Here is a 57,671-nt window from a genome sequence, read left to right on the forward strand (position 1 = left end):
TAAGTTCGTAGTCGTCCGGAGCTGGCGCTCTGGATGCCCAGGGCGGTGGGGTGTAGCTGATCACGGCATGCCGATGTTATGGCTCGGAAGGACTGGCTGCCCCACCGCGCTGGACGCTCCGACCGCTGATTGAGAGCTTCTGCGGGTTGTCGCTGGTTAGGGATCTGCCGGCGGGGTTGTCCACGGGCTTTAGCTGCGATGACAGGAGCAGGTGGGTGAGCGTTCGCCCGAAGATCTGGGTCGGGATAGATGTCGGTAAACAGTCGCATCACGCATGCGCGGTCGACGAAACCGGCAAGACGGTGTTCAGCCAGAAACTCGGAAACGACCAGGCCGCAATAGAAGCCGTGATCGCCCGCGCCGTGAAAGCGGCACCGCAGGTGCAGTGGGCCATCGATCTGACCAGCCCGATGGCATTACTGCTGATCACCGTCTTGCTGGCCACCGAGCAATCGGTGACATATGTGCCAGGCCGGGTCGTGAGCACGATGACTCAAGGTTTCCGCGGCGAAGGCAAAACCGACGCCCGTGATGCGCGGGTGATCGCCGAGACCGCCCGGATGCGGCGGGACCTGAACCGGGTCGACATGCCGAATGAGTTGGTGGTCGGACTGACCCAGATAACCAGCTACCGCGCCGACCTCATGGCCGACTGGGTCGCCGGAGTCAACCGTCTCCGAGCCCTGCTCGGGTCAGTCTTCCCCGCATTGGAGGCCGCATTCGACTACTCGAGCAGAACATCGCTGATCCTGGTCGCCGGCTTATGCACTCCCGCGGAGATCCGAGCCGCCGGAATCGACGGCGTCACAGCTCATCTCATCAGTCACGGCGCCTGGCGTCCCGGAATCGGAAAGGCCGCTGCCACCGCGGTTGCCGCGGCCGAGGGACAGAGCCTCACACTGTCCGGTGAGGCCGACACCGCCATGCTGGTGAAACGTATCGCAGCGAAGCTGCTCGACCTGAACCGCGAGATCAAGGACACCGACAAACTCATCTCGGCCCGGTTCCGGCAACACCCATGGGCGAAGATCATCGAGTCGATGCCCGGCATGGGCCCCAGCCTCGGCGCGGAATTCCTCGTCCAGACCGGCGGTGAACTGACCAGATTCGCCAACTCGGGACGCCTGGCCTCCTACGCAGGCCTGGTGCCTGTTCCGCGCGACTCCGGCCGGGTCAGCGGAAACCTTCATCGCCCGAAACGCTACAACCGGCGCCTACGTCGGGTGTTCTACATGGCCGCACTGTCCAGCCTGAAGGTCATCGACGGGCCATCGCGGCGGTTCTATCACAAGAAACGCAACGAACGACTTATCCATACTCAAGCACTCCTGGCCCTGGCCAGACGACTCGTCGATGTTCTATGGGCATTGCTGCGCGACGGGCGCGAGTTCACCCTCGAAGCCCCCGCCCAGCTCGCCACTGCCGCTTGACACGGTCATTGAGAGTCCTTCCCGCTGAACTTCGTTCAGCGCGTCAGGCCGCAAACACCGTTAGATCCACAGTCCCGCCGCGTATACGCGAAAATCAAGCCCGTCGCTGCCTGCTCTACCTGCGGATAGGTTGTCTCTCGGCCTAACCGAAGTAGCTGATGTTGGTGGTTGTGTTCTGTGGCGGGTATCCGTGGGTGTGATAGGCGATCTGGAATGTAAGACCCGATCCATGCCACGTGACGGGGGACTGTTGGTCGTGTTCCACGTACATGATGAATATCTCGTGCCCGCCCTGATACCAGTTGCTGTGGTGGCCTGGCTCGAGCACGAACAGCTCTTTGGGTACGTCTCGTTCTTGCCGGTACACCGAGACATGCATGCCGGTGTCGTTGAACAGTTGGTAGTTGCCGCCGCGCTCGGCGGGCTCCTCCGGGGACGGGGGCGTCGACGGCAGAGACACGGTCTTCTGCTTGAGCTCCATGTTGGTTCGAGTCACTTGCGCCTCCTTCAGGTCGTGCGGTCGCTGTATAAGGAATCAGTGGCGCGGACACGGCCGGATAGCGCTGATGCCCGCGCTGTTCGTCGTGAAGACCTGGTCGAACAAGTCACAGAAGTAGTGACCAGAGGTGGCTACGGACGCATTGCTGTTCAGTAGTGCAAGTATGAGCACTGATCGGGACGTGATTCGCCCAATTCGGATAAATACTGCCGTGACCAGCGGATAGGTTGTCTACCCGCCCCCTGACTCCTCCCCCACCTTCCTCTGGGGTTCCCCTGAAGTAGTGGACATCCGAGATAGCGGGACCGATGGTCCCTGGAAGGATGTTCCCTATGCCTCGTCCGCGTCGATCGTATTCGCCTGAGTATCGGGTGGAAGCGGCGCATCGGGTGATCGATTCCGGTCGTTCGGTGCGTGAGGTCGCCCGTGAGCTGGACGTGCACGATAATCTGCTGCATACGTGGGTGCGTGACGAGCGGCGCCGGATGGCTGCGGCCGGACAGAATGGCACCGGTGGCCGAGAACCGGATGGTGTTGGGGGCCAATCGCTTTCGGCTGATGAACGTGCCGAGCTGGTCAGGTTGCGGGCGAAGGTGGCCGACAGGCGAAAGATATCGCGTTTCTGGAAAAAGCCTCGGCGTACTTTGCGGCACGGCATCCAAAGTGAGCAGGTTCGAGCTCATGGCGGCGGAGTGCGCCGACCACGATGTGTGCCGGATGGCCGAACTGCTCGGCGTCTCGGCCTCCGGCTACTACCGGTTCCTGCAGGTGCGTGCTGCACCGGAGCCGTCGCCGCGGCTGCAGCGGCGCCGGGATCTGGAAGTGAAAATCCTTGCCCACCACCGGGCCTCACACGGTATCTACGGGTCGCCGCGCATCACCGCCGACCTGCACGCCGAGGGCGAGCGGGTGTCGAAGAACACCGTCGCGGCGATCATGGCCGATCTCGGGATCGAGGGCATCAGCCCGCGCTCGTTCAAGACCACCACCGTGGTTGATCCGGTCGCGGAGTTCCCGCCGGACCTGGTCGGGCGCCGCTTCGACCGCGGCCGCCCGGATCTGGTGTGGTCATCGGATATCACGTACCTGACCTGCGGCGAGGGTGACATGTTCCTGTGCGCGATCCGCGACGAGCACTCCCGGCGCGCGCTGGGCTGGGCCGTCGCCGACCACATGCGCGCCGAGCTCGTCATCACCGCGGTGGACCGGGCGGTGTTCGTGCGTGGTGGTCGCTGCCGATCGACGATTCTGCACAGCGACCGGGGGACCCAATACACCGCGCAAGCCACCGCTGCCGCCTGCGCCCGCCACGGCCTGATCCGCTCCGCCGGCGCCACCGGCATATGCTGGGACAACGCCGGCGCGGAGAGCCTGTGGTCGAGCTTCAAGCACGAATGCTACTACCGGCACACCTACACCATGAAGTCCGAACTCGTTGCCGCAGTTGACGATTGGATGCACTTCTACAATCATCAGCGGCGGCACTCCGCCATCGGGATGCTCCCACCCATCGACTACGAGCGATCCCTCAACGCCGCCCCCGAAGCAAGCTAACCGCGTCCACTTTTTCGGGGGAACCCCAGACTCACGATTCTCTACGACGGTCAATTCTTCGATGATGTGCCGGTCGAGCGCTTCCACGCCGCCTTACAGGCCGAGGGCTGCAGCGAGTTCGACCGGCCCGGATCAACCTGCCCGCTCAATCTCCTGCCGCTCTTCCAAGAGCCAGATCCGCTGTTCCCGGCGTTCACTGGCAAGCTGGCCTACGCCCCCGGTGACTACCCGCGGGCGGAAGCGCTGCACCACGCAACTCTCAAGCTCCCCGTTTGGCATCGTGACGAGGACCTGCCGCTCGTCGACCGCTACATCGAAGCGCTCTACAAAGTGATCACCCACCACGCCGACCTGAAAGGATAAGGCTCGATGATCGAGACAACACTGCTGGAGAAGTTGACGAGGGAAGCCGACCGGGACGACGTGCAACAACTCGTCGTCGGTGCCGTCGTCCAGCACGGCGGCAAAGTCCTCCTGCTGCAACGTCCCGCCGATGATTTCATGGGTGGAATCTGGGAACTTCCGAGTGGGAAGGTCGATCCCGGCGAAGCCATCGACCAAGCCCTGATCCGGGAAGTCAAGGAAGAGACCGGCCTCGACGTCACCGCCATCACGAACTACCTCGGCGAGTTCGACTACCAGTCCGGCAGTGGCAAGAAGAGCCGGCAGTTCAACTTCACCGTCGATGTCGATCATGCCGAGCCCGTGGAACTGACCGAACACGACGCCTACACCTGGACCAGCCTGGCCGAGGAACCGCCTGTCACCGATGCCGTGAAGCAGGTTCTGGCGCGGTACCGGGAGAGCTGACCGCATAGTCGAGTCGGCCGCGCCGACGGGTACTACTGACAGTCTCCGCAACGTCAACAGCCCGCTCCCGAAATCGGGCGGGCTACGTTGATGGTGCAGTCCCTACTAGTCATCTAGCTGACCATCACCCACAGCGCGGCCATCCGGGCCGCCCCGTTGCGGCCTCACTACCCGCGTGGCGCGGTGGCCGACTTCTCCTTGTTCGTCTGGCAGACCAAGCCGTGCGGAGTCCAACGGCTAGCCGAGATCCTGGGCGAGCAGGGCCGCTGGAACGGCAAGGGCTATCGGCTTATCGATTCCTATGCCCGCGACCTGCTCTGTCGCGCCCGGATCGAGCACGTCAAGAGTGCGCCTCAACTCATGGCGATGATCAACGAGATGACTGCAGTGCAGCGCCGCGCCACGTTGCGAGGCGTCATCGGCGGTGATGGGATCCGGATAGTCCGTGGCAGCTCGGAACAAATACGTATCTACCAGGATGATGGCCCCCTGGCCGACGTCATAACAATCCTCGGCTACTTCTGTGGTTACCGGCCAAGCGTCCTCAAGCGCGAGGTCGAGGGGTTGCGGGGTACGAAAGCAGAGGCATGCATCTGAAGATTACTCTCTGCCGCCCAAGAGCGTCCCCCGGTCGCCAACCTAAGCGTTCCCTCGGGACAATGACGGTGTGGTGCCCCACTACCGAATTAGGGAGCTGGACAGCACGATTCGGAAAGAATCCGGTGCTCACTGCCCACAAGGACCGTAGGGGATGATGCCGGTCATGTGTATTCGGGGGCGACTCTCAGCACTGGGCGCCGGACTACTGGCATTGGACGTCTATCCTTCATCAGCGGCGAGTGTGCCGTGCCAACCCGGGAGTTCAAATTTGGGCGCCTCGTCCTCCTCGTCATATGGTCTCAGTATTGCGTTGTACATTCGCCACAAGTTCCCTTCTCGTTCAAGGTTTCCCGTGACCTCCACTTCCGTCCCATCCTCATGCGCAACCAATGCTGCGTGATATTGTTCGACACTATCAATCGTAACTCGCACCTTATTTGCGGAATATCCTTTTGCGACGTCTATTCCAACAGTGCCAGGCTGGTCAGCCTCCGTACGACTCAGCAGGTGCACTGTACCGATAATCGTGTGGCGTCGGCTTCCGGATTCGTCTTCCATCAGGTGAGACGACACACGTCGAAGGACTTCCGAATCTTCCGATTCAAAAGAAAATTCTCGTTTACGAACTGCACCGGTCTCGCCATACTGAGCAAGTTCGAAAGTAATGTTCGACTCTATTGCGCTCGCAGTCGCCGACGAAAGCGCTTTGGTCAATTCGTATGATACTCCGCTTGAGACGCCGTCGACGAAGCCGGATATGTCGGAACTACGGCGGAAGTGCCGCAATGCATCTGTTACCGCCTCGATGGAGCCGATAATCGCATTGGTGACATCCCTGGTATAGGCATAGTCGACGTTCGGTATTCCGATGGTGTCAGCTTTCAAAGAATGTAATGGGATCGCCTCCGAAGTAGGAGTGTATGCCGACAGCACGTAGCTTCCTGGTTCCGTTTGCCCCATCATCACCGTATCCAAAAACCGGTGCGCGAACTGCCCGTACAGATTTCTGTATTGCCGACGCTTGCCCTTGAAGGACTTTGCCCCCGAAAGAATGATGTTACGTGCGCTAAGCACGAAATCCTCACCCTCACGCCAAGGTATCATTCCCTTCGGGGCGCCGGTTTCCTTCCGCAACTTCAGAACATCCATTGCACCCACAACCAGCTTAGGTGAAATTCCCCGACGCCATGTTTCCAACCAATGACCTCGACTCAGAAAACGGACAACACCTAACATATCGTCGCGATACGATGGCGAGTCGGTGTCAAGGGGAACGATGACCATTTGGGAATGCCGAGAAACTTCCCCAGGCTCCCGCAGGCGGGCGTACTCGCCCGTTCGGCCTCCGGCATACTGCCAGCCGATTGCTTCGAGGGCCACGGTGAGTCGATGCGGATCTTCTAGGGCTGCCCGCTCATCGGCTTCCAACTCAGAGTCCATTGAGATTCCCGTCGGCCTCGAGCTTGTCCATGATCTTTGTGAGTGCTAGAGCATCGAACACATTTCGCGTCGGAATCTTAATTGACGGCTTGGAAACCTCCGGCACAGCCACTCCTTCCAGGTTTATCCAGTAGCAGCAGTGCTTCATGTCAAGATTCTGATGTGTCGCCTTGGTCCACTCAGCTTGAATTGGCGTTGTACACATCACGATTAGGATCTTTTTCGGCGTACCCCTGAGTTGAGCAACCATCTGCATGTCACGACGCGTGTTGAAGCGATACGGAAAAGTCACCTTAGAGGGGTCAGGCTTGCTCAGCGTGGTGTTCTTCATCTGGACCAAGATGCTGACCTCCTCGAGGAGTAAATCAGGTTGGCGAGTGATGAGCGCGTCCACACCGTTCTGGTCGCGGGGAAGGAACTGACAGGTACATCCAGCGGTAGCCGCGACCCCTGCAACATACCCCTCCTGGAGTTGCTCCATGCAGTCTGTGAACGTGCGTTCGATAACTGGAACGACGGACATGCGGCCCCCTACCTCGCTCAACCTCTTCACAACGACGCTTCGACCCAGGACCGTTGCGTGTTACTGCAATGGCTTCGCAACCGACCTGGCCATGTGTTAAGGGTAGTTTGCAGCGAGTGGATCTGTGCGGTTCTCGCTCATGAACTCGCGGTTCAGCTTTCGTGCGGCCTCGTGCATGGGGTGAGAACACAGCTGGCCTTGTGTGTGGTGGCGTGCACATGCCGGGGCTGGCTTACCAACCTGCCCTATAGGGCACAGGCGAGGGGGTGGGTGCCGCTGTGGCAGGTCGAGCCGGTGGAGGTCGGGCGTTGTGGATTCTGTGATCGTTGCTGTGGTCACGCCGTTTCAGGTTTCTGGTGCGGTGGACTTCGCGGCGTTGACGGACTATTTGGAGTTGCTCGCCGGTGCAGGTGTGGGCACGATTTTGGTGAACGGGACGAGCGGGGAGTTCGCCAGCCTCACCCTGGGTGAGCGGCGGTCGGTTGTCGAGCACTGCCGTAGTGGGTGGGCGGGAACGTTGATTGCGCATGTCGGTGCGACGGCGGTGGCCGATGTTCGTGCGGCGGCTCGTCATGCCCAGGAGTATGTCGATGGGTTGGCGGTGATCGCTCCGTATTTCTTCGCCGACGCACCCGAGTCAGGGGTGGAGCAGTTCTTCGGGCAGGCGATGGCCGATGTCGAAGTGCCGTGGCTGGTGTACAACTTCCCGCGCCACACCGGCAACCCAGTCACCCCGGCTATGGTGGCGCGGTTGGCGGGGGAGCATCCACTGTTGATGGGGGTCAAGGACTCCGGCAAGGATCTCGCCGTCGCCCGAGCCTACAAGACCACCTGTCCGTGGCTGTCGGTGTTCGTGGGCGATGATCGCGCTCCGGCGCGGCTGGGCGAACTCGGACTGGACGGGATCGTCACCGGCGCCGGCGGCCCGGTCGCCGAGCTGCCGGTCGCGATCACCGCAGCCTCCGCTGCTGGCGATGAAGCCTCTGCGAGCCGCTGGCAGCGGGTCTTCGACACCTACAGCGACACCCGCAAGGCGATGGGGTTGTCGGACATCGCGTTTGCCAAGGCCGCGACCGCAGCGCGGCTACCGGGGTTCCCGCTGGCGGTGCGGGCGCCGCTGATCGCCGCAGATGCGCAGCAGCGCCTCGGCATCGACCGGTTGCTGCACGATGAGACGCTGCCCGCGATCGAGACGTTGCGCGCCTCTCGGCGTTCAATCGCCACCCCTGGGAGCGTGTGACCGTTCAGGTGGCGATGACGAAGTCGCAGAAGTTGTGGGCGAGGTCGCGGACTCCGCTGTCGAGAACGTCTTTGCGGTAGATTTCCCAGTCGGCCAGCTTGGGGGTGTCGCGTTCGGCGCCGCGCGCGATCATCCGCGCTCGGATCACCGGCGCGGCCGAATCCAGCCACATCGTCACCAGCGGAACCGATTCCGCAAGCCCGGTGTAGGCGCGCAGGTGATCACTCAACATCATGCCGGCCGCGGCGGCTTGGCGGATGGTGGACAGGAACGGGGCATCCAGCACCACCGGGTGCGTGGCGGCGACGGTGAGTCCGGTCCGGATCAGCCCGTCGTAGATGCCGGGTCCGACGAGCGTGCGGTAGGTGTCGGAGTCACGATCGTGCCGATCGCCGGTCAGCTGGTGCATGACCGACTCCTCCAGCAACGGCGTGAACCGATCCTTGTCCAACACCGGCGCACGCAACACACCCGCGAGATACGCCGCGGCCGTCGACTTCCCGGACGCCGGGAACCCGGCGACCACCACAGCACCACACTCACGCAGCCCGGCGACCGCCTCGCGTAGCACCACTCGTACCGGCTCCCGAACACCGCCCCTGGGCGCTTGGTGATCATCTGCCATGCGTCCAGTCCACCACAATGCCGTGACCGGGTGCCGGACCCGATGGCGCGTTACTGGTGTATTCCGCTGCGCAGCAACGTAGAACCTCAGCTGAGGGTCACCGTGGTGGCGATGGGGAAGTGATCGGAGAACCCGGCCGGGTTGGCGGTGGTGTCGCCGAGTCCTTTGAACGGGATGGGTGATTTGTAGCGGCCGGTGGAGGTCATCCCGGGGAAGCGGACGATGTGCACGGCCGCGGGATCAGCCTTGATCGGCGAAGTGGCTTTGGCCATGTTCTTGTTGACCAGGAACTGGTCGAGCATGTTCGGTTGATTCTCGAAATAGAAGGTGCCGTCCGGGGAGCCGAGCAGCGGGTAGGCGAGGTTCCACAGGTAAGGGTTGTCGCCGTTGACGACGAGTTCGCGTTGGCGGCGGCTGAGCGCGTGGGTGTCGAGGGAGGTGTTGAACGGTTCGTCGTTGAAATCGCCCATCACCAGCACCGGAGTCGCGGGGCCGTGGACTTCGAGGACGCGTTGGTGGAAGTAGGCGAGGGTTTCCCCGGCGATGGCGCGGTAGCCGGCGGAGGCTTCGGCTCCGCCGCGGCGCGAGGGCCAGTGGTTACCGAACACCGCCCACGTTCGAGGGGTAGCGGTCTTGGTGGTGAAGGTGACTTGGACGATCTCGCGGGTGGCGTTGCGGCGCATCACCACATGGAAGAACACCGAATCCGTCACCGGCTCCGGGACTTCGAGCAGGGTGGTGTCGTAGATGAACGCGACGTCGATGCCGCGTTCGTCGCTGGTGTCGGCGTGCACGATCTTGTAGCTACGCGCAGCCGGCAGCAGGGTGTTGACCTTGTCGACCAGCAGCTGCACGACGGTTTCGTTCTCGATTTCGCAGACCCCGAGAAGGTCGGGTCCGGCGCCGTTGTTCATCTGCGCGATGACCGAGGCGAGCTGGCTGATCTTCTGATCCCGGATCGTGACGGTCCAGTTCTTCAGATCGTTCTGTAGAACGCGCTGGAGTTTGTCGGTCCGGGGGGCGTCTTTGTGGTCGAACAAATTCTCCACGTTCCACCACGCGACGTACAGCGTTGTCGACATGCGGCCACACCTCCTCGCAGAAGAGTCCTGACCTTCGAACGGTAAGCGACCGCGGCTGTCGGCGGATCGATAACACGATCGTCCGAGGTCACGAAGTGCTGAACATCAAGAAACGAGCTTATGACGTGGCGTGAATCGGCAGGCGACGAGCAGATTCACCGGCGACATCGGATCGCCGATCAGGGCTTCTCGAACGCGGGGGTTGAGGGTTCGAGTCCTCCCAGGCTCGCAGCGTCAGAGGCGACATCAGGTACGACAGAAATCGTAGAGCGCGATCATTTCTAAAGATATCGACGATCTGGTCAGTGCCCGTGATTCAGTGGGGTGTCTGTCGCGCTTTTGTCCACTGTTGTTCGAATTCTTCCTGGGTGATCTCTTCGGCGTCGAATTCTGGTTGGCTGGTGATCTCTTCTATGGGTGCGATGGGGATTTCGGCGACGCCGGCGGTGGGGGTTTCGTGGGTTTCGTCGGCCCATTCGGTGTGGCCGTCGCGGTAGGTTTGGACGCGGCGTGTTTCGTAGTTGTCCTCGCCGACTTCGTGGAAGTAGTGGATGGGTTCGTCGGGGAAGTCGTGGTGCCAGGTGACTTTCACGTACCGCATGCTCAGTTCCTTCCCGATCGGATGATTCGTCCTGATAGGTCGAGGGGTTCGGTGTTGGGGATGACGAAGACGCCGGGTCTGCCTTGGATGACGGTGAGTCCGGTGACGTCGATTTCGAGGAAGTGGGAGAACTTCTGCCCGGCCCAGGGTACGCGCAGGAACGCTGCGGAGAGTTGGGCGGGTGTGCGGGTGCCGGGTTGGATGTCGGTGAGGTATTGGCCGTCGCCGTATCGGGCGTCTTTGGGGTTGTGGTCGCGGAGTGATGGCCGCAGTTCTTGGCTTTCGAGGATGGCGTCGTGGCCGGTTTGGTTGGTGTAGTGGTAGAGGCTGTGCGGAGTACTTGGTGTGGGGGCGGCGGGTGCGGGGCTGTGGGGGTTGCTGGGTGGGGTGTTGGCGCATTCGTTGGGGATGAGGCCGAGGGGGTCGGTCCAGGTGGTGGGGTTGTGGGGGTAGGTGCTGGGGTTGGGGGAGGCAGCAAGGCCGAGGGGGTCGGGGGTGAGGTAGCGGCCGGTGGCGGGGTCGTAGGTGCGGTGCAGGTTGTAGTGCAGTCCGGTTTCGGGATCGTGGATTTGGCCCGGGTAGCGCAGCGGTGTGTCGGTGTGGCCGTTCCAGTGGGTGCGCCCCCACAGGTCGGTGGTCGCGGTCGCCGCGGGGTCGGCGCTGGTGGGGTTGATGAGTTCGGTGGGGGTGCCGACGAGGTCGGTGATGATGGCGTAGAACTCGCGGTCGACGCTGGTTTGGTCGGTGGTTTGGGTGATCGGGGTGTGGGAGCCGGGTTGGTGTTCCCAACGGGTGGTGGCGTCGCCGCTGGTTTGTTCGATGAGGCGGGTGCCGTCCCAGGTGTAGTCGGTGCGTTCGAGGACGGTGCCGTCGGTGGCGAGGTGTTGTTTGGTGGTGCGGCGCCCGATGCCGTCGTAGGTGTAGTGCCACCATTGCTGGTCGGGGGTCCAGACATCGGTGAGTTGGTCGAAGCTGTTGTAGCGGTAGTGCCAGATGTCGGGTTTGCGCGAGGGCCGGGTCGTGGTCTTACGGATCAGCCGACCGGCCGCGTCGTAGTGGTAGCGGGTGCGGCCGTCACGGATGAGGAGATTGCCTCGGTACTCCCGCCCGGCCGCCGGGTCGACGCGATGGTGCGAAACCGCATGTGGTGGTGCGGGCTCAGGACCGACAGTCTCGGGGAGCGCTGAGCTGGTGATGTTGGACAGCGGATCGTAGGTGTAGCGCTCGGTGGCGGCGTTGTCCTGGGTGATGGTGGTGACGCGCCCGAGGGCATCGAGGCGGTAGTCGTGGCGTTGCGGCTGCGCTCCGAGGTGGTGGAGGGTGTGGTGGGTGAGGTATCCGTCGGGGCGGTAGGTGTATTCGTCGTGGCGTAGCAGCCGTGGGCTGGGGCGGGTCGCTGTCGCGGGGCCCAGGTCGAGTGAGGTGGTCGGGTATGCGGTGACGGTTTGGTGGGCGAGGCGACCACCCGCGGTGAAGTCGAGCGCGACCGCGATTTCGCCGGTCTGCCAACGGGTGAGGCGCCCGAGTGGGTCGTAGGAGAAGCTGAGCTGGTGGTGGCCGGTGGTGAGGGAGCGGACGCGGCCGGTGAGGTCGTGGGTCCAGGTGGTGGTGGCGCCGGTGGGGCTGGTGCGGCGGATCCGGTGACCGAGGTGGTCGTATTCATGGCGTGTGACCGGTCGGTCGTCGAGTTGTTCGGTGGCGAGCGCGCCGGTCGGGGTGTAGGTGAAGGCGAGTGTGTGGAGGAGGGTTTCGTTGATGCCGGTGGTGGCGGTGAGGATCCGGCCGGCGGGGTCGTGGGTGTAGCGGACCCAGTCGCCGGTGTCGGAGGCGATTTCGGTGAGGCGACCGAGGGTGTCGTGGGTTTGGTGGCGGGTGATGCCGGTCGGTGTGGTGATGGTGGTGACGCGTCCGGCGGGGTCGTGGGTGTAGCGGGTGGTGGCGCCGTTGTAGTCGGTTTCGGCGATCAGCCGCCCGGCCGGGTCGTAGGTGTAGCTCCAGGTGTGGCCGAGCGGGTTGGTGACGGTGGTGAGGCGTCGTTCGGTGTCCCAGGTGTAGCGGGTGGTGGATCCGTCGGGTTCGGTTCGTGCCACTAGGAGGTCGAAGGCGCCGTAGCTGAAGCGTGTGGTTTCACCGGCGCGGTTGGTGTGGGTCAGGACGTTGCCTTCGCCGTCGTAGGTCCAGGTTTCGGTGTGCTGGTCGGGGTCGGTACGCTGCAGCAGCCTTCCGTCGGGTGACCAGTGGTAGTGGGTGGTGGCGCCGAGGGGGTCGGTCACTGCGGTGGCGCGGCCGAAGGCGTCGCGTTCGATACGGGTGATCGCGCCGTGGGCATCGGTGACGCGGATCGGCAGCCCAGCTGGGTCGACCTCGATCACGGTTCGGGCGCCGCTGGGTTGGGTGATCGTGGCCAGCGCACCGTTGGGGTGATAGGTGTATTCGGTGCGGGCGCCGACCGGATCTATGGCGGCAATCAGGTTGGCGTGTCGGTCCCATTCTTGGCGCCACACGGTGCCGTCGGGGCGGGTGATGGTGACCGGCCGGTTGCGCCACAGATAGTCGACAGTGAGGGAGCGGCCGTCCGGGCGAGTCAGGGTCGCGATGTCACCGTCGACGGTGTATCGGTAGCTGGTTGTCGTGCCGTCGGCGGCGGTGACGTGCAGCGGTTTGCGGTCGGCGTTGTAGGCGATGCGGGTGCGCCCACCCAGAGGGTCGATCAGGTCCCGTAGTTGCAGGTCGCGGTCGAAGCCATGGCTGGTGACCGCGCCGAGGGAGTTGGTGACGGTGGTGAGACGCCCGGTGGCGTCGGCGAAGTCGAGGTAGGCGAAGTCGGTGTTCAACACCCCACCGGTGCCGCGCTGGAAGACCACGCGCCCGGCCTCGTCGTAGGTGTTGACCATCTGGTTGCCATTGGAATCGGTCCACGACATCAGCCGGTGCACGTCGTCGTAGGTGTAACGCATCGTCGCACCGACACCATTGCGGACCGTGACCAGGCTCCCGGCCTCGTAATCGAACTCCCTCACACGCGTCGCGCCTTCGTCAGCGGTGGTGGAATGGACCGAGAGTGCGGTGATGCGTCCTGCCGCGGTGTCGATGCTGATCTGGTAGCCGCCGGAATGCGACACCGCGACCGGTTGCGCGTCGCTGTTGTAGTGGAAGCGGATTCGGTTGTGGTGGCGGTCGGTGATCGCGGAGATGGCGTAATTGCCCAGCCGGGACTCCAACCCGGCAAGCGTCGGTTCGGGGGCGAAGTGCCAGATCAGTTCCCGCTGCTGATCGTGGACGCGGTACCCGCCGGTGTCGGTGCGGGTCAGTGTCCAGCGTTGTCCGCCGGCTACCGGCTCGGCGGCGACGCCGGGTTCGGGGTGCGGGTAGGCGAGCATGATCCCGTCCTCACCGAGGAAGGTGACACCCTGATGTTCCACCACGACCCGCATGTCCAGCGTCGAGGACCACGAGGGCCCGAACCAGCGACCGAATCGGTAGTTGGAGCGATGCGTTCGCCGCAACACCATCGGTAAGACACCCGGGAGGTCGAGGTCTGTTTCCGGGAGAAGGAATTCGCCGGTCGCGATGTCGACCGGGTCGTCGGTGCAGGTCTTCTGTTCCGGGGTCCGATCGGTTTCGTGGCTGGAGTCCTGCGCACGGTCGTAGGCGTTGTGGTCGGCCTCGGCGCGCTGTTGCGGTGTCGGATCGGTGGGCGTGCTGTCGTGGGGTTCGTGGTGGGGGGCGGGTTGGTCGTGGCCGCCGGGATGGGTGTCGGTGTCGCTGGCATGATCGGCAACGCCGCGTGAGTCGTGATGCGCCGGTGGGTTGGGGCCGGTATCGGCGTGGTGCCCGGGTTCGGAGCCGGGGTGCGCTGGGGCTGGTGGGCGGTCCGCGTCGGGGTGTGCCGGAGTGTCGGTGTCGGCATGCCGAGGCGAGGGGTCCGGGTTCGGGTGTGTCGGGGCTGCGGAATCCTGGGATCGATGTGGTGCGGGTTCGGGTTCGCCGGGGTGCGGGGCGGGAGTGGTGTCCTGATCGGCGTGAGGCGATGTGGTGTCGGTGTCCGGTGTGGTTGCGGTGTCCGGATGTGCTTGCTGCGGTGGTGATTCTGGGTGCCCGGGTTCGGCGGGGTGGTCACCGGTGGTGTTGGTTGTGGAGGTGTGGGAGGGCGGTTCTGGGCTGGTGTGGAGGGCCGGTTGCGTGGTGGGTGCCGGTGTGTCATGGCCGGGTGTCGGAATGTCGCGGGCAGCCGGTGTGGGCATGCGGGTGCCGAGTTCGGTGGCGCGGTCGGTGAGGCGCACAGCGTCGTCGATCTTGTTGACCGCGGTGGCGGCTGTCTTTGCGCTACCCGCGCCGCCGGTCGCCGCAGTCAACAGGGCGTCACCGGTGATGCTGCCGGCGAACTCGAACGGGTTGCGGCGTGCGTCCGACACCACCGACGACACCACCGCACCCGGATCGGCTGCGGCCACCACGAGACCGGTGCCCAGACTCGACATGCTCGACAGGTACTCGGCTGGATGCGTGAGGTTGTAGGTGTCGGAGGGATTGACCGCGCGAACGAACTGCACCATGGAGCTCAGGCTGGTCAGCACGCCGGAATCGAAGCTCTGCTTGCCGTGCCGGTAGATGTCGGCCAGGTCGCTGAGATTGTTCGACCAACGTTCGGTGACCGGCGGCTGCGTCGGCGCGGTCGACGCCGCATCGAGCAGCTTGCTCGCTGCCGTGGCGGCGGCGTTGTCACGTTGCGCACGTGCGCCCTTGAGGATGTCGCGCGCGGCGTTGCGGATCGGAGTCCAGGTGTCGGTCAGTGTGCGACGGGATTTCTGGCTGTCCGACAGCGCGTTCCACTCGTTCTTCTTCGTGCGCTCCTCAGCGTCGGCGTCGTCCCATTTCGCGATCGCATCCGCTGCTTTGGCTTGCGCGGCAACGACTTCGCTGTACCAGCCATCCAACGCTGACGCGGCCTTGGCCATGGCGTCGGCGCCGTCCCACCACAACTTCGGCTGCTTGTCGAAGACCACGTTGAAAGCATCCGCCGCCGAACCGGTCCAGTTCGCGGTGTCGATCCTGCGCAGCGCATCACCCGTGGAATCGATGCTGGCGCCCATCGTCCGCAACGCGTCCGCAGCGTCGTGGATGGCCGAGGGATCCCCACGAATCAGCTCCTTCGGATCGCGGGTCTCACCGAGTTCGCGCTCATCGACCTGACCGCCGGTCGCAGACGCGATCCGATCACCGAGATCATCCAGGGACTCCGCCACGCCATCGGCACCGACCTCGCGGGCACCGGAAGCCAGCGCGTCCAAACCGGCGTCGGCGGCTTGCCCCGCCGCCTCGACACCCGCCTCGACGACACCCTCTACCGCGTTGCCGACACTGTTGAGGAATTTGTCGAACCCGATCCCCACCTACGAGCCTCCCCCTGGTTGCGTGATGGCCGCGGCCTGCTGCGCGGCACCGGTATTCCACCCGGCCTGCGCGCCGGTGCCGTAGCTGCCCAGATTCGCCAGAGCCTGCGGCCCGACCGCTTGCACCACCTGAACATTCGTGCCGATCTTGGTCATCGCCTCATCAAGCGAAGCGGCGCTGTAATCGGCGTTGCGGATGTGATTGATCCCGTTGTCTGCCAGAGTGTCCTGCCAGGACCGGGCCTTGATCTCATCACCCGACAGATGCGGGTTGCCGACCAGATGCGTCCACATCTGCTTCATCGTGTCCGACGCCGCCTGGTCCATCATGTGATAGCGGCCCGCGGCCAAACCCAAGACCTTGGCGATCTCGTTACCCGCCTGCACCAAATGCCGCACACCCCACGACCAGCGCTCGGCAAACCGTTCCAGCGCCACCTGAACGTTCTGCCGACCAGCCTGCATCGGCGACAGCGCCACCAACGAAAAACCACGCCCGCTCGCGCCGGTCTCCTTCACCCCCAAATCCGACAACTCACCGATGATCCCGTTGATCCCCTCAGCCGCTTGCACCAGCACCTGCGGATCAACATCGAGGTTGTCACCCATCAACCACCTCCTACACCAGGCAGAACCGGCGGGAACGCCATCGGCGCCGCTCCCGCGATATCGATCACCACGCCCGTCGGCCGCACACACCGCGCCGTGAACTCCTCCACAATCCGCCTACCCAACAGCGTGTGGTACCGGTATTCGCGCTCCTGGGCGACACCGCGCGCGACCATGTAGCCAGCGAACTCCTCAAGGCTGGTGAACGCGCACACCCAATCAACACCACCGAACTCACTGACGATCAACCGGTTACCGTCGCTCACACCCACCACCAAGACCGCATTCAAGAACGCTGCATGCAGCACATCGGGTTGCCCGAAACCCGCATAGAACGCGGCGATCTCCGACCGCAACACACCACAACCGCTCCCCGCCTCCTCGATCGACACGAACAAGCGTTCCTCACTCACCGCGCCCACGGCAATACCATTGCATCAACAAGACTTTCGGACACCCGCCGCCCCGCCGTGCCCCGAACATGATCTGTGCACACAAGCGTGCTTCGATCGATCCGGAGCACCGAGACATACCGCCCTCCTCACCTGAGTGCTCGTAGCGAAGAGTCCGCACCGGCCGGGGAGGGCGCGCTCAGCCGAAACAGGGCTGCTCATGGTGCAGGACGGCTGGCCACCTCTAGCGGATATCGGACCGGCCGGATGGTTGCACATCACTAACGCCTACGTCGCACTTCTGCAGCCTCGACTAAACCAACGGCGCCCTGACCTTGGTCTGGCACAGCGGCACATCAAGCCCCTCCTCACCGCCGCCTCCATCCAGTACCGCTTGGACATCCCGACCATCCACGCCCGCCAAGGCGACATCTACGGCGTCGGGTTCCGCGGCAACTACATCGGCATCGATTACAGACTCGCCACGGTTGCCCGGCGGATTATCAACCAACCCTGGGGCACCGAGCCCCGCCACCTCTACTACTGGAGCCTTAAGGCATCGACGGCCCCGGCTACCCAGTCCCGCGCCCCGTTATCAGCGCAGCCACTGCGTCACCAACCACTGGTGACCCTGGTTTCTACTCGGATGAAAGCGCCCCGAGTGCTCGACCGGCCGACGGATCGGGCAATCACCGCGCCATATTGTCACCACCACCGCCACCGCCACCGCCACCTGCACCGGCATCGGGTGTGGTTCGATGAGGGCTGGAGAGTTGGCGGAGGAAATCAGCCCAAATCCGGGCAGACTCTGCTGCGGGAGGGCCGCCGTTCAGCGGCGGTTCAGGATTCGGCGCAGGACGCAACTCTGGTGTCATGCATTCTCTGACGCGCGCGCCACCACATCGGTTCCACCCGGTCAGTAGCGCGAATCCGTCTCCGCCGACGGCGGGGAGTAATCCTCACCTCCCGCCGCGGCCTCCATCACGTCCAGCATCCGCGCGAGCACGATATTCCTGACTCGCCGCGCCGGAACGCGACGGCGGGCAGCGCGAGAATCCGCATCACTGCCGCCACATCTCCCGGACTTGGCGCCGGTGCGATTCGCCCGGCCAGATACCCAGCGAGTTCGACGGCCGTGACCTCCCGCGTCGCCGTGTTGATCGCGTCGACCACCGCGCGGACAAGTGCCTGTTGGTCGGCAGTCATCAGCTCATCGTCGGCTCCGGTCATTCCTTGCTCTGGGTGGCCTCGGTGTAGATGCGCAGGCCCTCGGCGAGCTTGCGCGCCATGATTTCCAGCTGTTCCGGTGTGACGAACTTGCCGAACGCGGCGGCATCGAGCAGCTGGCGGCGTACGTCCTCTACCTGCATCTTGGCGAAATCGAGTCGACTTAACTCGGGCATAGCCCGACCCTACCGTCGATCGAACAAGTGTTCTAGACCGACGCATGCCTTTGCCGCCCCTCGAGGCCCACGGCATGAACGGCGGCGATCCTCCCGCGGTGCAGATGTAATGGTTGGAGGCGTCGATGGCCAACTGTCTCGGATTCCGCCCGAACAAGTACACCCCTCGTCCTCAGCCCCTTGCGGGAGGGACGAGCACGCAGCGTTGTGTACCGGCCCGCAGCGTCAGGTGACAGGCTCAGCCGCGCGGTTATAGCCGAGCTACGGCTTCGAGCATTGCTCTGACACTGTTGACCTGGTCCAGGAACAGGCGGATCCAATCGTCGTCGGGTAGTCGATCGGCGTGTGGCGCGGCTGTGCCGGTGATCAGCCGCTTTGTGCGGGTGTAGCTGCTGTGCTGGTGGTTCGGGTGCTGCTGATGACCATTGCGCTTCTGGTAGCAGTCATCGTTGCACTGGTGGCCGGCGCCGTCGGGCACGTCGGTGGGAAGAGCGTGCCGAACTGTGTCACCCTCGGTGGCGGCGAATTCTATGCGGCCATGTCATTGACGATCCTGGTGCTCACCAGCCCCGGGCTGCTGTGACTACTGGGTCCCGGCGTCTGCACCTGCGGAGAAAGTTGCAGCACCCTCGGCGGCACGTTGCTCCGGCCGAGCGTGCTGATCTCGGGCGGCTCAGCGCCCGCGGAATCCAGGAGACCGTGCTGTGTGCGGTAGGTGGTTCCAGTTGTGGGCCCCCATCGGGACACCGCTAGGCTCTGGCGCGACTGGTCGTCGGCGTCTGGTCCTGGCGCGCATTGCTGGTCATACGATGTTGCCACGGGTCAGATCGGGTAGCTGGGTGTCGGTCCGCAGCCATTTGTTGATCATGGTTTGTGCACCGTGGCGGTGGGTGTATTCGACCTCCTGGCCTACGAGCGGTAGCAGGGTTCTCAGCTGGATGAGTTCGTTGCCGATCGCGTCGTGAACGGTGGTGAACGCGGTGCTGAAGTAGGGATGGTCTGCGGCGAGTACACCGTGGATATCGGTGCCGCCGACAATGGGTGTGGTGCTGACCAGTTGGTGGCCGGGTTCGAGGCTGCCGGGTTGGACGAGGATTGTCATTGCGATTCGTTCCAGCAGGGCGCGGGCGAGGTCGAGTTGGTCGTTGTAGGCGGTGACCACGATTTCGGTGTCGGCGGGCATGCACAATCGCAGTCCCGTGGTTGCGACGGTGACGACGGGGTGCCTCTGATGGTGGCAGACGAGCACGGTGTAACCGCTGGTCTTGCCCGTCAAGTCGTGTGCTTCTATGCGGTCTGTGACCAGCCCTGCATACCGTTGCAGGTGGTCGATCAACGCGTTGGTGACCAGTGCGCTCCGGCCATGGACTCTGGTCGGGAAGATCTGCACCGGGGGAGCTGACTGTCGTGGTGGGGGTGAGGGGGTCTGGTGTGTTTGCCGGCGGGCGGCGGTGGCCACGTCTTTGAGGTAGTCGTAGATCCATTCGAGTCCTGCGAGATCGAGGCGTTGTTTTGCTCGGGTGACGGCGACGTAGGCGAGCATGGCATCGGCCGCCGGTATCGGGGTGGGGTTGCCGTCGTCATCGGGTGCGGGTTCGCGGAAGTCTTCGGCGATGGCGACGGTGTCCCATTCTCTGCCTTTGCTTTTGTGGGCAGTGGATACGACGACGTCGGCCTCGTCTTCGCTGTCGGCGAGTTGCTCGATGGTGCCGAGGATCTCCTCGACACCGTGTTCGTCGATGAGATCGACGAAGGGTTTGAGATCTTTGCCGTCGTTTTCGGCGTAGTCCTGCAGATCTGCCCAGGTTCGGAAGGCGAACAGTTCGCGGTGGCTTGGGGGCTGACCGTTTTTGAGCTGCCGCGCCGCCTCCGCGAGGTGTTTGATCGGGCCGCCACCACCGACCAGTGCCGGGCGTTGCCCGGTTTGCAGGATGTCGATGACTTGTTTTATCGCTTCGGCATTGGTGCGGCACAGGATGGCATGGGGGCGTTTGACGCGTCCGACGGTCGATGCCAGGTGCGGGCTGCCGAGGACCCTCAAATCGGTGCCGAGCATGGCCAGCCAGAGGTTGGCCTCGTTGGCAATCGCCGGACCGAAGCGCCAGGACTGGCGCAGCGTCAGATGCTCGTCGGCGTTGTCCCAGTTCTTGAGCGCGTCGACAGCGCCGCGCCAGGAGTACAACTGCTGGTTGGAATCGCCGACCAGGATTTGCTGGGCGTCCTGGGCGGCGATGACCGCTGCGAGGGCGGGGTTGGTGTCTTGGGCCTCGTCGAGCATGATGACGTCGAAACGCAACCGGGGGTTGCTCAGTGCCCACATCTTGAAATAGTGGTCGTGTTCGAATTTCAACTTGCCGTTGATGTTTCGGATGTCCGCCCACGCGCGCTGGGCATATGGCACCACCGCGTCGGCGAGGTAGGCGAGTTCTTCTGTGCTGATGCCGACTTGCGCAGGCACGTGCTGGGACCCGATGTCGGTGTGCGCGGAGTGGCAGTATCTGGTCACGGTCTCCATCGCCATCCGCGCCAGGTCGCGTGGCAGTAACACGGTGGAGGCGAGCGGGATGTGCTGGGTGATGCCCAAAATGCGAGCTTGGTCGTCGGCCCGCTGGCGTTGGGCATTGTTCAGGCGGTCGCGGTAGCGCTTCAGATAGTCGCCTGCCAGGCCATGGGAGGTGTAGCAGTGGACATGGCGTGGGAAGCGTGTTCTGGCTTCGTCTTTGGTTACGCGGTTGTAGGCGATGTAGGCGACCGTCTGGCCGCTCAACGCGTGGCCGACCATCTCCAGGGTGCTCGTCTTACCTGCGCCGGCTCCGGCCTGCACGATCAGATTCTTCCCCGCCCGAGCAGTATCGATGACGTCCTGCTGTTCCACGGTTGGTTGGTGCTTCGGTCGCGGCGAGGCCGTGGAAGCTGGGGTGCGGGGTTGGCCGGCTCCTGATGCGCCAAGGTGGGGTCCGCGTCCTCGGGAGGCGTTTCGCACCTCTGCGTACGTGGTGAATCCGAGATCGGCCATCTGGTACGCATGGGCGCAGCCGGGACAGATCAACGCCACGTAGCGCAGCTGTTTCCCGTTGCGCTCGAATGGCTTCCGCGCGACATGCACTGTCGTGTGTTGGCTCGGGCACGCCAGCAGCAGGGTCTCCTCGTATGACCAGCCGGGCTGGGTGAATCGGTCCACTGCGACGGTGCAGTCGCGAATACCCCAGGACAAGGCCAGGTCCACGACGGTATCGACGGTCACGCGCCCCTCCTCAACGATCCACCCCATGACAGCCCGGTGGGATCTGCCGAAGCCTCAAGATAACCCACACCACTGACACCGATACGGGGCTCGACCGACGCCGCGGCTTCGGTAGCCCGATGCCGTCGCGGGCACCGCGCGACGGCCTCGGGTTCCAGAGTTGGTGGGATCACTGCAGCGCAGCGCGTACAGCGCACTGTGCACGGCTTGGTCGGCGGCAGGGGCAGGTTGGGGGCGTCGCGGCAATCGATGTCGTGTCCGGCCGCCATCACAGCGTTTTGGAGTGCGAGCCAGTCGAGCTGGGCCTGTGCGGCGGGATCGACGGATTCCCTTGCAGGGGAAACTTTCTCGCCGATAGCCCGCTTCAGCTCCGTCGTGCTGATCACGATCTCAAATGACTCGGACCGCTGGCGAGTCCGTCCGCCTTCGCGCGTGACGGCGAGGATGCGCTGGCGCTCCTGCTCGGCCGCCGCAGCCAATCGTGTTTGCAGGCTGACCGGTACTTGCACGCCGGCCGGGGTCAACGCGATGTCATGCAGCGCAAACCGGTAGGGCCGCAGATCATCGCCGATACACGGTGGCAGGTGCTCGACACGGTCGACCACCGCGGGCCCGGCTGCGGGGTGTGGGCGCGTGTGCGGTGCGCCGACCAGTAGCGTGATTTCCGGTTCCCAGGGATCGAACAGCCACATCTGCTGGGGGTGGTCGGTATCGGCGAGGACGACCCACGGGAGAGGACTGTCCGGGTGCCATAGCCAGGCATCGACGACGCCGTTGTCTACGTAGTCGCGGTGGCGGCGGCTCCAATCCGCATCGGTCACGGGCGAACGTTGTGCCTCGAGCACGACTCGGTTGCCGTCGGCGAACACCACCTGCACATCGCATCGCCGCTCACGGTTGGGCAGCCATACCTCGGTGCGGACGTCGATGACGCCCGGCTGGGTTCGCGACCACTCCGCCAGAACGGTCTTGCTGATCAAATGCCACACCGATTCCGGATCATGCGCACCGCCCACAGGCCCACGACCCGCTGGATGCGCGAAGTGCGGTCGGCGCACACCGCCGACCCGGCCTTTCACCACCATCGGCACCACAGTGCCCGGAGGTGCGCCGACTCCCGCGTAGCACAGCGCGCACACCAGTGTTCGATCACCGGTGTAGCCGTGGGCCCGGAGATCTTCGAGGCGAAGATCTCCGGGATCGGTTGGGGCGCAGACATATCGATGGCGCAGCGTGTCCAGCGCCACCATCAGATTGCTGGAGGTACCCACCTCGGTAATACCCTTCGGGGAATAGGCGACCGCCTCCCAGCAGCACACGCTGCGGGAAGCGCTGGCGGGGCCGCGCTATTCGACTCAGGATGCGTTAGGTGGTCCGGCTCGAAGATCAGTACAGGAGAGCTCGTCGCTCTAGAAAATTTTCAGTTACATTGAGCGCCGGAAAGTTTCAGGGTTCAGGTTATGACTACATGCGACCCACACCGATACTACGGCGGTCCGGAATGTATGTCGACCGGCGGACTCGACTGCCCAGAGAGGACGGCCCACACCAGCGCGTGACTTCGCGCTCCGGCCCCAAGGCCAGGTGAGGTCTCGACTACCGACTCAGCCCGGCAATACCCGCTCTCGCGGAGGTGCGTCGCGCGGCGAGGGGTTCGAAGTCGCCGGCGCGAAGCCATAGAACGACCCGCGTCGCCCGCCAGCGCCGTGGTGTCGAACGCCACGACCCGTACGACGACCGCACTGACAACGCCCGCAATCGTGCGCTTTGGTCGTGCGGCGCGGGTCGGTGATGGCATTCTCGAAAGGGCGACTGCAGTAAGGGGGAAGATCATGAGCTCCGCGCCCGCGAATTGGTATCCAGACCCGCAGAATCCAGGCTTTCTCAGGTACTGGAACGGCGTGGACTGGACCGGCGACCCGGTACCCGCCCCAGCGGCAGACGTTGCTGCACAGCCCCCGCGGGGCGTGGCCCCGGTTGCGAAGGTGCCGATGTTCGGCACTCGTGCCTATGCGAAGCGCCAATCTCATGATCTGGCCGATGCTTTGGCCGAGATCCAAAGGCTGCGAGCCGAGTTGGCCAGCATGGGTGGCCTCGAGGTCGCCGAGCTTCAGCGCTACCGTGAGCAACTCGCCGCGCAGATCACAGCCGAGCAGGCGCGCCTGGAAAGTGTGCGCATGCAGGTGATCAACACCCAAGAGAAACAGGTACTCCAGGAGATCGGTATCTACCGATACCGTCATCCACTGTCGGACGTGGTCGCCTACCGCGTCGGTGCGATGTTGATGTGACGCGTCATCGGCGGCAACCGTTCATCCCGGTGGAGGCTAACTGGTCATTGTGCACCCGCGTGGCTCGTAGGCACGCATCTTGGCGGCGTGTCGGCTCACGACTTCGATCATTCAGACGATCGTGGCGGCTACCGCGTTCGCAATGCGGCCGGCTTGCTCAAGGATGTGTTCCGTGGGCTGAGCGAGGTCAAGTACCCAGGTACGGAGTTTGGTGCCGGCCTCGCGCACGGTGTGGGAGCTGGGTGCGTCCCCCGAGGCGTATACGAGGTGCCCTTCGGGTACGCCGAGGGCGGTGCAGTAGGCGAGCATCTGGTAGAGGTCGGCGTAGGGCCGATCGTCGTCCTTCACCCTCTTGTATTTGGCGTCAAGGACGGCAGCAGGTCGAGCGTGCCGTTCCCAGACGAGGTCGGGTCGGATGCGGAGTTGCCGCATCGTATCGAGATGACTGGGGTACTGGTCGCGCAGCCGGCCTCCGTAGGGTTCGAGTGCGCGGCGCAGCGTGATGGTGAGCCAGTCTTCGAATGCCTTGTTGAGGTCAAAGAGGAATCCGCTGGCCGCGGTGGAGCCGGGTGGCTGATCGAGGCTTCGTCCGGCGAGAACGATACGAGCCAGTCGGAGTGCCGGTTGGTAGTGGCGTGTCAGCCTGGTCGGCGGGGTGTCGGGCGGCGTGTCCCCGGCGACCAGCGGAGTGACGTCAGCCAGGGTGGTCAGCAGTTGACGAAGACCGGCATGTGTTGCCAGCGGCAGGCCCGGAACACGGAGCAGCCGGCGAGCGGCGGTGAGCAGGACGCGGTTCTCGGGGATGTCGACGGTGTAGTCGTCGTAGCGGACTTCAAGAGGCACGGCGAGGCCGAGGCGCTGGCGGAGCTGGTTGGCTTCGCGCAGGCGGCCACGCAGGAGCGGAAGCGCTTCTTCGACGGTGCGGTAGCCCTGGAGGACTCCGTGGGAGAGGGCTCGGCGGGTTGCGGCGTGGAAGGACACGGCCACCGCGGTGACGAGGTCGTCGACAGTAGCGAGGTCCACGATGTCGTCGTCGCGCCAGCCGTTGGGATCCTGGGCGTGGCCGAGGAGCCACAGCAGCCGGTGGATCCCGATCTTCGGGGTGACGCGAAGTTCGATCTCACCGCATCGAAGCACGCCGACGTACGACGACGCCTTGAGTACGGTGCGGCCCTCCAGGTCTGCGCTGACTTTGACCGCTCCGGTGGCGGTGAGCCCGTCGGCGATGGACCGGGCGATCGGGCTGAACGCTCGGGCTTGGTGTTCGGGCAGGGTCAGACGCCTCACGCCGGTGGCTCGCCGATCTCCTCCTCTGGTACGTAATCCGCGCGCGGCCCGGTACGCGAGGTAGTGCCGTTGCGGAGGGCGTCAAGGCCGTAGAGGGCGTGGAGGTCGACGTTATCGCCGATGTGCCGTTCTTCCAGAAGCGGCATGATGTGGTGTTTCCAGATGCGGGCGAGCCCTGTGTCGGTGCCGACGCGCGGGTTCATCAGGTACGAGGGACCGATGGCGGCGTCGCGATCGGCGACGCGGTCGTTAAGAGCGTCCAGCAGGTCGGCACGATCAGCTGGTAGGCCGTGTGCGTGGAGCCAGCGGCGCAGCATGTCGGCGACGGGGGGTTCGCCGGGGAACAGTCCCTGCCAGGAGAACCGTCGTCGCATGGCTGAGTCGACAAGGGCGATCGACCGGTCGGCGGTGTTCATGGTGCCGATGAGGTAGAGGTTCGGTGGTAGCCGGAAGTCCTCGGTCGGCGAGTACTGCAACTGCACGGAGCGGTTGCGGTACTCCAGGAGGAAGTAGAGCTCGCCGAAGACCTTGGCGAGGTTGGCGCGGTTGATCTCGTCGATGATCAGCACGTAGGCGCGGGTGACGTCCTTGTTGGCTTCGTTGACGAGCAGCTTCAGCGGTCCGTCTTCCAACTCGAAGGCCACGGTGCCGGGTGTGGTGCCGCGCTGCGGGCGGAAGCCTTCGAAGAAGTCCTCGTAAGAGTAGGACGGGTGAAACTGGACGAGACGATGTTCGCCACCGGTCTGCTCGGTGAGAAACTGAGCCAGCTCTTGCGCCAGGTAGGTCTTGCCGGTTCCTGGCGGTCCGTACAGGATGATCTGCTTCTTCTCCCGCAACAGGTCTACTGTCTCGGACAGCCAGTCGAGGTCGACGAACAGCTCGGCGGCAAGTTCGGTAGTGGGCTCGGGCAGCACGACCGGCTCACTGACCGGCGGTTCAGGGGTGTCCTCGGTCGGGTCGAGGTCGGGGTCAATTCCGGCCAGCGCGGCGAACTCTGCGACCTGGGCACCGAGGGCGCTGACGGTCATCTGCCCGGAGAGCCGGTCCCTGGTCTCGGTGGTGAGCTGGTCCCGGGTGAAGGGAGCGTCGGCGTTGGCCCAGTGGACCGGGCGTCGGCGGCTGCTCAGGTGCTCGGGTGTTTCGATCCAGGTCGCCGGGCCAGTGACCGTACCGACATAGACCTTCGTGCCGTCGACGGTCGCGATGATGTCGCCGGGTTGCATCTTGTTGAGGAACCGGTCGAGCACGCCGACATGGAGGGAGCGCTGCTTGCTCGTGAGGTCCGGCTGCTTTTCTGCGAGCTGAGCGTCGATCTGCGAGCGGGTACGTCCGGCCAGTAGTTCGCCAAGGTCGGGGTACGCGAGCGAGCAGTAACCTTCGGCCAGCCACTCGGGGACCATGTTGCGGCCGTGCACATTGGCTCCTCGCACGAGCCAGCCCCGTAGTTCCAGTTCACCGTCGCCGGAGGCCACGCGTGGGCGCCAGCGTCTCTCGATGTCGCTGTCGTAAAAGTCGATATGGTCGCCACGTTGACGTTCGAGCTTGGCCCGCAGTGCAGCGAGGTCGCGGTCTTCGTCGCCGGTCAGGTCCGACAGGTCGTCGGCGAGTCTTTCGACAATTAGTTGTTTGTGACGGCGGGACACGATGCGTTCGAAGGTGTCGGGAAACGCCAGATGCAGTAGGACGTTGCGCTGGCTGTACGCGCTGTTTACCGGGATGGAGTCGGCGACGTTGCGGAACGCCCACGGGTCAGTAAGCGCATTCTGTCGGACGTCCGGTGGGAGCGCCTTCCACGCCACGACGAACCGAACAAGCCAGGCGAGTTGCCGATCGCGGTACGTGCGGTAAGCCGTACCAGCACGGCCGAACCCGGTATCCAGCGCTGCGTCGAATTCCGCTGGCAACTGGATCGACTCGGGAGCCAGCGCCAAGACTGTCAACAGGAGGTCGCGTTTCGCCATGCCGCCGAAGTCGTTCGGAGCGAGCAGGTGCAAGTACACCAGTTCGGCCGCAAGTTGAATCGTCTCTTGCGGAGCGTCACCGAGCTGGCGTCCAAGCTTCTCGGTAAAGCTGGCGGCGCCGAGTTCCGGCGCGTTGACGAATCGCTGAAGGAGGTCGTTAGCAGATGGAGCTGTCCACACTGGACGGCCCGGGGTGAAGGCGGAGTCATCGTTGGCGAGGCCAGCAACGATGACGCGCTGAGCGGCAGCGTACAAGCGACTGTTCTGGTAAGGCACCGTTACGACCTCCGGTCCGGATGGCGATGTCCCTGCCCAGGAGCGGGATCGAGCGGGCTGACGAACTGACCTTCGGCCATTGCGTCGTACGCTGCGAGAACCAGCCGTCTTGTACGGAACTCGCCGTAATTTCGCTCCTCGTTCTTGCGCAGCACAAAGAACGAGTCGATGACGTGCTCGGTGTCGCTCCTGTTGAGCCCATAGAGGTGCATGTAAGCGGCATCCAGCTCGGCTCTCAATTGCGCCCGTCGCTCCTCGGCCCACCTGAATGGAGATCCAGTGTCACCGAGATCGCGTGCGTATGACTGGAGGTCCCACGCAGTGTACGACAACTCAAGTACTCGGGCGGTAATCCACCTTTCCAGCGTTGTATCCGCTTCTGCTTGCCACGGTACGGTCGCTTCATACATCGACGGGGTCAAGACTGGAAGTTGCTTAACGGTTTGATAGCTGAGGGATGCGCCCGCATGCTTTTGTCGGACGCAATAGTCGAGCACAAGTGTGGACAAATTGGCCTGTAGGCACGCGGGCGATCCCTTACCAGGAAGGGCGAGTAGAAACTTGTGGCCGACCGCCGCTCGCGGAATGACTGAGACGATCATCGTCCGCTCGTCCACGGACCTGGCTGTATCACGCCATCCCAGTAGCCAGTCATGATTCCATTGTTGTCCAAGTCGTTGAGACAGTTGCAGGAGTGCCTGGGTGACGTCGGCGTCGGCGACCCAGTGTCGAGGCCAGGGAGTCTCTAGAGGATCGTCGTGTTGCGCAGGCGTTAGCCTTGGGAGAGTCCCTTTATTCAATTGAGCCTGGGTTGCGCCCTCGTAAGTCGAGAAACGGTGATCGTAGTAGTGCGTCATCTTCGCTTCGTACAGCGGAAGCATTCGATCACTGCCTCGAATAAAAGAGGACCCGTCGACCTTCCAGCCTTGCTGACGTAGGACCGACTCGCTGTGAAAAAGGTTCGAGTCAGACGCCATGTTGAACAGGCCCTGTGCGGGCATAACCATCCAATGATTACCGCCCTTCTCGCTCTCCCTCCAAAGGATCGGCAGGCGAGAATGTATGGCAATGGTGATCTCCGCGTCACGGCGTGTGCGAAAGATTGGGCTTGTTCCGCTATTGGGATTAACCTGCAAGATCTCGCTTGGTGTTACATCAAATCGCCGACTTGACAGCTCGTGGATATGGCGGACCGAGAACGCGAAGGATGCTTGTGGTACCACAGTGCCGCCGGTGGCCACGAGCACTGCGAATCGAAATTGGTTGTGAACGTCTGGGAATATCTTGGCTTCGTTCTCGAAGTCAAAAAAGACGGCAAGAACCTTCGCCTCGATCAGTCGGCGAAAGAATGGAGCGGTCGTGTCCCCTGTCGCTATGGCCGTCTGTAGGACCATGCCGGCTCGGCCACGGCTGGCTGTCATTGAGACGCCCAACTCGGCAAAGAGGGCATAAGTATTGATGCGCCCGCGTGCCGTGAGTGGGTAACGCCCGCTTGCGCGGATAAGTCGATTCTCGGTCTCAATGAGTCGGAGGTCGGTAAGATACTGTTTCCACAGTGCTGGGCGTTCAGCGGCAAGGGCTGCGACCAGTTTTTTGCGTGCCGCCGCAGTCGGCGCTGCGGCAATTTCTGGTGCGCTTACTGCGAAGTATTGCTTCTCCTGGAGTTCCATCTGTTCCCAGGGGGGATTCCCGACTATGCAGGTAAATCCTCCGGGGAATACATCGGGGAACTCTAGATGCCAGTGGAAGAACTGATACTCTGCGCTGAGGCGTTGCACCTCGGCGAGTTGCTGCCGAGTAATCCCAGCAGCTCCGTGATCTATAATTCGCCGAATATCGCCCGCTGTCAAACCTGGCGGCCTGTTAATGGCATGGTGCCATACGAAGACAGCGCACCATGCATCGGACGTTAGTCGCGCTCGCTCAAGTGCTGGATTGGCTTCGGCCTCTTGCCATGCAGCGGCTTTGGCGCGCACTTCCGCGAGCGTGCGTTCAGGCGCATTAGTCAGTTCCTGAAACGCCTTGCCGAAGTCGCTGGCGGGTTCCTCGAAGAAGAGTTCCGCCTGGTTCGAATGGATAGTTTCTTCCCGGTTTCGACTCTTGCGCTTGGACACGGTCGCAGAGTCATCGCCGGTCAGCACGGTGAAGGCAGCTTCGGGAATTCCGTTCTCAACGATGTCAGGTGTGGCACCGAGGAGAGCGTTACCCACTTTGATATGAGCGTCAAGGAACGACAGAGGGCGACCCGGTTCGAGAGCTTCGAGCCATAGTGCTACCTTCGCGAGCTCGACGGCTAGTGGATTGAGGTCGACGCCGTACAGGCAGTGGCTGATGACGTCGCGCATGGCGTCTCGAAGTGCAGGTTCGGGAGGCTCGGCCTCACCGGTGCGATACTCAGCAAGCCGTCGCGCGATGCGTCGTCCAGCTGCCACGAGGAAATGCCCCGAACCACAAGCCGGGTCACAGATCGTGATGGCAAGGAGCGCAGCCTTCGGATCGGAAGATTTCGCGGCTTCGTCAAGAACAGGTTTTAGGCTCTCGTCGAGCAGGACGTCGACGAGCTCCGAAGGGGTGTAGTAGGAACCGGTCTTCTTGCGATCGTTCCCTGCCGCGATGTCGAGAGCGTAATGACCTGTCTGGGCGTCGTAGTCTGGGACGAGTTCAAGGAGTGATTCGTAGACGCTGCCGAGTTCTTCGGCGCCCAGGTTGCGGTAGTCCACTCCTCGGGCCATGCCAGTCTCGTCGCGTGTGAGTGATAGGGCCCGGACGGCGGCGAGGAGGTCGCGGTTTGCCAGGTTGGCGTCTTCTAGGGGACCGAGCGAACCGCTGTCGTAGATGCCGCCGAGTCCAGGGAGGCCGAGTGCCGGCAGCCCGCCTTCATTGCCGAGGCCGCGTGTGATGAGGCGCAGTGCGGTCCACTGGTCAGTGTGGCGTTCGATGGTGTGGCGGCGTTGTGCCTTGAGGCGCAGTCGATCGGTGGAGAAGTGTTGGGCGTAGCGGCGGCGTTGTTCGGGGGTGGCTTGATCGTGGTGGAGGAGGTTGCGGTCTTCGGCGACGAATAGGACGAGCAGTTGGTAGACCACCCGCAGTACAAGCCGGTGGTAGTCACGTGGGGTAAGGCTGCCCTGGCGGAGTTGTTCCCGAAGTGCAGGCGTTGCGGAAAGGAACCCCGCGCCGAGGATGTTCAGGGCCTTCCTGACTCCAGCGGAGAGTCGCTTCAGGGCTCGAGTTCCGCGGGTCGTGGAGTCCTCTCGCCAGCGTTCCAGCCAGCAGGTGCTAGGTGCGGCTGATGGATCCGGCTGCGGTTCCACGCGACTGGCATGGCAGAGCTGCCACATCACGGTGAAGTCGGCGAATACCTCACCGTCGAACATTCCGGCGAGGTCGAACTGGACGTATGCCTGGCGGACGAGTGCGGCGGAGTCTCGCAGCAGTCGCAGTTCGAGGCCGTTGGTAAGGATGCCCCACAGGTGGTCTGGAGAGCGGTTGAGGAATTCTTGCAGCATGGAGTGTGGTGCTTGCCGCGCGGCACCGGCCACGCCTGCCGTGCGGTGGTCGAGGTCTACGCCGACTCCGAGCAGGTGCAGCGGGGTCCGCTGCCACAGATGGCTCACCGGATAGCTGGCGTCGCCGACAGCAAGCCCGCCTGCGGGCACTGCGGGAAGGCGGCCGTAGCCGAGTTCGTCGAACAGGACTCGCAGCCATTGGGAGCGGGTGGTTTCGATCTGGTGGCCGTTGTCCTCGCCGGGGGGCACCGTACGCCGAAAGGCCAGCCAGGTGCTGCGCAGTCGCTCCCAGGAGCGGTTGGCTGCTTCGCGTACGGTTTCGGATTCGGCGAGGCCGTAGGTGCTGGGTCTGAGTCCGTCGAGCTCGCCAGCGGTGATGGCTTCGAGGGTTTCGGGCGGCAGCAGGCCACCGACGGTTCGGATAGTGCTGATGGTGTGGGCGCGCATCATGTCCCCGCAGGCAGGTAGAGGTAGACGCCGAGGATGTCGGCGGGGCGTTGGGCGGTCACGGTGAGACCTCGACGGATGAGTTCGCCGGTGCTGCCAGCGGCTTCTCGCACTCGGCGATGGCTGGCGAGGAGTTCGGTGGCTAGCCGGTCTCCCTCGTCGTCCAGGTGGGACGTGAGGCGGTCCAGGCGCGCCTGGACGCGGCGGATGTCTTCGGCGGCGAGGTCGCGGGGAATGTTGCCGGCGGGACGGGCGTCCAGTAGGGCGGTGACTTCATTGTCGGGCAGCCATTCGGGCGTGTTGGCAGTGCCGCGGTAAGCGAGTAGCCGAGCTTCTTCCACGACCATCGAGCGGCGTTCGGTAGTGGTGGGCAGTGTGAGGTGTAGGCGGTATCGCAGCAGGAGCAGGGTGGTGCGGGTGTCGACGGCGTTGGTGAGGAGGACTCCACAGCGCCTGGCCGGTCGGTCGGTGCCTGCTTCGGGATCAAGTGCGGTGTCGAGGACGTAGCGGGCGAGGGTTTCAATGGTGGGATCGGTTCGGGCCAAGACCGCTCCACCTTCCGGGGCGGGCGGGGTTCGCACGAGCAGGAGATCGGTGGTGTCACTGAGTTCTTCCCGCAGTGGGGGTGGCAGTCCATCCAGCGCGGCGGTGTACCCGTCGGACGTGGTCGTCAGAGTGGCCCGCAAGGAGGTGAGTGCGTCCACTACGAAGGTCTCAGTCTCGGCCGGACCGCCGAGGGCAGCGCGCACAGCGTCGACCTCGCGTGAGACGTCGAAGGGTTTGATCTGTTCCTGGGCGAATAGGCTGCGCGAGCGTTTCTCGCGTTGCGCTGCGTCGTCCCACCGCTGATGTAGATCGGTGCGGGCAGTTTCCTCGACACCTTCCAGCTGGAGTTGGCCGCCGGTCTCGGCCCGCAGTACGCCTTCCAACACGGCGGTCAGGACGGCGTCGCTGTCTTGCGGGACGGGAACGGCAACCCCGGTGTCGGCTTGGATGGCGCGGTGGCGGCGCAGCAACACATCCAGCACGAGACCGTCGATGCCGTTGTCTTCGCCGTAGTAGGTGATCGCGTGCACGTCAGGGGCGCGTTGTCCGAATCGGTCAACGCGGCCTTCGCGCTGTTCCTGGCGGGTGGGGTTCCACGACAGGTCGTAGTGCAGGACCGCATTGAAGTGGTCTTGCAGGTTGACCCCTTCGGACAGGCAGTCGGTGGCCACCAGGATGCGGCGCTCGGCTTTGCCGAGTTCGGCGACGCGGCGTTCGCGTTCCTCCGGTGGCTGGGCGCCGGTGACCCAGGCGACTTCGACGTCCGGCAGTGCCTGGCGCAGTGCGGTTCCCACGTACTCGGCGGTGGCGATGTAGCGGCAGAACACCACGATGGCGTCGCCCGCTTCTACCCGGTCGCGGACGAGCTCGATGCCCTTCTTGAGCTTCGCGTCCTTGGCGCCGCGCAGACGGTCGGCGTCCTTAGCCAGCCGCAGCAGACGAGCCCGCGGTGTGTCTTCCGCGGGTAGCGCCCCGGCGGTGGTGTCGCGGCCATCGACGGCTTCGTCTTCGTCGGGGAGATCGAGGACTCCGGCTTGGCCAAGGATGTCGGCTTCCTCGACGGTGGTCACGTCATCCTCGCCGCTGCGGTTGCGCAGTGTCGCGGCGGCTGCAGCGGGTGAGGAGGCCATCGCCCGCAACAGCGCGAGGATCGACCACCAGCGGACCCGCTGGCTCACCCGGCCTCCGGCCGTGTCGCGCACGGTCTCGCGGGCGTAGCGCAAGACCTGGTCGAACAGCTTGCGGTAGTCCGGTGTCAGGCGGTAAGTGGCCTCCACCGGGATGCGGTTGGGGAATGGGGTGTCTTCGTCGAGGTAGGTCTTGATGTCGCCGCGCTGGCGTTGCACGACGTGACGGGCGATGCGTTCGCGGTCGCGGCGGCGTGCGTCGCCGGACAAGTCGTCGGGCAACTCCGCGAGGGATTTGTCCAGTAGCCCGAGCAGTGCCCGGAACGCTTCCGGCTTGCCGCTGTGTGGGGTTGCGGTGAGCAGCAACAGGTGCCGGCCGGGATCGGCGGCGAGGCGGGACAGCAGCGTGTAGCGCTGCTGGCTGGCGCGGGCGGTGCGGCCATCAGCGGCACCGACGCAGGTGTGGGCTTCGTCGACGATCACCAGGCCGGGGCAGGCTCGGATGAACTCGTCCGCGCGCCGTGATGACTTGATGAAGTCGGTGGACACCACCGTGTACGGGTAGCGCTCGAACAGCGATTCTCCGGCGGGTAGGTCGCGTTCCAGACGTCCGGCGGTGGATGGGAGGACCAATTCAGCGTCGAGTCCGAACTTGTCGGCCAGCTCCCGTTGCCACTGGGGGGCCAGGGCAGGGCTGCACATGACGGTGAACCGGTCGACGCTGCCCTGGGCGAGCAGCTCGGCGACGATGAGGCCGGCTTCGATGGTCTTGCCGACGCCGACGGCGTCGGCGATCAGGAGCCGGACCGTGCGCATGCGCAGCGCCATCAGCAGCGGGACCAGCTGGTAGGAGCGCGGGCTCACGGCGATTTGCGCCAGGCTGCGGAAGGGACCGCCGCTGGACCGGAAGCCCAGTCGTAGCGCGCTGCGCAGCAGTCGGGCGCTCACCGCGTCGCCGAGGTCGTCGGGGTCCGGTGGCGCGAAGGTCGCGGATTCGACCGGTTCGAGGTCCGGGAGGACTCCGGCGATGTCGTCCACGCCCCCGCCCAGGGGCCGCAGAAGAAGCAGGTCGTGGGTGCTGTCGGGCAGCACGACCCATTCCCGGCCACGGGCGCGTACCAGGGACCCAGCTGCCCAGCTCACGAGCGTCCACCTCCGAAAACGGTCGGCATTCTGTCAATGACCGCGGCCCAGTCCTCGCCTTGTCGGAGTCGCAGCGCGTGCCATCGGGGGCGGGCCAGTAGCCGTTCCTCGGCGTCCTCGTCGGTAAGGGGATCGTTGTGGCCGTCGTCGATGAAGACCCCGTACCGTCCAGCGTCCAGGTTGTAGACGAAGTGCGGGCGGGCTTGTGCTTCTTCGACGAGCACGTCGACGGCGTCCGGGAGCCGTGCGCCCTTGGCGCGCAGTAGGCCGATGAACGGATGGTCGCTCACCACACCATTGGAGGGTGTGTCAGGCGAGGCGACGCCCGGTGCCGGTAGTGCCGGGACGGTGGTGGCGTCGGCGAGGTCTCGCAGCATTGTGACGATCGAATGGCGGTCCAGCAGGAGGTGGTCGGGCTGGTTGCCGTACGACAGCAGGCAGTCGTAGCAGGCCCGTTCGCAGCGTTCGGTGCCCGGTTGGGCGGAGCCGCGGTCGTGACCGTTCTGGTCGAAGTGCAGGATATCGAGCGCTTCACGCGCGACCAGGCCGAGGTCGTAGTGCTCGCCGGCGACGAGGTTGCGCAGCACGCCGGCACCGCCCTCGGCGGATTCATAGAGCAGGATGCGGCGTCGTTCCCGATTGTTGGGCAGTGCTTCGGCGGCCAGTTCGTTGTCCTCGAGGTCGAACGCGGCCTGGATGCCGCGTTTGAGCGCCCACTGCAGGGTGGCCAGGCGCTCCGGGGATACCTGGTCCGACCAGTGCACGACCAGAGTGTTGCGGCGGTCTTCGACGAACGGGATCACCAGCTCGGGCGGCGCACCGGCCGCCGCGGTGGCGCGGCCTTGGCGGTTGCGCTGGGGGCGTGGCTCCCAGCGCCCGGTGGTGGGGTTGATGAAGTAGCCGTCGGGCGTGCCGGGTGCTCGGCGCCGCAGGCCGATGTTCATCCGGCGGATGGTGGCGGTGTCGGCGTAGGTGAGCCGGGCGAGCTCGCGTCCGTCTGCGGCTACGACCCGCGCTTCTCGTCGGGCATCGGGGCCACTGGTCGGCAGCCCGACCGCGGTGACCAAGTCAAAGCCTTGGCGGCGGCGTTCTTCCTCGTCGGAGGAGATCCGCTCGCGGCGGCGGGTGGTCGCGGTGGTCATCCGCAGCAAGTTCGGGATCGATGCCCCGAGGTCGACACTGCAGATGTCGCAGTGGTCGTCGGAGTCATTCCATAGCGTGCCGCAGTACTCGCACCGCTTGGCTCGTTCCAGCGCCAGTCGGCCGTCGGCGTCACCGCGGCTCGGCAGTGACACCTTCACCACCTCGTAGCGGGCCCCCTCGTGGTAGACGAAGGCACCGGGCCCGAACTCGCTGATCGCCAGGAACCGCGGACGGGACAGGTAATCGCCCTCGCGGCGGCGGCCTCCCGCCCGTGCCGGGATGAACGCCGAGACGGGCAACCGAGGGAATGAGTAGCCGGGCAGAAAGCCTTCGGTGGCGAAGTAGCGGTAGCTGTAGAAGTCGCTGTAGCCCAGCTCGTCAGACTCGTTGCGCAGCAGGTTCAGCTTTGTAGCGGCTTCCAGGTAATGTGCCCTGGCGCTGTTGACGGCGTCTGCTGAGGCGGCGGCGTCGGTGAGCACTCGGTTCGCGGCCGCCATCTCGGAACGCGCTGCCCGGAATGCCTCCCGCCATCGGTCACAGGCGCGGTCGAACTCCTCGACGGCGTTCTCGACGGTGCGGCGGATCCAGTCCTCGTCGAACCACGGCGCGTCGGCGATCTCTTCGACAGTGCCCAGTACCTGCCGGGCTCGATGCAGTGCCCGGTCTGCCGCTGCAGGATCGGACAAGGTGTGCCGCACCGTGGGCTCGAGTTCCAGGCTCGGGTCGTCACCGCTGACATCCAGCAGCTCCACCAGGGATTTTCCGAGTGGTTGGCGGGTCTCGGCCAGCCAGATGGCGTGGATGTGGGAACGCACGAGGTCGGCATTGGCCAGATCGAGGCGGGGCGGGGCGACGGCACCGGCGACCATCCGCTCGGAGCGGTGGAAGTAGTACTGGTCGTGCGCGCTACCGGTGGTGCAGTAGGTGACCACGATCGCAGGTTGCCCGGCGCGGCCGGCGCGGCCGGAGCGCTGCGCGTAGTTGGCCGGGGTCGGTGGCACGTTGCGCAGCACCACGGCGTTGAGGGTTGCGATGTCGACACCCAACTCCATCGTGGGCGAGCAGAACAGGGCCTGCAGGCCAGCGTGCCTGAACGCTTCCTCACGCTCCTCCCTGATGGGCGCTGGGACCTGCGCGGTATGTTCGGCCGACCGCAGACCGGTCAGCCCAGCCGCGAGGGTGCGGTAGAAATCGACGAAGTACGGGTTCGGGGCAGCACCGGTCTCTCCCGGACCGGTACGCAGAGGATCCGGGGCTCGCGTGACACCGTCCCCGGCCAGCCAGCGCAGCGCTGCCGCATTGAGCTGATATGCACGGTCTCCGTGGTCCTCTTCAACGACGGTTACCAGGCCATAGAGCGCGAGTGCGTCCAGCATCCCGGCGATGGTCAGCTCGGTATCGGCCGCGGTGATCCGCGGCCCGTCTCCGCGGAGCCGGCGGCGCATGTACCGGCCGTAGGCCGACAGACCGGACAGGAACGCGTCGCCCCTGGTATCGTCCTGCCTCCGCGATCGCGGCCACACCCGGCCCGCGAGAAACCGCTCTTCTTCGGCAATCGTCCACGGATCACGCAAGTGCTGGTCTGAGAGGTTGCGGACGGCCTCGAATCCGTCAGCGGTCAACGCGGCAACCCGGATCGCCAGTGCGCGGCGCATTTCGTCCAACAGCACACGCGCCAGCGACTCGCGCTGCTCGGCCGACACGTCGGCCAGCAGGCCACTGCGCCAGATCTCGTCATCGGCGCATGCCTCGTCCAGCGCGACGTAATCAATCCTGAGCAACGCGGACTGTTCGAGGTTCGGCATCGTAATCCGCCAGCCGCGCTGCAGATCCTGATAGAGCCGATACGCGACCGCTTCACGAAGCGCCCGGTCGGCCTCCTGCCGCGCAAGGCCCCGCACGTCCGGTTGGAGCGCGTACTCGTCCCGCGGCAGCCCGAGCGCCCGAACGACGGCGCTGGCCATCGTGTCATGGCGCAACCCGTCCGGACCGGCCCCGGATACGGCCCGGTACAACGCACTGCGCAGGAGACCCACCTGGATGAAGTCATTGAAGTGTCCGGCCTGCAGGGAGGCGTCCTGCCGGTTGTCGGTGAACGACAGCACCTTGCGGGCGTCCTCGCGCAGATCCTCCTCACGCAGGGCCCGCACCAAGCTCGAGGCCAACACCGTAGTCGCCGAGCTTCGGCCTTCCGAGCCGAGGCTGGACAACTTCGCGAAGTCCTGCTGGCGTGCCGACTCGTAGGACACCCTGCATCGCAGGCAGAACCGGAACGGTGCCGACACAAACGCCGCAGGAACTCCACCCTGCCCGTGCGTGTCCTCACGACCGTCCGGCTGCACCACCACGCGAACCGGCAAATGGTCAGTCTTGGTCGGATCGACCTGCTCCGCGCCAGGGCGACCGATCAACCAGCTGGCAGGGAGTCGTTCGATCACCTCGGTCAGGTCAGACGGCCACGGGGTCGTGGTATCGACGTACAGGTAGCCACCACGAGGGTCACCCGCCACGTCGTCCGGCAGCCGCGGCCGGAACCCATCTGACGTGCGGACCACCGACAGGTACTCCTGGCCGCATTCCCGGCAGAACGCCAGAGGCGCGAGGACGGCGTCAGGACGGCCTGGCACCGCCAGCTGATACCGCGTCGTGAGGTAGCGGTCGGCTTCAGGCTCGATCGAGCAGTAGACGGTGTCGCCCTTGCCGATGAACTGGTGCAACCGGAACGCGAAGAGAGAACGGCCGAAGTCATCGAGCTGTTCTGCACCGGCCAGCAGCACCTGCCGTAGCGCGTCGGTGCACGTGGTCTCGTCCAGCCCCGTGCGGCGCGACAGCTCCGTGGCCGCGTCGGACAGCTTGGTGGGTGGCTGGCGAACGAGCCGGTCATCGACGGTCGTCACGCCGAAGGTTGACTCCGCCCACGCCGCCAAGGGATCGTCGCGCAGATCCTCGGCGCGTCCGACATTCCAAACAGCGGCACGCAGAGCGTCGTCATCCGGGTCGGGGTCGCTCCGGGTGGCCCGGCGCAATGTTTCCCCGATCACATGCTGGGGGTCCACCGGTGTGCCGAACAGCCGCTCTGCGACCTCGGCTATCGCGGCCCGCTGCTGCTCCAGCGTGCCTGGTCCGGCCAGTGTCGCAGAGGTACCGACATACTGGACCGATCGGCTACCGCAGGCGTCACGGACCCGCCTGACCAGCATCGCCACGTCCGCACCCTGTCGACCGCGGTAGGTGTGCAACTCGTCGAGTACCAAAAACCGCAGTTCGCGAGCCTGTTCGATCAACCGGCGGCGCTCATCGGGGCGGGTCAACAGTAGATCGAGCATCACGTAGTTGGTTAGCAGCACGTCCGGCGGATGTTGCAGGATCTGCTCCCGCTGCTCGTCGCTCTCCTGGCCGGTGTACCGGGCGAATGTCACCAGCCGACCGGTATCGCCCAGGAACTTCGCCAGCTCCAGCTCCTGACTGTTGGCCAGCGCGTTCATCGGATAGACCACGATCGCGCGGACACCACGACCGCTGCCTTCGCGGAGCACGTGATCGACGATCGGAACCAGGTATGACAAGCTCTTGCCCGAGCCGGTGCCCGTCGTTAGCACATAACTCGCACCAGCTTGTGCCGCAGTGACCGCGTCCCGCTGGTGCTGGTGCAACTGAAGGCAGCGGCCTCCTACTCGAAAGATCTCAGCGCACGCCGGATGCAGGACCTCATCCGCGGCCAACTGCTGGATGTCACCGCCCTCAGCGAACGCGGGGTTTAGGGACAACCACGGCTCCGGCCACAGCAACCCGGCGTCGAGCTCGCGCTCGACCAACCTGCGGATATCGTCGTCACGCACGCGCAGGAATCCGTCGATGTAGCGGCGGTAATCGCCGACCAGCCGATCACGCACCGCGAAGACGTCCACCGTGTCCCCAACCCCGTATCCCTGTTCCGACGCCAAGACCCCACAGAGAGTAGTAGCGCACTCCGACAACGCGATTGCCCGCTCCCTACGGGAGTGAGCTCCGGCGGCACGTCCACGACGTCAAATCGACCACCAGACCTCGTGCGTTGTGTCACCTGTCCCACGGTAAGCAGTGCGAGCACTCTGTAAAGTCGATCAACAGCGATGCTCCGTTACGGCCCGCGGCGACCATCCCGGACGGAGTAGTCACTGCAGGTCACCAGTGTTCACTCCGACCGCCCAGTAGATCTGATCTTCGTCGCAAACGGGGCGGGCTGCGCGACTACAACCAGAAGACCGCGATCCAGTTCCTCGACTACGTGCTCTCGCAGCTGCCGTTCGCGGTGGAGACGGTCCAGACCGATAACGGGGCGGAGTTCCAGTCCGGGTGCCACTGCCACGTGCTGGACAACGGCATCAACCACGTCTACATCAAGCCTTGGACACCCCGGCTGAACGGGAAAGTGGAGCGCTCGCACCGCACCGACGCCGAGGAGTAGTTCGCTGTGGCGGCGCACCGCCGATGGTTGGCGAATGTACTTTCCTCAGGGAACACCCGTTGTCGCCACATCAACTTCGGACGCAACGAAAGGCATTGATGATTGAAATGGCGGGCAGACGCCTACCTGTGTCAGACCATGCGACTCGCATACCTCGGTCGAACTGCACCGAGCCTTCCAGGGTCAACTGGTTTTATGGCCGGGGGTGCTGGCAGGAGTCGTATCGTCACCCGGCCATGGGGGAGCGGCTGGACCCGCGGACGCTGATGAATTGAACCTGTGGGGATTCGGCGGTGGTGGTGGTATGCCGTCGCGAAGAGATGTGAGGAAAGCGACTGTGTCATCGGGTAGTTCGGCGCGCACGGCTAGTTCGTAGGCGAGCCGGTGGTAGTCCTGGGTCTGTGCATCGTCGATCAGTCGGACGGTGTCGTCGTGCTGGGTGAGCACGATGCTTGGCAGGTCGAACCGTTCTGATCGGACAGCGGAGAACCGCAAGTAGGTGAATCCGTGGTCGATCGGTATCGATTCCGCCGAAGGGCTCCTGATCACCTGCAGCGTGACATTCCTTTGGTGTGGCGGCCGAGCGCTGATCGCCAGTACATGGTCGATCTGTGAGCGCCAAACGGCATCACCTTCTTGACGCTGACGAAACGCGTGCTCCTCGACCAGCAGCCATACCGGTGGTGCATCGGGCCGGAAGAGGGTCGCTCGGCGTCGGGAGCGCTCGGCGACCAGGGCTTCGATTTGCGCAGATGAGTAATTGGGGTGGGCCGAGAGCAGTGCGGCGCGGGCGTAGTCGTCTGTCTGGAGTATGGCGGGGCTCATCTGCTGCTCGTAGTGGATGATCCGGCAGGCGGCACGTTCGAGGCCGGCGAGGGCATCGAATGTCGCTGGGGCCCAGCCGAGTTCCCTGTGCGCTGTGTGCGTGAGATTGCTCAGGTGGTGAAGACGCATCAGATCCGCGTACTCGTCGGGTGCGTCGATCTTGTACGCGGCCAGCAGCGCGACAAGGTGGTGGCGTTTGATCCCGGTGCGTGCGCGCTCGATGCGGCTGACCGTCGACGGAGAAACGCCGATCGCTGCGGCCGCGGCTGCCTGTTCGAGGCAGCGCTTCTCACGCATCTCACGCAGACGCTCGCCAAGGATGATCTTGAGCGCGCTGGTGGTCGAGCCGCCTGGTTCGGAGTCCGGCTGTGGGCCGGTGCGCGCACTTAGTGTTGGCACGTAAGGAGTCTGGCACGCGGGGGACGCGAAAACTACGCTCCTTATGTACTTGCAGATGTACTTGCATTCGAACGTGCAGCAGCGCAATCGTCTGTTTTGTTTGCTGGGTTGTGCTCTGCACCAGAGAAATTCGAGACGACTGGCTGGCGGCTTGCTGGGTCCGGGGGAGGGAGATCAACTACTCGGCACTAGGTGGCTTAGTGCACGACAAGCCAGGAGAGAAGGTGGGGTAGGGAGTGGTATCGCTCGGCGGTGCCGCGCGCAGGCTGCGCCCGGGGTTTCGGTATGGCTGGCAGTAGCCGGTCAGAGTTCCTGGATCGGGCTGCTTATACCTGCGTTATTCCTGTTAGTCCACTTTTTCTGCGTCGCCGGGTCGGCGTGGACGAAGACGATCTTCCGGTCTAGCCTTTCCCCTTGGTCGTCTCCCTCCGAGGGGTGTGCCAGCTCCGATGGTCGGAGTCGTGGACATGCCTAGGAAGGAGAAGACCTTCGTGGGTAACCACGCAAATGAAGGCCGGAGAGTGCCAAAGGCCCCGAACGACTGGGCGGTTGTGCGAGCCGTTGTCTCAGTCGTCGGGGCCGTCGTCTGGCTGCTCCGGAAGTTGATGGACTGGTAGTCCGTCAACGTCGATGAGCGGGCTCGCCGCGCCAACGGCGGGCTCGCTCTCCCTTTCAGCCCATACCCCGCAAAACAGACTTTGAGTTTGTTATGACGGGGTACAGGTCAGAGTACTCGTCACGGAGGGGATTTCAACGGCTGACCCGACCCTGATTGGTTTGCTAGAGATGTACTCGGATAGCTGAAATGCACATGCACCTGAGTTTTCCGTCCCGTTCTGGCAGATCACGCCGCGTGCGCCGTGGTCGCGTTTCCGGACTCAGCAAACGTTGAACAAGGTATGTTTCGTTATCTCTACGCAATCTGCTGGACAGGTTCGCCGACCCGGTTGACGCCCCGTTCACCATCGAACCGGTCCGGCGACCGCCCCGCAGATGCCTGCCTAGGGGCGGTATCTGTCAGTCCCGCGACGCGGCTACAGGTGAGCAGGTCGGGTACCGGCGAACTGCTTGGATTGACTTGCCGCTGGTCCACTACCGGTTGATGTCTCTGGTTGCGAGGCGTTGATACTCCCGGAGTTTGTCGGCCAGGCGCCGATCCAGTTCGCAGATCTGTGGCAGTGGAGACGCTCCAGGCGCCGAGACGACCGACAGGGCGACATACTGCCCGTCGAGGGTCTCCAGAGCCCGACCGAGAACTCGGCACTGTGGTGGACAGTTATGGTGCAGGCTCAGCGCGCGGATCGCGTCGTCGGTGGTGAGTCCACCAGGGTCGGCAAGGCAGTCGGCGAAGCCGATCGGATCGTCGGGCTCCGCTGGTGTCGGGTTGGTCATGACGCCGCCCGCACGGGCCGCACACGGTCATCGACGATGCGCCATCCGCTCCACCGGCACGGTTGGGTATCCCAGGTGAGGTGTTCGCCGATCCTGTTGCCAGCCGCCGGGACCGATCCGCACAGCACGGCCGGGCAGGCCACCGCGATCAGCCGGTTGGCACTGTCGAACTCGGCCCGTCCGCAGTCGGCGTACAGCCTCACCGACCCACGATCAGCCGCGCCCTGCCCTATCGCCATGGCGTGGCAGCCAGAGACTTGGGTGGCGGAGGTGGTCGGGGTCTGCTGTTGCCGGTGGCGGTGTAGCCAGTGCCGCCAGTTCATGCGCTCACTCCTTCGTGCAGCCAGTCGAGGAAGCTGTCGTAGTCGACGGCGCAGGAGATCTCCATCAGGCGTCCGTTCGGGTCTCGGTAGAGGCGGGCGTCGCGGGCGATGCGTATCCGCTCGGGCCGGAATGTCACGAACGGCAGGCCGAGCGCGGCGCTCAGAGTTAGTGGGTCGTGCATCCAGCTTCCGGCTCGCCACCCGAACCATGCCTCGAAGTGCGTGGCCAGCAGCTGTGCCCAGGCGGGCGCGGTCGGGGACTGAAGCCGGTGTAGCAGCGCCCACTTCCGGGTGATCTGGATGATGTTGCAGTTGGTGTAGTCCGACAGAACCAGCCGCGGCGCGTGCAGCGCCCGCAACGCGAGCCCAGCCGAGACCGGGTCGGTACGGAAGTTATGGGACGCGCGGGTCTTGTCTCGGTAGCGGTCCAACCAACCGCCCATCTGCGTCACCATCAGCCGCTCCGCCAGATCAGGGGTGTAAGTCAGGAGTGCGGTGAGGTTGGTCATCGGACCCATCCCGACCCACCGGATCGGTCCGGCCGTGGTCGCACACAGCTGGGCGACGGCGTCGACCAGGTGATCGGCCGCCGCGGTGACGTCATAGGGATGCTGGTCGAGTTCACCGAAATCGTCGTTGATCAGGAATCGGTGCGCTCCACCGATGTCGATCCCGGTGATCACGGGGACATCCGGTCGGTCCAGCAGGTCCAGGACGTGCCGGGCCAGCAGCGCGCGGCGACCATGGGTCTCATCGGCGGTGACGACCGCGAGGTTCGGGATCGTCCGGGCTGCGATCACCACGGTCACGAAATCGTCGGGGTCCCAACCGAGGTCGGTATCCAGGACAACCAGCCCATCCATCGGGCTCGCGTCGAACCGTCGCTGCGGCGTGGACGTCTGTTCGCCGGGAGGTGGTGGATCATCGAACATGCTTAGGTGCGCTCCTTTGCACAAGCGTCGTAGGGGATTACGGAAGGAAATGCGGTGCAGGACAGTCCGCGTCAGCACGGAGTGGTGTGCTGGGGTAGTCGGCGGATGCCGCGCGCGAGGTCGTCGACCAGGTCTTGGTAGGCATCGCCGAGCTCGGCGAGTTGGGCGGACGCGTCGTGGAACAACCCATCCGGCGCGGCGGCCAGCGCGATGTAGGTCTGCACCGTCAGCTGGGCCAGCTGATCAACCACCTGCCCCATCGTGTGGGTGTGTAGCTTCGCGGCCGGTAGAGGCACCGGCGTCGCGCACTGCACCCACTCGTCGATCTGATTCATCAACCGGGAGCGATGCCAGTCGATCTCCTCGAGCTGACACCACGGGGTGTGCTCGCGGGACTGATGCAGCACGGCAAGCTCACCGGCCGCATCCAGCATCGGATGATCACTGATGGTGGGAAATCCACGGCACGCGGCCAGGATCGCGTCCCGGCCCGGCAGACCGCTCACCGGTGATCTCCCAGGGCGGGTAGGCGCCGCGCCCGGTGCAGTATCCCGGTGGTGAGGTCGGTGTAGCCGTCGGCCAGCTCCGCGAGCCGATACCAGGCCGCATGCACCCGCGGGTCGGCAGGATCGACGGTCATCAACAGCTCGTAGGCGTGCACCTGGGATTCGGCCAACCGGTCGATCACCGCCCCGAGGGTCTCGGTGTGCAGCGTGGCGTCCGGATGCGGCACCGGAAGCCGCTGCGCGACCCAGACATCAATCTCTAAAATGAGTTCGTCTCGACGGCATGAGATCTCGTACATGCGGTCGGGATGCTCGCGCAGCTGCTCGTACAGCTGGGCGAACTCACTCGCGGCCGGTGAAAGGGGGTGATCTCCGACCGGCCGTCCCCGCATCGACAACAGCAACTCGTCATCGCTCGGAAACGACAATCCCGGCACGGTCATGACCGGCACCGTCGCCAACACGGTAGCGGCAGGCACAGCGACCATGACCTCACCACCACAACGCCATGGCAGGTGCTCGCTCAACGAGCACGCTCTGGACCGCATGCAGCACGAACGTGCGCGGCGGTGCCAACAACGCGTCTTGCTGCGGGGGCGAAGCCCAATGCCATCCCGTTGGGGCATCAGACATCGGTAGCCACACTCTGCTCCCCGCTGGTAGCACCCGCACACCGCGCTGCGCGAGTGCGGCGAGGGAGCGTTCGCCCAGCCCTCGGCCCCGGGTCGGGCCGACGAGGAATACCCACTCACGATCGGCTCTCGTGTGAGTGATGATCGGCACTGGCCAGGTGTCGCCGATCGCCTGCCGCACCGCTCGACCCAGTTCCGGCCGCATCACTATCGCACCGAGGCTGGCCGTTGTCACAAACGACGTCCGGCCGAAACGTAACTCAACCGGGAATCCAAAGAATCTATACACGAACGCGACCTCGAGTGGACCGTGGCAACTCTCGAACATCACTGCCTTTCGGGGGACGGCCAACGGGATCGCACTACCAGCAGCTGCGCCTGCAACCTGCGGGTGGTGAGACGGCCACTGGGCGGGTCGCCGCGCTGCCCGCGGATTGCCGCCGAAAGGTACTGGCAGTCAGGGTGAATCAGTCGCCCTGGCGCATGGGTCTCGTTCAGCAGCGCATGCTGCTGCTGCTCATTGGTGTGCATTGGTCAGCAGAGGACGCCGGAGACGGCCTTCAGTGCCGCCGGATCCTCCTGCGTTTCAGACCATTGCCCGCATGCAGGCTTCAGACGAACGGCGTGCGTTTGACTAATCATGACGGTGAGCTGCCTGCGACAGTATTGGTGCGTAATAGCCCACAAGTCATGTGTATCTGGCGACCCGTGCATAGTTTATGCCTCTCCTTTCGTATCGGTCCGAAAAGCACCACAGCGCCGAGCAGCCCTAGAGACCGCATGTGACGCGGTCTCGTCGAGAAGGGGCACATACCCGCGATGAAGAAGTCGGATAGCGTGCCGGTCCGGCAACGGGTGCAACCCGAAGCTTGCGGCAGATATCCATTCAAATGAACCTACGTGGTTCCCATGTGATCCCAGGAAGCCGTAGGCTTCTACCAAGCGCACACAAATCACTCACGGGGATGCGTCATGATCATTGACAGATGGACGGGTGTAGAGGTAAAGGCGCTCCGGGTTGACGCCTATCGCTGGACGCAAAAGAAATTCGCCGAGCGGACCGGATTTGCGGTCAACACCATCTCGAACTGGGAGTGCAGAGGTTCGGCGTTCGTACTCAGCGGTGAATATGCGGAAGCGATGGACACCCTGCTGGAAGCGCTCGACAGCACGCGACGGCAGCGGTTCGAGCATGCGCTCGCCGCACACGCTGCTCCCGACACTGGCTTGCCGACTCGAGCGGTTCAGGCAGGATGGGGGCAGGGCACCCCGGTTGAGGCAATCGCGGTGGCCGACCGTATTGCAGACGGAGAGGCCGAGTCAATGCCGATCTCGCGACGAGAATTCATGGCGGCAGCAGGGGTTGGGGCGGCGGTTGCCGCCGGTACCCCAGCTATCAGTATCAACCCCGACACGGATGTCGACTATCTCGACCACTTCCGACAGTTGAAGCGCGTCCTTGTCGACCAAGACAGCCTGCTCGGACCGCGGACAGTGATTCCCATTGTGCAGCAGCAAATCCAGGTTATGAGTCAGCTTCGACGGACAGCGGGAACCGACACGCTTGGTCTGCTGCGAATGCAAACCAACTATGCCGAGTTCGCGGGCTGGCTATATCACGACTCCGGTGACTATGACGCCGCCGAGTACTGGACCGATCGGGCGTTGCAGTGGTCCATCGCCGCCAACGATCCCATGATGTCGTCCTACATCCTCAATCGGAAAGCCCACCTGGCCGGGGATATCGGCGACGGCAGCGAAACTGTGGCATTGTCGGCCGCTGCTGTGCGGACAGCGCCGCCGGAAACTCCAATTGGTGCCCTTGCGAACATGCGAGCTGCCCACGGACACGCACTGCTCGGCGATCGCCCCGCTACCGAGCACGCGTATGAGACCGCCCTTGAGGAACTGGACAACCCAGACAACGACCCCGACTCACCGTGGGCTGGATGGCTAAAACCCTCCTACATCCAGGTACACCGTGCGCGAAGCCTCAACACGCTCGGCGACTTCCACAGCGCTGCCTCACAATTTGATGAAGTGTTGAACACACTGCCGCCACAGTTCGCCCGCGACCGCGCCGTGTACATGCTTCGGGCCGCCATGGCGTACACCGGCGCTGGCGAGGTCGACCATGCCGCGCAGCTTGGAATCCAGGCCATCAGCGTCGGACATGCGTCAGGGTCAGGACGTTTCGCGCAGGAGTTGCAGCAACTCGACAGCGCACTAGCAGCGTGGGACAAGCAGCGAACCGTAGCCGAGTTCCGCAGCACGATAAAAGGGCTGATGCCGGTTCCCAACAAGTACGTGTAGCTGCGGACAGCCAGCAGAAATTCCTTTCACGGAGCTGATACTGGATGCCGTCCGGCTCCGACGGTCCGGCTGTACGCCCATTGCAACGTGTGGTCATTGACGCACACCACTCTGTCGGTTGCCCAGTGCGTCGAGTATGCCCGGCGAGGGCGGCCAGATCGATTCGGACGAGAGTTGTGCAGGGTAAGTGGGTGGTGCAGCACGATGCTGCCCGCTGGGGCCGAGGCCGATACTCGGCGGTTCCAGTCGACCAGGTCCCGCGCCTGGGCGGGATCGAGGACGGCGTTGTGTTCGGCACCTGACATCGGGCGGTGATCAAGGACGGGACCGCGGTGCGAACCAGTGACGTACCGCAGGCAACCGTTCGCGTCGTCGGCATCGTCAAGCGCGATCCACGCTGCGATGACATCGTCGGCCGGTTCACAGTTGAGATGCGGTTGGTCCTGGTGCCAGGGCTTCACCGATCCGATCTCAGCAGGCTTGAGAAACACCTGATCCCGCAGCAGGTACCCGGTGCGGCCCAAGAACGCAGCCACCAGTGTGGTCACTCGTTCATCTAGGACGAACCGCTGGAACGCTGGGTGTTTCGGGAAAGCCCAATCGAGCTTCCGCGGTCGGTCGACTCCGTTGGCGGAGTCGACCGTGACAGGGTTGTGTCGGTCAGCCGCGTAATACTCCTGCCAAGCTAATTCTTCGGCGAGGTCGGCGATCGTGCGGGTCTCCTCCCGAGTGAACACGTCGTCGACGACCACCCAGCCGTGTTCCCAGTAGTGCTCGACCAGTTCGGTGTGGACGATGCCCATCGCTTGCCCTTTCGGTCAGGGGTACGGGGTTATGGCGCGCGGAAGCTCAGGCGTTCGCCGCCCCCGGCGGTGCGGCTGTAGCCGTAGCGTTGAGCATCAGTGGTGCAGGTGATGCCTGCGGTGACCCAATGCCCGGTATAGGCACGCCGCCAATGCTCGGAATGGTTGGCCGCGGAGTAGTGCAGGACTTGAGAGTGCAGTACCACCACGCCGCCGGCCGGAACCGGCAGCAGCACTTCGCGGTCCAGGTCGACTGCCTCGGGCGGGGGCACATGGTTGTAGACAGCATCGGGCTGGGGGCGATGCGGCCACAGCGTGCGGTGTGAATCGTCGATGACGCGCAGGCACCCGTTCTCCGAGGTGGCGTCATCGAGGGCGATCCAGGTGATGATCATCGAGTCCGCAGGCTGGTAGCCGGTGGAGGCGTTCTCCTGGTGGTACGGCTTGGCAGTCCCGAAATGTGGTGGCTTGCAGAACAGTTGATCCCGCATCAGATACGCGGGCTCGCCGAGGACCGCAGCTGCCAGGTCGGTGATGCGCCTGTCAAGGATGAATTCGCGGAAGGCTGGATGCTTCTGGAACGGGTAGTCGACCTTGCGGGGCCGACGCAGGCCATCGGTTCCGTGATCGACAGTGAATGGGCTGGGGTCGCGCTGCATCTCATGCAGGCCGACTTGCATGGCCGTGGCGGCGACCGGTGCAGTATCGGCGGCGGTGAACACGTCGGGGATCACGGCGTAGCCCCGCTCGTAGACCTGGTCGCGGGCATGTTGCAGCACTGCGGACGGTGACATGGTGGTGCTCCTCTACTGGTAGCAGGGCAGGTCGATCGCGGGTTTGATGTCCAGCAACGGGCTTGTCGTCACGCAATCCATTCCGCGTACGTCGAGGCGAAGTCCTTCCACGGAGACGATTTCGACCAAGGTCAAACCGATTGGATTGGGTCGGTCGACTCCGCGCCCGGCCAGCACGCCGAGCAGCGGGCCGTCGGCAACCATCCTGCGGCGCTGGACACGACGATCAGCCTGGTGCGCCCACCACAGCACATGCGCCCTGCCTCCAGCTGTCAGTCCGTCGACGGCGGCCCTGTGCTCCGGGTGGATGTCGATCGTGCTGAGCACGGGCAGCGTCCACGGCTGCCGCGGGCAATCTCCGACCTGCTGGTACGGAGTGCTGATGACGCCGATGAACACCAGCTTCGCGCTCACCGATCCCACCCGGCCGCGTGCTGCCCATACAGAGCCTGAATATCAGCGTCGCCAACCAGCTCCCGCATCCTGGCGTGGTATCCCGGCCAGTGCGCCCGCAGGATTCCGGTCGGGTCGGCCAGTATCCAGCTCAGCAATGCCCGCGCCGGTTCGTCGCAACCGGACAGGCCGCCGTCGTATGCCATCGAGTACAACCGGCATCCGCCGCCGCACACCGGCCGCACAGGGCAGCTGGAGCACGCCATGGTGTCGGTGTGCAGACCTGCCAGCGGAAGCCGGTCGGTGAACCCGTCGGCGGTGTCATCGAGCACCGATCCCGCATTCAGTTCCGGCGCCAGCTCGGTCAGGATAGGGCATTGGGTGATCTGGCCGGACGCCTTCACTGTGACCAGATGCTCGTCTTCGCGGCACGGGTGCCCCGGTGCCATCGCGGTGAGCGCCTGCGGATGTTCGAGCAAACTCGTGGCCAGATAATTGCCCATCCGCACCGGGAAGGAGAATCGGTCGTCGGCGTGGCGGGACAGGATCGCCGCGTAATGCCGCAGCGGCAGTCGCACATCCGGGCGTAGCCCGAACAGCTGCCGTTTGCGCGCCGCGGTGCGGGTACGGTCTCCGCCGCCATGGTGCACCGGCACCGCCAGACGCACATTCCACGCCTGCACCCGCGAGTACTGACGCAGGTACTCGCCGATCTCAACCACCTCTCCGAGCGGTTGACTCCACAAGTTCGTGGTGAACACCAGCGGGTACCCAGCGGCGGCGAGGTCCCGAATCGGAGCATACGGGTCAGTGAGGTTGCGGTAGCCCGGCCGAATCCGGTCAAGCAGATCCGAGCGCAACGCATCCAGCGAGATCCGGAACACCGTCGTCGGCGCGACATCGCGCAGGATGCGGTCACGGATGTCTTCGGTGAGGAAGGTCGCGTTCGTCGACACCGAAGCAAGCTCGATTCCCTCGTCTCGCAGCGTGGCCGCCAAATCGAAGAACTGGTTGATGAAATGCGCCGAGAACACCTCACCACCGGTGACCGACACCGACCGCAGCCCCTCGGCGCGAACCCTGGCCAGGATCTCGGGTATCTGTTCGGCGGGCCAGCGTTCGGAGCGAGTGCCGTGGTAGCAGTGCGGGCACTGACCGTTGCACGCCGCCGTCGGCTCCAGCACCGCATGATCGCGGCCCGGCAGGATGCTGCCTGCACACCGCTGCCCCTGGTCGAGCTCGGCCACGAACGCCTCGAAGTCGGCTGCCGCGCGGGCCTGCGGAATACCGAACCGCTTGGCGATCACCGCCGCCGCAGCCGCACCGGTCCCGTGCTCACTCAGTACCCGCCAGAACACGCGCGAAGTCTTGTTGATCACCATCTTTCGGCCAGATACCTGGTCATGCAGCACATCGTCACCGACCAGGACCAGCCGCGCGGTCAACCGCTGAGCACGCTCATCGACTATGGCGCTCGTCACCGCGCGCACCCCCGCCCATCCACCGCCACTGTGACCGGCGTAAGCGGCAATAACGGCCGACCGCCGGGCTCGGCATCGTCGCCGTAGCTGGTGATCTTGCCCAGGTGGCAGCCACCGCCGCACGCGGAGAACTGCCCACATGCTCCGCATGCCCCAGCCGGGGCCAGCGCCTTGCGCACCGTCGGCACCATCCGGGTGCGCCACAGCTCGCCGATGCCCGAGCCCACCGCCCCGGCGTACACCGCCGAATGCGGGCAGTGCCGCAACATCCCGTCATAGCTGACCGATGCCCACAACAGCCCGGCAGCGCAGTGACGGTCGAACTCCTCGCGCACCGGTTCGCTGATCGGCGCCGGCGACGGCTCCAGACAATGCCGCGGCGCACACGGCACCTTGATCCGCAACGCCTCCAGCTCGGCAGTGCATTCGTCGATCACTTCGGCCAACCGCCGCAGCAGCACCGGATGCCGCGGGTCGAGCGGTCCGAAAGGGACGTAGGGCATGAAGGACACATCATGCACACCGACCTCGACCAGCCGCCGGGTAAGCTCCGGCATCTCAGCAAGATTGTCTTCGCAGACAAGGGTTTCTGCGACTGTGGTCAGCCCCGCGTCCACGGCCGCGCGCATTCCTCGCCACGCTTGCGCCGCAGCCGCCGGATTGCGCGCCATCTGAGTGTGGGTCTCGTCGAGGCCGTGCACACTCAGCAGCACGACGCGCAAACCTAGATCAGCCAACCGGCGCGCTTCGGAATCGGTAAGTCGCACACCGTTGGTGAACAGCTCCACGTCCATACCGCTGTCGGCAGCCATACCGATGATCTGGCGATATTCCGGGTGTAGCGTGGGCTCGCCTCCCGAGAACCGCATGCGCAGACAGTTGCCCGCAGCGGACTGCTCGATCACCGATCGCGCGACATCCAGCTCCATATGGGCGCCCTCGGTCCCGGACTCGCTGCGACCGCGGTCCCCATAAGAGTCGGGCACCTTCCACACGTTGTAGCAGAATCCGCAATGCCAGTTGCAGACCTTCGTCAGCTCGACCTCCACCGCAAGCGGGTACGGCACGTCGACCGCCGACCACTGTGCCGGGGCCCCGCTGCGGCGGCGGGGGTGTCGGTGTTCGCCTGCGGTCAGCAGCGCCGACCAGAACTGCGCCAGGTCGCGGGCAAGCACATCCGGATCCAATTTGTATCGCGCGGTGAGCGTCGCCAGTGGATCGGGGCTGGTGAAGGTCGCCGAGACGAACGCCGCTGCGCTGGAGTTGAGCCGATGCTCAAGGCCGTAGATGCCGTCGTAGAGCAAATCCAGTTCCGGCCGGAACGTAAACCGCCGCTGTAGCTCAGCGACTGGAGCCGGTAATTGTGAGACCAACGTTCCCCCTGGGGATATGGTCAGGGATCTCGCCGAGCATCCCCGACGGCATTACATCCGATGCCTGTCACAGAGTCAGCAGTGATCAGAACGGCGGGACGAATTCGACTGCGCCCGAAGCCTTCCGAGCCAAAAGGGACGGTCTTGGCGCGATAGGACAGACCGGCGGGCGGTCCGCGTCGGATAAGCGTGACGTCGCGACACGACCTTCCCCGTGCTCGGTGTGAGGACGCGCCAGCGAGTTCGCTATGCGCGCCCCCACACTCATCAGCACGCCATCAGAACGAACACTGCGGCGGCAGATTCTCGGTCGTATCGACCGTAGGCGGCGTGTAGTCCTCAACTTCTTCGGCAGGCGCCACGAGCACATCGACCGAATCCACTGGATCAGCCATCAGGTGTCCCTCCTTCCCCACTGCTTGTCGGGATGAAACCCTAACGCTAAGACAGCATCTCGGCTTCCGGGAACGTAAACGGCCCCGCAGTTACAAACACAGGAAGAATTCCTGTGATCGCAGCTGCGGGGCCGCTTCGTTGCTGGAGCTACGAGCCGATGAGATGCTTTGCTAGATAGGTTTCCACCTGGCTCAGCGCGATACGTTCCTGGGCCATCGAGTCACGCTCTCGGATTGTGACCGCTTGGTCCTCAAGGGTGTCGAAGTCGACGGTGACGCAGAAGGGTGTACCGATCTCGTCTTGGCGACGGTAGCGCTTTCCGATCGCGCCGGCGTCATCGAACAGGGTATTCCAACCTACCCGCCGCAACTGCGCAGCAAGGTCTTTCGCTCGTGGAGTCAGGTCGGCATGCCGCGACAGCGGCAGCACCGCTACCTTCACCGGGGCGAGCCGCCGATCCAGACGCAGCACCACACGGGTATCCATGCCACCCTTGGCATTCGGCGCCTGGTCTTCGTCGTAGGCGTCAACCAGGAACGCCATCAGCGAGCGGGTCAGACCGGCCGCGGGCTCGATCACGTATGGGATGTAGTGCTCGCCGCTGTCTTGGTCGAAGATGTGCAGCTCAGTGCCCGAGTGCTTGGAATGCGCCGTCAGGTCGAAGTCGGTCCGGCTCGCGATACCTTCCAGCTCGCCCCACTCGTTGCCCTGGAAGCCGAAGCGGTACTCGATATCGGTGGTGCCTGCCGAGTAGTGCGACAGCTTGTCCTTCGGGTGCTCGAACAGTCGCAAGTTGTCCGGGTCGATGCCCAGATCGATGTACCAGGCCAATCGAGTGTCGATCCAGTACTTGTGCCACTTCGCTTCCTCGCCCGGCTTGACGAAGTATTCCATCTCCATCTGCTCGAACTCGCGGGTGCGGAAGATGAAGTTGCCCGGGGTGATCTCGTTGCGGAAGCTCTTGCCGATCTGGCCGATTCCGAATGGCGGACGCATTCGCGAGGTGGTGACCACGTTGTTGAAGTTGATGAAGATGCCTTGCGCGGTCTCCGGGCGCAGGTAGTGCATACCTTCGTCTGACTCAACTGGGCCCAAGTGGGTCTTCAGCAAGCCCGAGAACTGCCGTGGCTCGGTCCAGCGGCCGACGGTGCCGCAGTTTGGGCAAGCAACCAGTTCCATCGACACCGAATCAGGGTCCTCGAGCTTGTTCTTCAGCGCGTACGCCTCCTGTAGGTGGTCCTGCCGGTGGCGGTGGTGGCAGTTCAGACACTCCACTAGGGGGTCGGTGAAGGTCTCCACATGGCCAGCGGCGACCCACACTTGTGCAGGCAGGATGACCGACGAATCCAGGCCGACCACGTCGTCGCGGCCGGTAACCATCGCTCGCCACCACTGCCGCTTGATGTTTTCCTTCAACTCGACACCAAGCGGACCGTAGTCCCATGCCGACTTGGTACCGCCGTAGATCTCACCACACGGGTACACCAGTCCCCGACGCTTGGCGAGGTTGGCAACGGTGTCCACCTTCGACTTGGGTGCCACTAAACCTTCTCCATCCGAGTAAACGGCGAATTTGAATGCCGCAAGCCTATCGGCCCGTCCATCGCCCGCAGACGCGCCATCCCGAAATACTGGTCACCGACGTCGTCGCCCCCAGCCGACACAGCACATCAGCTGACCAGCATTGTCCGAAAGATCCACATCTAGGAGCGCCGTTGATCGTCACACCACTTCAGCCCGAGCACATCAGCGATGTGCACCAACTCATGGAACTCGGCGGGCCGTTCGTACGTGCACGCACCCTGTCTGACTACTGGGTGTACGCCAAGCTGTTCTCCTCGACCTGTCCCATCGCGATTGGCGAGGACAACACCATCAGCGGAGCGGTGATCGCATTCCGAAGTCAAAACGACCCCGCCGATGTGTACGTTCAGGACGTCATGACCCACCCCGAACACCGGCAACGCGGCATTGCACGAGCGCTTCTGCACAGCGTGCGATCGCAGGCTGAGAAGTGGGACTGCGCGCGCTTGTATCTGACGTCCGAAGCCGACAACCCTGCAGCGCATGCCAGCTGGACTGCCCTTGGCTTCGTCAACGTGCCCGGCGACCATGAGATCAACGGCATAGCCGTAATCACCGACTTCAAAGGCCCGGGCCGCAGTCGTGCGGTGTACGAACTGTCTCTGACTTGAGTGGCGAAGCCAGCGAGTTGCTAGCACTGTTGCACCGGCCGGGCTAAGGAGGGTACTAACGTTCCGGATGGTTCAGCAGTGGCGTCTTGCCGGTCTGGCGCAGCACCTCGCTGATGCGGATTCTGGCGGCCTCGGCGGCGGCAGTGATCTCACGCGGCAGTGTCGCAGCGCATTCGTCCTCGATCGTGGTGATCAGTCGATACAGCAACACTGGCGAACCTTGCAGGAGCGCGCGACCGATCGTGAATTCGTGGCACCTCATCAGCGTGCGCAACTTCTCCGATCAGACTGCCACCCTCGAACATCTGCTAACTAACTGACCCCGAAGGAGACATCCGGTGACCGCAGCACTGTTCGTGGGTCTTTCCACCCTCGACATCGCCTATGTCGTTGACCACTATCCCGGCGAGGACACCAAAATCCAGGCACAAGACCAGTTCCTCGGTGCAGGTGGCCCCGCCGCCAACGCCGCGGTCGCCTGCGCGATCGTGTCCGGCCAGCCTGCGACGCTGATCACCGCGCTCGGCCGTCACCAGCTAGCCGACCTTGTGCACCATGACCTCACCGGCCACCACGTTACGGTTGTCGACGCGACACCTGACCGTACCGACAAGCCGCCGGTGTCGTCCATCGTGGTCGCGCTCGATGCACAGTCCCGCACGATCGTCGGGCTTGACGCAGCGCGCATCCAGGCCGCGTTTTCCGCCGACCTCGCCCGGCACGTCGACCAGGCGTCAATCGTGCTCATCGACGGCCACCACCCAGAGCTCGCGGTGGGAATCGCCCGGCGCGCCAACGAGATCGGCGTGCCGGTCGTCCTCGATGCAGGCCGCTGGAAGCCGATCCATGACCAACTCCTACCGCTGGTCGATGTCGTGATCTGCTCGTCGGCCTTCACCCCGCCCGGCTTCGACGGCGACGGCCGGGCGATGCTGGACTACCTGCGATCGGCCGGACCGAGGCATACAGCCATGACGCGCGGCCCGGAACCGATCCTCTACGCCGAGGAAGGCCGATGCGGAGCTATCGACATCGCGCCGGTTGCTCGTGCAGACACACTCGGCGCTGGCGACATCCTGCACGGCGCATTCTGCGCCTATTACGAGACCAGCCGCGACTTTGTCGACGCGCTTACGCGCGCATCCGCAGTGGCCACGCTGTCGTGCCGCTCGTTCGGCACCCGCACCTGGACCCGTAACCTCAGCGAACGTCACAAATGAAGTAATTCCCGGTGATTTCGCACAGCACCGTGTCGGCGCGGTCGCGAGTGCCTGCGATCAGGCGTGCGTTTGGCATGTCGCTACTAGTGATTTTGATCTGCGCCTGCTTGGCGGTTTTGCCTCCGAGTAGGTGCCGTTCGGTCAGCCGACGCTCGATGACGCGATCGTCAGCGTCGAGATACCACACCTCATCCAGGTGGCTGCGTACCTCTGCCCACCCAGGCTGATCAAGCAACAGGTAGTTGCCCTCGACCACAGCAATACGCTGGTCAGCGAACGTGATCGCATTAGGCACCGGATCGTGCAGACCGCGGTCATAGATCGGCCAGTGTACACGCTCACCGAGCGGTGCTTCGCGCAGCAGCTTCAGCCGGGCGACGAACCTGGCCACATCGAAAGTGTCGGGCTGGCCCTTGCGGTGCCGCGCACCAACGGCGTCCAGCTCAGCCGACGTCTTGTGAAAACCGTCCATCGGGGCGATCCCCGCCGGGATCGCCTGTGCGGCGGTGATCGCGGCGGCAAGATTCTGCGACAGCGTCGACTTCCCCGCCGCCGGCGGCCCAGCGATACCCAGCACATACCGGCGCTGCGCGGAGACTCGCGTACACACCCACGCCGCGAGCTGGGCCACAGGGACTTCGCTGCCTGAACGCATCCGGAATCCTTTGCATGTGACTCGAAGTGGTCGGTGCCCGGATAGGTCGGAACGGTACATCACCCGATACGAATCCAATACTGGCATATGCCGTCTGCGCTGGTGGCGTCGAGCATGCCTCCACATGCGGTGATGACGCGGCGTGATGCAATGTTGTCGACGCGGCAGGTGAGCCGGGCGCGGGTGATACCGAGAGCCTTTGCCAGCGACAGGGTTTGGCGGAGGATCTCAGTGCCGCAGCCGCGACGGCGGAACTGTGGCGCGATGACGTAGCCTATGTGGCCGCCCCCAGCGCATGAGGCCGTCAGTGAGATGGTGTCGTATGTCGCTGCTCCCGACGAGGGCGCCGTCGATCTCGGCGACAAGGAACGTGTACGGAACAGCATCGGCGGGGAGGTCGACGCCGTGGCGGGCGTTGTCTTGCACTGTCAGGTACTCATCCCACGTGATGCCCGGCTGGTAGTCCTTCGCGAACGTCGGCCCCTCGTCCATGATCGCTGTCCGCAGGGTCAGGAAGCATTGTTCGTCGCTTGGTCCAAGCGGCCGGACGACCAGCGTAGCCAAATGTGTCACGGGACGATGCTGACGCGGCAAGTCCATCGGACACAACGAGATTTCACGTCGGATAGATTCTTCATCGGTCTTTGTGGGGGCCGCCACGATGCTGAAGGACCCACGTCGGCCGCCAATTGGGTCGATGAGTCCGGTCGTGGTGGGCGGCGCATACATGTCTGTCAGTCGATCCAGTAGCGGCGGGTCAGGATGCCATCGGTACATGGTTCGACCGATTCCAATATGCCTCTGCAGCATTCGATGATGCGCCGAGAGGCGAGGTTGGTGTCGTGGCAGGTGAGGAGTATCCGGTCGATGCCGATCGCGCGGGCGATGGTGAGGCTGTGGCGGAGGATGGCGGTGCCGTAGCCGCAGCGCCGATATTGTGCCAGGACGGCGTAGCCGATGTGACCGCCTCGCCGGTTCAGTGCGTCGTTGAGGGTGTGCCGGATGGATGCGCGGCCGACGATCTGGTCGTCGACGGTGGCGACCAGGAAGGTGGCCGCGACGATACCGTCGGGCAGGTTGTTTCCCTGGCGGTAGTCCTCGAGCATCGAGAGATACTGCGGCCATGTCATGGCTGGTGTGAGCCCCAGCGCGAAGGGGAATCCGTCGTCGTTGGCCATGGCCTCATGCGCGGCGCGGACCGCCTGTTCATCCGACACGCGCAACGGCCGCAGCCGCACCGCATCGAAAATAGGCGAGGTCCGGGGAGCAGTTGACATGGCCCGCACCGTAGCCAGCGAAACCACCGTCGTCGACGGAATTTCGCCCCGCAACCCGCGCCCGCCATCTCCGCGACAGCGATGATGGCGCGTCCAACGAGTGACCAGACAACGTGCAGAGACCCACACACTCTGCACCACCG

The 57,671-nt window shown here is 64.3% G+C and carries 48 protein-coding genes and 1 pseudogene; 14 read left to right on the top strand and 35 right to left on the bottom strand.

Annotated elements, in window-relative coordinates; all coding sequences use genetic code 11:
* Window positions 1-215: 215 nt before the first annotated feature.
* Entirely contained in the window at window positions 216-1,430 is a 1,215-nt protein-coding gene (locus ON34_RS29955; RefSeq protein WP_040785965.1) for an IS110 family RNA-guided transposase, read from the top strand.
* Between the two features lie 142 nt (window positions 1,431-1,572).
* On the opposite strand, the gene ON34_RS29960 is transcribed toward ON34_RS29955, so the two are convergent.
* The gene (locus ON34_RS29960; RefSeq protein WP_157172496.1) at window positions 1,573-1,926 is read right to left on the bottom strand and encodes a hypothetical protein; all 354 of its coding nucleotides are present in this window, start codon (window positions 1,924-1,926) and stop codon (window positions 1,573-1,575) included.
* Between the two features lie 335 nt (window positions 1,927-2,261).
* Here ON34_RS29960 and ON34_RS38685 point away from each other — a divergent pair.
* The 5 genes and pseudogenes from ON34_RS38685 to ON34_RS29980 all read left to right on the top strand — a co-directional run.
* Window positions 2,262-2,456: pseudogene (locus tag ON34_RS38685) on the top strand (transposase); the annotation flags it as partial.
* 31 nt (window positions 2,457-2,487) lie between these two features.
* The gene (locus ON34_RS29965; RefSeq protein WP_373291989.1) at window positions 2,488-3,483 is read left to right on the top strand and encodes an IS3 family transposase; all 996 of its coding nucleotides are present in this window, start codon (window positions 2,488-2,490) and stop codon (window positions 3,481-3,483) included.
* A 66-nt stretch (window positions 3,484-3,549) separates the two neighbouring features.
* Window positions 3,550-3,846 (top strand): hypothetical protein, encoded by a 297-nt coding sequence (locus ON34_RS29970; RefSeq protein WP_040785970.1) that lies wholly within the window; start codon window positions 3,550-3,552, stop codon window positions 3,844-3,846.
* A 6-nt stretch (window positions 3,847-3,852) separates the two neighbouring features.
* Window positions 3,853-4,293, top strand: coding sequence for an NUDIX hydrolase (locus tag ON34_RS29975; protein WP_040785972.1), 441 nt, complete (start codon window positions 3,853-3,855; stop codon window positions 4,291-4,293).
* Window positions 4,294-4,476: 183 nt separating this feature from the next.
* On the top strand, window positions 4,477-4,890 hold the full coding sequence (locus tag ON34_RS29980; RefSeq protein ID WP_040785974.1) for a hypothetical protein: 414 nt from the start codon (window positions 4,477-4,479) through the stop codon (window positions 4,888-4,890).
* Between the two features lie 222 nt (window positions 4,891-5,112).
* On the opposite strand, the gene ON34_RS36485 is transcribed toward ON34_RS29980, so the two are convergent.
* Together ON34_RS36485 and ON34_RS29985 are read right to left on the bottom strand one after the other, a co-directional pair.
* Window positions 5,113-6,333, bottom strand: a complete 1,221-nt coding sequence (locus ON34_RS36485; RefSeq protein ID WP_157172498.1) for a hypothetical protein — start codon at window positions 6,331-6,333, stop codon at window positions 5,113-5,115.
* Window positions 6,323-6,856 carry a DUF4365 domain-containing protein gene (locus ON34_RS29985; RefSeq protein WP_157172499.1) on the bottom strand — a complete coding sequence of 178 codons (534 nt, stop codon included), beginning with the start codon at window positions 6,854-6,856 and terminating at the stop codon, window positions 6,323-6,325. Before ON34_RS29985 ends, ON34_RS36485 begins: the two co-directional genes overlap by 11 nt.
* Window positions 6,857-7,166: 310 nt before the next feature.
* Between ON34_RS29985 and ON34_RS33935 the strand changes: the two genes are divergently transcribed.
* On the top strand, window positions 7,167-8,096 hold the full coding sequence (locus ON34_RS33935) for a dihydrodipicolinate synthase family protein (protein WP_157172500.1): 930 nt from the start codon (window positions 7,167-7,169) through the stop codon (window positions 8,094-8,096).
* A 4-nt stretch (window positions 8,097-8,100) separates the two neighbouring features.
* Here the strand turns inward: ON34_RS33935 and ON34_RS29995 are convergent, their stop codons facing one another.
* The 6 genes from ON34_RS29995 to ON34_RS30020 form a co-directional block, all read right to left on the bottom strand.
* Complete coding sequence (locus ON34_RS29995) at window positions 8,101-8,721, bottom strand: P-loop nucleotide/nucleoside kinase family protein (RefSeq protein ID WP_083889901.1); 621 nt, start codon at window positions 8,719-8,721, stop codon at window positions 8,101-8,103.
* An 86-nt stretch (window positions 8,722-8,807) separates the two neighbouring features.
* Window positions 8,808-9,803, bottom strand: coding sequence for an endonuclease/exonuclease/phosphatase family protein (locus ON34_RS30000; RefSeq protein ID WP_040785978.1), 996 nt, complete (start codon window positions 9,801-9,803; stop codon window positions 8,808-8,810).
* 316 nt (window positions 9,804-10,119) lie between these two features.
* Window positions 10,120-10,404, bottom strand: coding sequence for a DUF6881 domain-containing protein (locus tag ON34_RS30005; RefSeq protein WP_040785980.1), 285 nt, complete (start codon window positions 10,402-10,404; stop codon window positions 10,120-10,122).
* Window positions 10,405-10,406: 2 nt separating this feature from the next.
* On the bottom strand, window positions 10,407-15,797 hold the full coding sequence (locus tag ON34_RS38230) for a putative T7SS-secreted protein (RefSeq protein ID WP_051023338.1): 5,391 nt from the start codon (window positions 15,795-15,797) through the stop codon (window positions 10,407-10,409).
* Window positions 15,798-16,406: a hypothetical protein gene (locus tag ON34_RS30015; protein ID WP_040785983.1), complete on the bottom strand. Its 609-nt coding sequence runs from the start codon at window positions 16,404-16,406 to the stop codon at window positions 15,798-15,800.
* Window positions 16,406-16,798, bottom strand: coding sequence for a hypothetical protein (locus tag ON34_RS30020; protein WP_245548268.1), 393 nt, complete (start codon window positions 16,796-16,798; stop codon window positions 16,406-16,408). The genes ON34_RS30015 and ON34_RS30020 overlap by 1 nt, the downstream gene beginning before the upstream one ends.
* A 220-nt stretch (window positions 16,799-17,018) precedes the next feature.
* Between ON34_RS30020 and ON34_RS30025 the strand changes: the two genes are divergently transcribed.
* Window positions 17,019-17,684 carry a hypothetical protein gene (locus ON34_RS30025; RefSeq protein WP_040785984.1) on the top strand — a complete coding sequence of 222 codons (666 nt, stop codon included), beginning with the start codon at window positions 17,019-17,021 and terminating at the stop codon, window positions 17,682-17,684.
* 95 nt (window positions 17,685-17,779) lie between these two features.
* Here the strand turns inward: ON34_RS30025 and ON34_RS30030 are convergent, their stop codons facing one another.
* The gene (locus ON34_RS30030) at window positions 17,780-18,004 is read right to left on the bottom strand and encodes a hypothetical protein (RefSeq protein ID WP_157172501.1); all 225 of its coding nucleotides are present in this window, start codon (window positions 18,002-18,004) and stop codon (window positions 17,780-17,782) included.
* A 20-nt stretch (window positions 18,005-18,024) separates the two neighbouring features.
* The gene (locus ON34_RS36490) at window positions 18,025-18,201 is read right to left on the bottom strand and encodes a DUF6374 family protein (RefSeq protein ID WP_157172502.1); all 177 of its coding nucleotides are present in this window, start codon (window positions 18,199-18,201) and stop codon (window positions 18,025-18,027) included.
* Between the two features lie 409 nt (window positions 18,202-18,610).
* Here ON34_RS36490 and ON34_RS30035 point away from each other — a divergent pair, with 409 nt between their 5' ends.
* On the top strand, window positions 18,611-18,784 hold the full coding sequence (locus ON34_RS30035) for a hypothetical protein (protein ID WP_157172503.1): 174 nt from the start codon (window positions 18,611-18,613) through the stop codon (window positions 18,782-18,784).
* A gap of 219 nt (window positions 18,785-19,003) precedes the next feature.
* Here the strand turns inward: ON34_RS30035 and ON34_RS34255 are convergent, their stop codons facing one another.
* Entirely contained in the window at window positions 19,004-21,445 is a 2,442-nt protein-coding gene (locus ON34_RS34255; RefSeq protein ID WP_157172504.1) for a UvrD-helicase domain-containing protein, read from the bottom strand.
* Window positions 21,442-22,695: a competence protein CoiA family protein gene (locus ON34_RS33940; RefSeq protein WP_157172505.1), complete on the bottom strand. Its 1,254-nt coding sequence runs from the start codon at window positions 22,693-22,695 to the stop codon at window positions 21,442-21,444. The genes ON34_RS34255 and ON34_RS33940 overlap by 4 nt, the downstream gene beginning before the upstream one ends.
* A 582-nt stretch (window positions 22,696-23,277) precedes the next feature.
* Here ON34_RS33940 and ON34_RS30050 point away from each other — a divergent pair.
* Window positions 23,278-23,736 carry a DUF2510 domain-containing protein gene (locus tag ON34_RS30050; protein ID WP_040785989.1) on the top strand — a complete coding sequence of 153 codons (459 nt, stop codon included), beginning with the start codon at window positions 23,278-23,280 and terminating at the stop codon, window positions 23,734-23,736.
* 111 nt (window positions 23,737-23,847) lie between these two features.
* Here ON34_RS30050 and ON34_RS30055 read toward each other — a convergent pair whose 3' ends face one another.
* The 5 genes from ON34_RS30055 to ON34_RS30075 are packed head-to-tail and all read right to left on the bottom strand — an operon-like array spanning window position 23,848 to window position 39,116.
* Window positions 23,848-25,023 carry an McrC family protein gene (locus ON34_RS30055; protein ID WP_040785991.1) on the bottom strand — a complete coding sequence of 392 codons (1,176 nt, stop codon included), beginning with the start codon at window positions 25,021-25,023 and terminating at the stop codon, window positions 23,848-23,850.
* Window positions 25,020-27,260, bottom strand: coding sequence for an McrB family protein (locus ON34_RS30060; RefSeq protein ID WP_157172506.1), 2,241 nt, complete (start codon window positions 27,258-27,260; stop codon window positions 25,020-25,022). The genes ON34_RS30055 and ON34_RS30060 overlap by 4 nt, the downstream gene beginning before the upstream one ends.
* Window positions 27,261-27,262: 2 nt before the next feature.
* Window positions 27,263-31,213, bottom strand: coding sequence for an Eco57I restriction-modification methylase domain-containing protein (locus tag ON34_RS30065; protein WP_040786090.1), 3,951 nt, complete (start codon window positions 31,211-31,213; stop codon window positions 27,263-27,265).
* Window positions 31,213-34,029, bottom strand: coding sequence for a DUF8741 domain-containing protein (locus tag ON34_RS30070; protein WP_040785993.1), 2,817 nt, complete (start codon window positions 34,027-34,029; stop codon window positions 31,213-31,215). Before ON34_RS30070 ends, ON34_RS30065 begins: the two co-directional genes overlap by 1 nt.
* The gene (locus ON34_RS30075) at window positions 34,026-39,116 is read right to left on the bottom strand and encodes a DEAD/DEAH box helicase (RefSeq protein ID WP_218003951.1); all 5,091 of its coding nucleotides are present in this window, start codon (window positions 39,114-39,116) and stop codon (window positions 34,026-34,028) included. Before ON34_RS30075 ends, ON34_RS30070 begins: the two co-directional genes overlap by 4 nt.
* Before the next feature lie 323 nt (window positions 39,117-39,439).
* On the opposite strand from ON34_RS30075, the gene ON34_RS30080 reads away from it, so the two are divergent.
* Window positions 39,440-39,619: a DDE-type integrase/transposase/recombinase gene (locus ON34_RS30080; RefSeq protein WP_040786093.1), complete on the top strand. Its 180-nt coding sequence runs from the start codon at window positions 39,440-39,442 to the stop codon at window positions 39,617-39,619.
* 183 nt (window positions 39,620-39,802) lie between these two features.
* Here ON34_RS30080 and ON34_RS33945 read toward each other — a convergent pair whose 3' ends face one another.
* From ON34_RS33945 to ON34_RS35680, 6 genes are all read right to left on the bottom strand, one after another.
* Window positions 39,803-40,843 carry a helix-turn-helix domain-containing protein gene (locus ON34_RS33945; protein WP_157172507.1) on the bottom strand — a complete coding sequence of 347 codons (1,041 nt, stop codon included), beginning with the start codon at window positions 40,841-40,843 and terminating at the stop codon, window positions 39,803-39,805.
* A gap of 1,092 nt (window positions 40,844-41,935) precedes the next feature.
* On the bottom strand, window positions 41,936-42,235 hold the full coding sequence (locus tag ON34_RS30090; protein WP_040785996.1) for a hypothetical protein: 300 nt from the start codon (window positions 42,233-42,235) through the stop codon (window positions 41,936-41,938).
* Window positions 42,232-42,558 (bottom strand): hypothetical protein, encoded by a 327-nt coding sequence (locus ON34_RS36495; RefSeq protein ID WP_157172508.1) that lies wholly within the window; start codon window positions 42,556-42,558, stop codon window positions 42,232-42,234. Before ON34_RS36495 ends, ON34_RS30090 begins: the two co-directional genes overlap by 4 nt.
* Window positions 42,555-43,490, bottom strand: coding sequence for a nucleoside hydrolase (locus tag ON34_RS30100; protein WP_051023343.1), 936 nt, complete (start codon window positions 43,488-43,490; stop codon window positions 42,555-42,557). The genes ON34_RS36495 and ON34_RS30100 overlap by 4 nt, the downstream gene beginning before the upstream one ends.
* Before the next feature lie 71 nt (window positions 43,491-43,561).
* The gene (locus tag ON34_RS30105) at window positions 43,562-43,996 is read right to left on the bottom strand and encodes a DUF4254 domain-containing protein (RefSeq protein ID WP_040786000.1); all 435 of its coding nucleotides are present in this window, start codon (window positions 43,994-43,996) and stop codon (window positions 43,562-43,564) included.
* Window positions 43,993-44,484: a DUF4254 domain-containing protein gene (locus tag ON34_RS35680; RefSeq protein ID WP_051023344.1), complete on the bottom strand. Its 492-nt coding sequence runs from the start codon at window positions 44,482-44,484 to the stop codon at window positions 43,993-43,995. The genes ON34_RS30105 and ON34_RS35680 overlap by 4 nt, the downstream gene beginning before the upstream one ends.
* Window positions 44,485-45,600: 1,116 nt before the next feature.
* Here ON34_RS35680 and ON34_RS33950 point away from each other — a divergent pair.
* Window positions 45,601-46,941: a helix-turn-helix domain-containing protein gene (locus tag ON34_RS33950; protein ID WP_051023345.1), complete on the top strand. Its 1,341-nt coding sequence runs from the start codon at window positions 45,601-45,603 to the stop codon at window positions 46,939-46,941.
* 26 nt (window positions 46,942-46,967) lie between these two features.
* On the opposite strand, the gene ON34_RS33955 is transcribed toward ON34_RS33950, so the two are convergent.
* From ON34_RS33955 to ON34_RS30145, 6 genes are all read right to left on the bottom strand, one after another.
* Window positions 46,968-47,693, bottom strand: coding sequence for a phytanoyl-CoA dioxygenase family protein (locus ON34_RS33955; protein WP_157172509.1), 726 nt, complete (start codon window positions 47,691-47,693; stop codon window positions 46,968-46,970).
* An 80-nt stretch (window positions 47,694-47,773) separates the two neighbouring features.
* Entirely contained in the window at window positions 47,774-48,538 is a 765-nt protein-coding gene (locus tag ON34_RS33960) for a phytanoyl-CoA dioxygenase family protein (protein WP_051023347.1), read from the bottom strand.
* Window positions 48,539-48,550: 12 nt separating this feature from the next.
* Entirely contained in the window at window positions 48,551-48,952 is a 402-nt protein-coding gene (locus ON34_RS30130; RefSeq protein WP_157172511.1) for an SAM-dependent methyltransferase, read from the bottom strand.
* Complete coding sequence (locus ON34_RS30135; RefSeq protein ID WP_169333917.1) at window positions 48,949-50,412, bottom strand: radical SAM/SPASM domain-containing protein; 1,464 nt, start codon at window positions 50,410-50,412, stop codon at window positions 48,949-48,951. The genes ON34_RS30130 and ON34_RS30135 overlap by 4 nt, the downstream gene beginning before the upstream one ends.
* The gene (locus tag ON34_RS30140) at window positions 50,409-51,716 is read right to left on the bottom strand and encodes a radical SAM protein (RefSeq protein WP_040786005.1); all 1,308 of its coding nucleotides are present in this window, start codon (window positions 51,714-51,716) and stop codon (window positions 50,409-50,411) included. Before ON34_RS30140 ends, ON34_RS30135 begins: the two co-directional genes overlap by 4 nt.
* 612 nt (window positions 51,717-52,328) lie before the next feature.
* The gene (locus ON34_RS30145; protein ID WP_040786007.1) at window positions 52,329-53,723 is read right to left on the bottom strand and encodes a glycine--tRNA ligase; all 1,395 of its coding nucleotides are present in this window, start codon (window positions 53,721-53,723) and stop codon (window positions 52,329-52,331) included.
* Window positions 53,724-53,896: 173 nt separating this feature from the next.
* On the opposite strand from ON34_RS30145, the gene ON34_RS30150 reads away from it, so the two are divergent.
* Window positions 53,897-54,376 (top strand): GNAT family N-acetyltransferase, encoded by a 480-nt coding sequence (locus ON34_RS30150; protein WP_040786008.1) that lies wholly within the window; start codon window positions 53,897-53,899, stop codon window positions 54,374-54,376.
* 55 nt (window positions 54,377-54,431) lie between these two features.
* Here ON34_RS30150 and ON34_RS30155 read toward each other — a convergent pair whose 3' ends face one another.
* Window positions 54,432-54,587, bottom strand: a complete 156-nt coding sequence (locus tag ON34_RS30155; RefSeq protein WP_157172512.1) for a hypothetical protein — start codon at window positions 54,585-54,587, stop codon at window positions 54,432-54,434.
* A 127-nt stretch (window positions 54,588-54,714) separates the two neighbouring features.
* Between ON34_RS30155 and ON34_RS30160 the strand changes: the two genes are divergently transcribed.
* Window positions 54,715-55,596 carry a PfkB family carbohydrate kinase gene (locus ON34_RS30160; protein WP_040786012.1) on the top strand — a complete coding sequence of 294 codons (882 nt, stop codon included), beginning with the start codon at window positions 54,715-54,717 and terminating at the stop codon, window positions 55,594-55,596.
* Here the strand turns inward: ON34_RS30160 and ON34_RS30165 are convergent.
* Genes ON34_RS30165 through ON34_RS30175 form a run of 4 tightly spaced genes read right to left on the bottom strand, consistent with a single transcriptional unit; the run spans window position 55,577 to window position 57,489 of the window.
* A complete protein-coding gene (locus ON34_RS30165) occupies window positions 55,577-56,251 on the bottom strand; it encodes a nucleoside/nucleotide kinase family protein (RefSeq protein WP_040786015.1) in 675 nt (224 codons plus the stop codon). The genes ON34_RS30160 and ON34_RS30165 overlap by 20 nt on opposite strands.
* A gap of 59 nt (window positions 56,252-56,310) precedes the next feature.
* Window positions 56,311-56,565: a GNAT family N-acetyltransferase gene (locus ON34_RS38690; protein ID WP_373291990.1), complete on the bottom strand. Its 255-nt coding sequence runs from the start codon at window positions 56,563-56,565 to the stop codon at window positions 56,311-56,313.
* Complete coding sequence (locus ON34_RS37900; RefSeq protein ID WP_245548269.1) at window positions 56,480-56,980, bottom strand: hypothetical protein; 501 nt, start codon at window positions 56,978-56,980, stop codon at window positions 56,480-56,482. Before ON34_RS37900 ends, ON34_RS38690 begins: the two co-directional genes overlap by 86 nt.
* A gap of 5 nt (window positions 56,981-56,985) precedes the next feature.
* Window positions 56,986-57,489, bottom strand: coding sequence for a GNAT family N-acetyltransferase (locus tag ON34_RS30175; protein WP_245548270.1), 504 nt, complete (start codon window positions 57,487-57,489; stop codon window positions 56,986-56,988).
* Window positions 57,490-57,671: the final 182 nt, after the last annotated feature.

It is taken from the genome of Nocardia pneumoniae NBRC 100136 (genome assembly GCF_000308755.1).
Taxonomy (GTDB): domain Bacteria; phylum Actinomycetota; class Actinomycetes; order Mycobacteriales; family Mycobacteriaceae; genus Nocardia; species Nocardia pneumoniae.

Bases quoted from the DNA above. Each gene is read 5' to 3' on its own strand.
- ON34_RS33960 (WP_051023347.1), bottom strand. From the start codon at position 48,538: ATGTCACCGTCCGCAGTGCTGCAACATGCCCGCGACCAGGTCTACGAG.
- ON34_RS30090 (WP_040785996.1), bottom strand. From the start codon at position 42,235: ATGACCAACCCGACACCAGCGGAGCCCGACGATCCGATCGGCTTCGCC.
- ON34_RS29965 (WP_373291989.1), top strand. From the start codon at position 2,488: ATGAACGTGCCGAGCTGGTCAGGTTGCGGGCGAAGGTGGCCGACAGGC.
- ON34_RS30100 (WP_051023343.1), bottom strand. From the start codon at position 43,490: ATGTTCGATGATCCACCACCTCCCGGCGAACAGACGTCCACGCCGCAG.
- ON34_RS30065 (WP_040786090.1), bottom strand. From the start codon at position 31,213: ATGCGCGCCCACACCATCAGCACTATCCGAACCGTCGGTGGCCTGCTG.
- ON34_RS36490 (WP_157172502.1), bottom strand. From the start codon at position 18,201: ATGCCCGAGTTAAGTCGACTCGATTTCGCCAAGATGCAGGTAGAGGAC.
- ON34_RS30050 (WP_040785989.1), top strand. From the start codon at position 23,278: ATGAGCTCCGCGCCCGCGAATTGGTATCCAGACCCGCAGAATCCAGGC.
- ON34_RS30005 (WP_040785980.1), bottom strand. From the start codon at position 10,404: ATGCGGTACGTGAAAGTCACCTGGCACCACGACTTCCCCGACGAACCC.
- ON34_RS30000 (WP_040785978.1), bottom strand. From the start codon at position 9,803: ATGTCGACAACGCTGTACGTCGCGTGGTGGAACGTGGAGAATTTGTTC.
- ON34_RS30015 (WP_040785983.1), bottom strand. From the start codon at position 16,406: ATGGGTGACAACCTCGATGTTGATCCGCAGGTGCTGGTGCAAGCGGCT.
- ON34_RS33940 (WP_157172505.1), bottom strand. From the start codon at position 22,695: ATGGTGGCGCTGGACACGCTGCGCCATCGATATGTCTGCGCCCCAACC.
- ON34_RS30030 (WP_157172501.1), bottom strand. From the start codon at position 18,004: ATGACTGCCGACCAACAGGCACTTGTCCGCGCGGTGGTCGACGCGATC.
- ON34_RS30025 (WP_040785984.1), top strand. From the start codon at position 17,019: ATGGTGCAGGACGGCTGGCCACCTCTAGCGGATATCGGACCGGCCGGA.
- ON34_RS37900 (WP_245548269.1), bottom strand. From the start codon at position 56,980: ATGTATGCGCCGCCCACCACGACCGGACTCATCGACCCAATTGGCGGC.
- ON34_RS36485 (WP_157172498.1), bottom strand. From the start codon at position 6,333: ATGGACTCTGAGTTGGAAGCCGATGAGCGGGCAGCCCTAGAAGATCCG.
- ON34_RS33950 (WP_051023345.1), top strand. From the start codon at position 45,601: ATGATCATTGACAGATGGACGGGTGTAGAGGTAAAGGCGCTCCGGGTT.
- ON34_RS35680 (WP_051023344.1), bottom strand. From the start codon at position 44,484: ATGGTCGCTGTGCCTGCCGCTACCGTGTTGGCGACGGTGCCGGTCATG.
- ON34_RS29985 (WP_157172499.1), bottom strand. From the start codon at position 6,856: ATGTCCGTCGTTCCAGTTATCGAACGCACGTTCACAGACTGCATGGAG.
- ON34_RS36495 (WP_157172508.1), bottom strand. From the start codon at position 42,558: ATGAACTGGCGGCACTGGCTACACCGCCACCGGCAACAGCAGACCCCG.
- ON34_RS29975 (WP_040785972.1), top strand. From the start codon at position 3,853: ATGATCGAGACAACACTGCTGGAGAAGTTGACGAGGGAAGCCGACCGG.
- ON34_RS29995 (WP_083889901.1), bottom strand. From the start codon at position 8,721: ATGGCAGATGATCACCAAGCGCCCAGGGGCGGTGTTCGGGAGCCGGTA.
- ON34_RS30165 (WP_040786015.1), bottom strand. From the start codon at position 56,251: ATGCGTTCAGGCAGCGAAGTCCCTGTGGCCCAGCTCGCGGCGTGGGTG.